This is a genomic window from Mesorhizobium sp. M4B.F.Ca.ET.058.02.1.1 (genome assembly GCF_003952505.1).
GTDB lineage: Bacteria > Pseudomonadota > Alphaproteobacteria > Rhizobiales > Rhizobiaceae > Mesorhizobium.
Map to the genome: position 1 here is coordinate 6,084,196 of NZ_CP034450.1, position 55,342 is coordinate 6,139,537.

Genomic DNA, 55,342 nt, shown 5'->3' on the forward strand with positions numbered 1-55,342 from the left:
TGCCGGATTCAACCCGCGTGCCTGGAACCAATGACGGGCAAGACAGTTCAGCTATGACTTTGATACGACGCTGGCCTGCCCGACCGGCTGGGCATGCGGCGATCTAGAGGAGTTCTCATCATGAAGATTTCATCGGGATTTCGATCGGTCACGTTTGCCGTCATCGCCGCCGCGGGAGTCAGCCTAGCCAGCGCCGCGCATGCTGATAGCGGCACGATCCGCTTCGCCGTCTACAAGGCGGCCTTCTTCATCGGTGGTTCTGGAGGCGAGGGCACGCTGACCTTCCATGGTCGCCGCTATCCTATCTCGGTCGGCGGCATCTCGGGCGGCCTCGCGTTCGGGGCCTCAAAGACCTACTTCCACGGTACCGTGCGCCACATTCGCCGCGCCCGGGATGTGACAGGCGTGTACGGTGCTGCGGGCGGCGGCGGCGCGCTCGGCAAGGGGGCCCAGGTGATCGTCATGACCAATGACAAGGGCGCCCAACTCGAGCTCACTGGCAAGCAGGTAGGCCTGCAAGTCAACGCCGATCTGAGCGGTATGAGCATCGGGCTGAAGTAAGGGCCCGGACTTTTCAGAACCCGAACGAGGCCTGCGGTGACGGCGGCGGGCCGAGGCGCACGCCTTCCATGGCCAGCATCTTTTCCTTGGTGGCCGAGCCGCCGGGCGCCGAGAAGCCGCCGATCTTGCCGCCGGCGGCCAGGATGCGGTGGCACGGGATGACCAGCGGCACCGGGTTGGCGCCGAGCGCGGCACCGGTTTCGCGGGCGAGCCCTTGATGGCCGGCGCGCTTCGCCAACTCGCCATAGGTGGTGGTCTCGCCAAAGCCGAGCTTGCGCGCCGCGTCATAGATGGCGAGGCGGAAATCGTCGACGCCGGCAAGATCGACCGGCACGCTGGAGAAATCGATGTCCTCGCCGGCGGCATAGGCCCTGATCGCGGCGATCAGGTCCATCACCCATTGCGGCCGGTCGGTCGAGCTTGACACGCCACTATGGCGAAACAGCCGGCGCTCGACCGCCTCGCGGCTGCGCTCGGGCAAGCAGAGCCGGATCAGCCCGGTTTCGCTCCAGCCAATGCCCGTGAATCCGATCACTGTTTCTAACACTGCGTGACCGGTTGTGATCGCGGATGTCTTTTCCATGCTGGGCTCCTTTCCGCAAACCGCGAAAAACGGGTACAGGTACGGTACAGATAGGGAACAATATCGCAGCTTGCAGCGAGTTCCGCCACCCGAAAACCAGCGGATGGCCCTGATTGCCGGCCGAGAATCGCTGGTGTAAGGACTTCTTAACAACCGACAATCGGACCTGCAGGGCTTGGCAGCGAAAATCATCCTCACCGCGATCGGCGCGCTCGTTGCAGCTGCCGGCCTCAGCGGTTGCACCTCGACCTCGCAGATGAAGGCCGCGCCCGCCCTGTCGGCAGCCGCTACCCCTGCCGTCGAGGACGACACGCCGACCGTCGCGCTGCCGGAAACGGTGGCGGTGCTGCCGGAGCCCTCCGGCCTTGCGCCGGTGCAGATGGCGGCGTTCCCCGCCGATGCGAACATGGCAGCTCCGGGCATGGCGACGCCGGGCGAGCCCTTGCCGCTGCCTGCCCAGCCCGCCGCCTTCGCCGGATCGACGCCGCTTGCCGCTCAGCCCGCCGTGATGGCCGGCACCTCGCCGCTCAGCCCGGGATCGGTCAAGCCGATGCCCGCCTACGCAACGGCCGCGATGGCGATGCCCGTAACCGGCCAGGCGGTGAAGGCGGCAACGATGCCGGGCGTCCAGCAGGTCGCCTATTTCGTGCCGCAGAACCCGGCGCTGCTTGCCCCGCCGGGCGAGCCGCAGCCGCACGCCACCGGGCCGCGCGCCGAGATCGAGCGGCTGATCGAGAAATACTCCGCGCTCTACGAGGTGCCCATCGATCTCGTGCGCCATGTCGTCAACCGCGAGAGCACCTTCAACCCGAAAGCCTACAATCACGGCCATTGGGGTCTGATGCAGATCAAGCACGCGACGGCGCGCGGCATGGGTTATGACGGGCCGGCGAGCGGTCTGTTCGACGCCGAGACCAATCTCAAATATGCGGTCAAGTATCTGCGCGGCGCCTGGCTGGTGTCGGGGGGCGATGAAAAGCGCGCCGACCGGCTCTACCAGAGCGGCTATTATTACGATGCCAAGCGCAAGGGCCTGCTGGAAGCGACCGGCCTCGGCGTTGACCGCGCGCGCCGCCGCCTGCAGCCCGACGCCTGAGCGCGATGCCGCGCCCGCCGGCACCTGACGACATCCGGCTGCGCAAGACCCTCGACGACGATCTGCCGCCGCCGCACTGGCCGGAGGGCTTTGTCATGCGCGGCTTCGAGCCCGCCGACGCGCGGCCCCTGCATGCGCTGCTCTCCGAAGTGTTCGACGACGGCACGGACGGGCCGTTCGACGAGTGGTGGCCGCGCATTTCCGGCGACGCCGGATTCGACCCCGCGCTGTGCTTCCTGGTCATCGATGCCAAGGGCCGGCTGGCGGGGGCGGCACTGTGCTGGGCGACAGCCTTCGTCAAGGACCTCGCCGTCCATCCGCAAGCGCGCGGCCATGGCATCGGCGAGGCGCTGATGCGGCAGGCCTTCATCGCTTTCCGCGACCGGGGTGCCGCTCATGTCGATCTCAAGACCAACACAGTGGAGAACGCCACTGCTGTCCGGCTCTATGAGCGGCTGGGCATGATGCCGGTCGACTGGGAAGGATAAGCGGCCGGCTCCCGGTGTTAGGGTGGCATTTGTCACATCGACGCTTTGCGGCGTGAAAGCAGGACTGCTTTGTGAACGGCTTCACATTAGCCGCTGCTTGCAAATGCTAACCCAGCGTCATGCCAAGCGGCCGATCGGCGGATCGCACGTTGGCAAGGCGTTGGGGTGGGCTGCGCCGGCATGTGTCAGCCACTCCACGGCGGGTCCCGGGGCGGGTTCGGGGCCCGCCTCGCCGCATGTCTTCTCAGATATCCGGCGCGTTGCCGATCCGGGGCTTGATCTCGAGCGCCCAGGCGCGACCCTCGTCGCCGCCCCACAGTAGCCAGGCGATGTAGCCCGCCGACGGGTTCTGCTCGTTGCCGTAGTTCTTGCCCTTTTTGTCGACCTCGTGGCGGGCGAAATAGCTGACCATGCGCCTGATCGTCGACGGCGAGAGCTTCCGCCGGTTCTTCAGCTCCGTCGCCCGCGCCACGCCGATCTCGGTGCCGCCGCGGCCGAATTTTTCGCGCAGCCTAAGGCCCTTGGCGGCGTTGTCGGCGACGATCCGCGGGCTGCGCAGGTCGATCTCGGCGGGGTCGTGCATGGTCGTCTCTCCGGCCTGGCAGCCAAGCTGACGACGAGAATGCAGGAAAGCTGGACTTGTGTGCAGCGTGTAAATCAACGCAACCCCAGCTGCCGATGCGGCGTTGGAATCGCGAGGGACCATTCCCGGATGGGAGACATCAGATGAAAACCCTTCTGACCGCGACCGTCGCAGCCCTGCTGGCCGGCGCGCCGGCCGCTCTGGCGCAATCGACGAACCAGGTCGCGCCCATGCTTGCCGACAGCAAGGTCGACACAAAGACCTTCGTCACCACCGTGCCCAACGCCAACGAATTCGAGATCCAGTCGAGCAGGCTGGCCGAGGAGAAGGCCTCCTCCGACGACATCAAGGCCTTCGCCAGAGAGATGATCGCGGACCACACCAAGGCGGGCGAGGATTTCAAGGCGGCGCTGAGCCAAGGCCAGACCACCGCCTCGATCAAGCCCGCCGGGCCCGCGCTCGGCCCTAAGGAACAGCAGATGCTGGGCGAGTTGAAGAGCGCGAGCGGCAAGGCGTTCGACCAGAAGTACATCAAGATGCAGACGGACGCGCACAAAGAGGCGGTCGCGCTGTTCAGCACCTATGCGAAATCGGGCGACGACCCGGCGATGAAGGAATTCGCCAAGAAGACGCTGCCGACGCTGAAGATGCATGAGAAGCACGTGAAGGAACTGGCAGTGGCGCATCAGGGGTGAGGGCAAGTCGTTCCCTTCTCCCCTTGTGGGAGAAGGTGGATCGGCGCGCCAGCGCCGAGACGGATGAGGGGTGTTGGAAGGAATGAGACAGTCGCGATTGTGCGCCTTCCCGGCGCCGACAGGACGGTTGTAAAACTGGCGCATCGCCAAGCTGGAGCACCCCTCATCCGACCGAGCTCCGCTCGGCCACCTTCTCCCACAAGGGGAGAAGGGGAGCGCGCTTCGACAATGCCGGCGTAGAAACCAACGGAGCAGCCTGCCATGCCCAAGATCGACCTGTCATCCGTGCCAATCCGCAAGGGTTCCGGCTACCCTTCACCCTTCGATCAGCCCTGCGCCGGGCGCACGCGCCGCCGCCTCGGCGACGCGGGCGGCCTGAAGGATTTCGGCGTCAACCTGATGACGCTGCCGCCCGGCGGTTGGTCGAGCCAGCGCCACTGGCACAGCCATGAGGACGAGCTCGTCTATGTGCTGGAGGGCGAACTGACGCTGGTCGAGGACGGCCGCGAAACGCTGCTCAGGGCGGGCGATAGTGCTGCTTTCGCCAAGAACAGCGGCAACGGGCACCACATGATCAACCGCTCTTCGGCCACCGCGCGCTATCTGGAAGTTGGTTCGCGCAATCCGGAGGATGTCATAACCTGCTCCGACATCGACATGATGAGCCCGAGCTCGGATGGACGGTTTTTGCACAAGGATGGGAGGCCGTATCCGGGGCAGGGCTAGCCTCTTCCCTTCCACAAGGGGAGAAGGCCGCCGCTGGCTTTTCTCCGATGCGGCGATAAGCTCACTCCCAGACAAGGGAGGATTGTCATGGCCAAGGAAATCGTCGAAGTGCCGGTGCTGTCGGCGGCTGTGCGCGCGCTCGGCGTGCCGCTGTCGCTGGTGACCAGGGGGGCGGGGCTGGTCTTCGTCTCCGGCATGCCGCCGCTCGATGTTGCGACGGGCAAGCTGGTCAAGGGCGACATCGAGGTGCAGGCCGAGGCGTCGCTGAGGGCGATGAAGCATTGCCTGGATGCGGCGGGCAGCTCGCTGGACAAGGTGCAGATGGTGCGCATCTACGCCGCCAATGCCGGCTTCTACAACGCCATCAACCGCGTCTATGCAGAGCACTTCCCCGAAAACCCGCCGTCGCGCACCTTCGTGCCGGTAGCGTCATGGCCGATGGAGTTTGATATCGAGATCGAGTGTGTGGCGGTGGGGTGAAGGGAGAGTTGTCCCTGATCGAACTTGCGGGCGTTGAAAGCGGATGACTGTCATCCAAAATACTCCTGCAGCGGCGTGACCTCCAGGCTCCCGGCCCGCAGCGCCGCGATCGCCTCGGCGACCGCAGCAGCGCCCGACAGCGTCGTGTAGTACGGCACCTTCTGCATCAGCGTGGCACGTCGCAGTGACTTAGAGTCCGACACCGCCTTCTGGCCGTCGGTGGTGTTGAAGACGATCTGGACCTGGCGGTTGCGGATGGCGTCCTCGATGTGCGGGCGGCCTTCGAGCACCTTGTTGATCTTTTCGGCGACCACGCCGTTCTCGGCGAGGAAGCGGGCGGTGCCGGAGGTGGCGAGCACCTTGAAACCCTGGCCGGCGAGGCGCTTGACGGCGGGCAGGATGCCCTTCTTGTCCTCGTCGCGCACCGAGACGAACAGCGTGCCGGAGCGCGGCAGGTCGACATTGGCGCCGAGCTGGCTCTTGGCGAAGGCGAGCGCGAAGTCGCGGTCGAGGCCCATCACCTCGCCGGTCGAGCGCATTTCCGGCCCGAGCAGGATGTCGACGCCGGGGAAGCGGGCGAAGGGGAAGACGGCTTCCTTGACGGCGATGTGGCCGGGGTTGCGCGGATCGGGCATCGGGCCGTAATGGGCGAAGGCGTCTTCCAGCGTCTCACCGGCCATGATGCGGGCCGCGATCTTGGCGATCGGCCTGCCGATCGTCTTGGCGACGAAGGGCACGGTGCGCGAGGCGCGGGGGTTGACCTCCAGCACATAGACCGTGCCGTCCTGGATCGCGTATTGCACGTTCATCAGGCCGCCGACATTGAGCGCGCGAGCCAAGGCGGCCGTCTGCCGCTCCAACTCGTCGACAAGGTCCGAAGGCAGCGCGTGCACCGGCAGCGAGCAGGCCGAGTCGCCGGAATGGATGCCGGCCTCCTCGATATGCTCCAGGATGCCGGAGACGAAGGTCGCCTTGCCGTCGCAGAGGCAGTCGACGTCGACCTCGATGGCGCCGGTCAGATAGGTATCGAACAGAAGCGGGTTCTTGCCCAGCAGCGTGTTGATCTGGCCGGTCTTGTCGTTGGGGTATTTCTGCTTGATGTCCTCCGGCACCAGGCCGGGCACGGTGTCGAGCAGGTAGGTCTGCAGCATCCCCTCGTCATGGATGATCTGCATGGCGCGGCCGCCGAGCACATAGGACGGGCGCACCACCAGCGGAAAGCCGAGCTCGCCGGCGACGAGGCGGGCCTGCTCGACCGAATAGGCGATGCCGTTCTTCGGCTGGGTCAGGCCGAGCTTGTGCAGCAGCTTCTGGAAACGGTCGCGGTCCTCGGCGAGGTCGATCATGTCGGGCGAGGTGCCGAGGATCGGGATGCCGGCCTTCTCCAGCGCGTCGGCGAGCTTGAGCGGCGTCTGGCCGCCGAACTGGACGATGACGCCGACCAGTTCGCCGGACGCCTGCTCGGCGCGCAGGATCTCCAGCACGTCCTCCGCCGTCAGCGGGTCGAAATAGAGCCGGTCGGAGGTGTCGTAGTCGGTAGAGACGGTCTCCGGGTTGCAGTTGACCATGATCGCCTCGTAGCCGGCGTCGCGTAGCGCAAACGCCGCGTGGCAGCAGCAATAGTCGAACTCGATGCCCTGGCCGATGCGGTTCGGGCCGCCGCCGAGGATGACGACCTTTTTGCGCGCCGACACCTTGGCCTCGTTGGCGAGGCTGCCTGCGAACGGAACCTCATAGGTCGAGTACATGTAGGCGGTGGGCGAGGCGAACTCGGCGGCGCAAGTGTCGATGCGCTTGTAGACCGGATGCACGTCGAGCTTTTCGCGCGTCTTCTGAACGACTTCGGCGTCGGTCTTGGTCAGCGATGCGAGGCGGGCGTCCGAAAAGCCCATCGCCTTAAGCATCCGCAGATTGGCGGCATCCTGCGGCAGGCCGTGCTCGCGCACGCGTTCTTCCATGGCGATGATGCCGGCGATCTGCTCGAGGAACCAAGGATCGATCTTGCACATGGCGTGCACGTCTTCCAGCGAGGTGCCCATGCGGATCGCCTGCGCCACCATGCGTAGCCGGTCGGGTGTCGGCGTGCCGAGTGCTGCGCGAATGGCGTTGCGGTCGTCGACGTGGCTGGCAGGCGCGGTGCCATGGCCAAGGCCGGGGATCTCGATTTCGTCGAGACCCGTCAGGCCGGTCTCCAGCCCGCGCAGCGCCTTCTGCAAGGACTCCTGGAAGGTGCGGCCGATGGCCATAACCTCGCCGACCGACTTCATGGCGGTGGTAAGCACCGGCTCGGCGCCGGGGAACTTTTCGAAGGCGAAGCGCGGGATCTTGGTCACCACGTAGTCGATCGACGGCTCGAACGAGGCCGGCGTCGCGCCGCCGGTGATGTCGTTCTCCAATTCGTCCAGGGTGTAGCCGACGGCGAGTTTTGCCGCGATCTTGGCGATCGGGAAACCGGTCGCCTTGGAGGCCAGAGCCGACGAGCGCGAGACGCGCGGGTTCATCTCGATCACCACCAGGCGGCCATCGGCCGGATTGACGGCGAACTGCACGTTGGAGCCGCCGGTCTCGACGCCGATCTCGCGCAGCACCGCAATCGATGCGTTGCGCATCATCTGGTATTCCTTGTCGGTCAAGGTCAACGCCGGCGCGACGGTGATCGAGTCGCCCGTGTGCACGCCCATCGGGTCGATGTTCTCGATCGAGCAGACGATGATGCAATTGTCCGCCCGGTCGCGGACGACCTCCATCTCGTATTCCTTCCAGCCGAGCACGCTCTCCTCGATCAGCACTTCGGTGGTCGGCGAGGCGTCGAGGCCGGACTGGACGATGTCGTAGAATTCGGCGCGGTTGTAGGCGATGCCGCCGCCGGTGCCGCCCATGGTAAAGGAGGGGCGGATGATGGCCGGCAGGCCGACATGGTCGAGCGCCTGAGCGGCGATCGCCATGCCATGGCTGATGTAGCGCTGCTTGCGGTCGCCTTCGCCGAGGTTCCAGCGGGTTTCCAGCGCATCGAGCGCGGCATCGAGATTGTCGGGGTTCTCGGCCTTCAGCGCCGCGCGCTCGGCTTCGTGCGTCTTGCGGTCGGCATTCTTGACGTCGGTGGCGTTGGCCAGCATCGAGCGCGGCGTCTCAAGCCCGATCTTGCTCATCGCCTGGCGGAACAGCGCCCGGTCCTCGGCCTTGTCGATGGCGTGCGCGTCGGCGCCGATCATCTCGACTTGATAGCGCTCGAGCACGCCCATGCGGCGCAGCGACAAGGCGGTGTTTAGCGCCGTCTGGCCGCCCATGGTCGGCAGCAGCGCGTCCGGCCGCTCCTTGGCGATGATCTTGGCCACCACTTCCGGCGTGATCGGCTCGATATAGGTGGCGTCGGCCAGCTCCGGGTCGGTCATGATGGTGGCCGGGTTGGAGTTGACAAGGATGACGCGGAACCCCTCTTCCTTCAGCGCCTTGCAGGCCTGGGTGCCGGAATAATCGAACTCGCAGGCCTGGCCGATGACGATGGGGCCGGCCCCGATGATCAGGATCGACTTGATGTCGGTGCGTCTTGGCATGGTCTACGGGTTCCGTTCGGCGGGCGGCTTGCACGAAAAGCCGGGACGGGAGGACCCGGCCGGTTGTGCTTGCGATTCTGGTATCAGGCTAGGAGGGCCTTATAGGGAAGAGTTTTGCCGGATGTAACCCCGAAAATGCGGGATTAGGCAGTAGGGGTTAGGCAGCAGGGATTGGACAGTGGGGGTAGGGAAGGTTCAGGCGACTGGTGCCCATTCCCTACTGCCTGCTGCCTAATCCCTAATTCCCCAGCGCAAGCTGGTCCGTGATCTCGAAGCGCTCGGAAACGCCGACACGGATCATGTTGAGGCTGCCCTCGCGGGTGAAGCGGAATTCGTCCGGCGAATCCGAGCCAGCCGGCAGCCCGCCGTAGAAGGAGATGAGGCGCGTTCCGCCATCGGGCCAGGTCACGGTGACATCGGCCTTGTCCGCGCCCTTGTGCTCGATCCTTGCCTTGCAGAGGGTCATCGGCTGGCCCACATAGCGGGCGCAGGGAATGCCGGTCCCGGCATCGTCTGGCGCCTGCGGCGGCTCGAGCCGCGCCACGGTCGCGGTCTCGCCGGGGATTTCCCCGGTCGAGGGGTTTTCGCTTGCCGCGAAGGCAAGGCCATAGGCATCTTCCATCGCCGTCCTGCCGATCGCGGCGGCGGATTTCGGCGCGCCCTGATCTACCTCGCCGAAGCGCGCCGTCAGGTCGGGCGGTGGCGCGGGAGCAGCGGGCGCGTCCGTCGTCCCAGCGGCCGGCGACGGGTCCTCGGTCGGCATATCGTCCACGGTGGCCGGATTGCCGGGGGTCAGATAGCGCGCCGGCGCCCATCCCTTCACTTGCGGGTTGTCGACCTCCTCGACCTTGCACCAGGGATTGCCGTTGACCTCGTTGCAACCGAAATTCTTCACACTGGCGCCGCCGGGCAGGCGTCCTTGCACCCTGCCGGTCGCCGACGCGGTGACGCGGATGTTGAGGAGATCGTCCGGCGCGAGGCCAGTGACGATGGAGACGATGGTGGTGGACGGATCCTCGGCTCTCGCCGGCAGGGCCGTCGCCAGCAAAAGGGCGGCGGCCAACGCGACCAGCATCGTTCCTGGCGTATTCGTGCGCCTCATCACCTGGCCATGGCCGATAGGTTCCATCTGGCAGGCTGGCGCTATGGCGCCGCCGCCTGCCGAGGCGGTTTTATAGAAGACGAGGCAGCGCCATGTCACCCCTGAAAAATTCCGAGCTGGCTCAGGCCGGCATGAGCAAGCTCAGCCCGGCATGAGCTAGCTCAGCCTTGCATGAGCAAGCTCAGCCTTGCATGAATCCGGTTCTGAGCGCGTGCGCCCATTCCGGCCGTCCCGCCTGTTCGGCCTGCCTGGCCGCGGCCTCATGGTCGTAGTCGACGGCGATGGCCTCGAAGCGGTCGGGGCGGCCGTGCTCGCCGAGTTCGACGATGCCGTAGCGCGCATGCGGGGTGCCCTGCTCGGAGACATGCGCCGGCGGCGTGTCATCATCATAGGCCGGGCAACCAATGCTGCCGGGGTTGAAGATGACCGGGCCGCCGGGAATACGAATCAGCTCTGCGCGATGGCTGTGGCCGCACAGCACGATGCGGCAGGCGCGGTCGAGCGACTTCAGGCGCCGCCTGATCGCGGCCAGCGGCGCGCGCACCAGCTGGCCGTCGGTGATGGCATCGGCGAGATACTTTTCATCGTGGTCGGGGCGGGCGTGGAAGGCGACCACCCCGGGCGCGATCTCCAGCGTGAGCGGCAAGGCGAGCAGCGCCTCGCGCTGCGCCACCGTCAGCCGGTCCTGGGCGTAGCGGTCGGACGGCCACATCGTTTCGTCGGCGGGGTCCTGCGCCACGCGGCGGTCATGGTTGCCGCGCACGGTCGGCAGGTTGAGCGCCTGCAGCCGTTCCATCGTCTCGCGCGGCCAGAGCGGGCCGGAGACACAGTCGCCGAGATTGACGGCGATGTCGGCCCCGCCGCGGCGCTCGAGATCGTCGAGCACCGCATCGAGGGCAAGCACATTGCCATGGACGTCGGCGAGAACCGCAATGCGCATCAGGCGCTGATCTCGATCTCGGCGGCGCCGACCATGGGCAGCGCCTTGTCATCGCCGGCGGCGGCGATGACGCTGTCGAGCAGGCCGGGGAAGCGGCGGTCGAGGTCGTCGCGGCGCAGCGTGATCATGCGGTTGGTGCCGACAGCTTCGGTGCGGGTGACGCCGGCCTCGCGCAGTTTGGCCAGATGATAGCTGAGATTGGTCTTGGAGCCGAGATCGAGGAACTTGCTGCAGTTCATCGGCACGCCTTCCTTGCTGGCGAGAAAGCGCACGATGGCAAGCCTGGTCGGGTCGCCGAGCACGGCGAGCACGATCGGCAGGCTGATCTGGTCAGCATTTGGGTGGGGCAGTGTCATGCCCGAGAATTAAGCACAAACAGAGCCAACTTCAACGCGTCTCCTCCTGCGGCGGGTGCAAACGATCTGATCATCGCGGACCAGTCCTGACACAGGGCTGTCAGCAGGGTTCAGCTATTTTTCCCTGGCTTCATTGACATCATGCCTCGCCATGTCCAATTGTTCAATAACTTTTGAACTAAAAGGACACTCCCATGGACAAGCGGATCTTCTGGCTTGCGCTCGGTTCGTTCGCGATCTCGACCGAAGGCTTCGTCATCTCCAGCCTTCTGCCTGACATCGCGGCCGATGCTGGCATCTCCGTTCCGCTCGCCGGCTCGCTGATCACCGCTTTCGCGCTCGCCTATGCGTTCGGCGCGCCGGTCCTGGCGACCTTGACCGGCGAGTGGGACCGGCGCAGCGTCATCCTGTGGACGCTGGTGTTCTTCGTGCTCGGCAATGTGGTGGCGGCTCTGAGCTCGTCGTTCGAATTGCTGTTGATCGCCCGCATCATCATGGCGCTGTCGTCCGGTCTGTTCGCCGCGACCGCGCAAGGCACGGCGGTGGCGCTGGTCGATGACCATCACCGGGCGCGTGCCATTGCCGTCGTCGTCGGCGGCACCACGGTGGCGGTTGCAGTCGGCGCGCCGCTCGGTGCGCTTGTCGCGGCAGTGGCCGGCTGGCGTGGCACTTTCTTCGCCATCGCCGGACTTGGCGCGCTGGCCGGCGCGATCCTCTGGTACCGGCTGCCACGCGGCATCATCGGCACCAGGCTGCCGCTCCGGGCGCGTCTGGCGGCGGCGCTGCGGCCCGGCGTGATGCCGATCCTGCTGACGACCGCCCTAGCGCTGGTTGGCGCCTTCACCGTCTTCAGCTTCATTGCGCCGCTGGCCATCCAGAGCGGGGGCTTGAGCCCGCTGGCGCTGCCCGGAATGCTGCTCGCCTTCGGCGTCGGCGCCGTCATCGGCAACATTGCCGGCGGCCAGGCGGCCGACCGCTTCGGCGCGACGCGCACCGTCGCCTGGTCATTGGCGCTGAGCGCGGCGATGGTGATTACCTTCTCGCTGATCCCGACCTTCCTGCCGCAGCATATCGCCGGGCCGGCGCTGATGGGCATGATGGTGCCGTGGGGCATCGTCGGCTGGGCGTTCCCGCCGGCGCAGGCGAGCCGCATCATCAAGCTGGCGCCGGACGCCGCGCCGATCGTGCTCTCGCTCAACGCCTCGGCGCTCTATCTCGGCGTGGCGCTGGGCGCGGTGGTCGGGAGTATGGTGCTGCGCTACGGCGTGCCGGCAGATCTCGGCCTTGTCGCGGCAGTGTTTCCGATCGTAGGCCTGGGTATCGTGCTGGCCGGCCGGGCATTGGCCCGCCCGGTCGCAATGCCGGCCGAGTAACCGCTGCAAAGCTGGATTGGCGGCCGCTTATTCAGAGCGAAGGAGTGGCCGCCGGCATTTCCAGATCGAGATCAGCCACCGCGTCCAGCGCCGCGCGAAGCTTCGCCGCCTGCTCGGCGCCGACCTTGTCCTCGAAACGCTGCTGCGCCGCGCTCCACAGCCTGATCGCCTCGTCCAGCTTGACATTGCCCTGCGGCGTCAGCCGCACGCGCTTGACGCGGCGGTCGTCCTTGTTGGCGAAAGTCTCGACATAGCCGTCGCGGATCAGCGGCTTCAGCGTGTGCCCGAGCGCCGAGAGGTCCATGATCAGCGCCTCGGCGATGGTGCCCATCGCCGGCTCGCTGCCGACATGGATCTGAAAGAGCAGGCCGAACTGCGTGCCCTTCAAGCCCGATGGCGCCAGAGCGTCATCGTAGAAGCGCCCCAGCCTGCGCGCGGCGCGCCGCAGCGTCGCGTTGTTGCAGCGGCTAAATCCTGGCTTCCGAACTCCGGTCATGTTCGCTCCTTGCCGGCGAAAAGCTGCGCCGGCCAGCCGCAGAAATAGTTTTCGCCGCCGCCGTTGACAAGATAGTGGCATATACCTACTTCGGTGAAAGTGGCATATGCCACTAATATTAAATCGGACATGTCGGCGAATGGCGTGATCGTCGTCGCCGAACCAGAGCGACACGAACAAGGGAACAGGACAATGAGCACGAAGGACAACAAGGGCACGGCCGTGATCACCGGCGCCTCGTCGGGCATCGGCGCGGTCTATGCCGACCGGCTGGCCGGGCAGGGTTACGACCTGGTGCTGGTGGCGCGGCGCGCCGACCGGCTGCAGGAGGTTGCGGACAGGCTGGCCTATGCCTATGGCCGCAAGGTTAAGACGATTGTCGCCGATCTCGCCGGCGACAGCGACCTGCGCCGGGTCGAGCAGGCGATCGCGGCCGACGAGAGCGTGACGCTGCTGGTCAACAATGCCGGCATGGGTGGGCTGCAAGTGATCGCCGAGGCCGATGCGGACTCCGCCGAGCGCATGATCAAGGTCAATGTCATCGCCTTGACGCGTTTGACCCGCGCGGTGCTGCCGGGCCTGCTTGCGCGCAACCGAGGCGCCATCGTCAACATCGCCTCGGTGGTCGCCTACGGCATCGCCGTCGGTGGCATCTACAGCGGCACCAAGGCCTATGTCGTCAACTTCACTGAAGCGTTGCAGAGCGAAGTCGCCGGCACCGAGGTGAGGGCACAGGTCGTGCTGCCCGGACCGATCCGCACCGAGTTCTGGGACGTGTCCGGGATCAGCCTCGACAGGATCAACCAGGACTGGGTGATGACGGCCGACGATCTGGTCGACGCGGCACTTGCCGGTTTTGCCCAGGGCGAGACCGTTACCGCGCCAGGCCTTGCCGACCCGGCCGGCTTGGATACATATCTCGGCGCCAGGGACCATTTCTACGGCAGCCTGTTCGCCGGCAAGCCGGCGGCACGCTACGCCGTATAGTCCCCCTGCCGCTAGGTTGGCCGCCACATCTGCAGGATCGAGGCGGCCAGCAGCAGGCCAAGCGCAATGTTGAGCGCGCGCCACTGCCGCTCGGTCTTGAGCAGCCTCGCGAGCAGCGTGCCGGCCACGCACCACAGCGACAACGAGAAGGCCGCGGCAAGCCCGAACACCGCGCCGAGCAGCAGGGCGAGCCGCAAGGGTCCGTCGGCAAGCGCTGCGAAGGATGCGGCGGCGCCCAGCCCCATCGCCCAGCCCTTCGGGTTCATCCACTGAATGCCGGCGCCGCCGAAAAAGCTGTTCGGCCTGGCCATGGACACGTCGAGGTTCGGCGGGCCGCTGCGGCCGATCTTGACCGCCAGCCAGATCAGATAGAGCGAGCCCGCGATCTTCATCGCCAGTTGCAGGGACGGGACGGCGGCGAGCAGGCCGGCGAGCCCGGCGGCACCCGCGGCCGCCACAGTAGCCAGGCCGGCGGCGCTGCCGGCCATCAGCGGCACGGATCGGCGAAAGCCGAACTGCGCGCCGGAGGCCGTCGACAGGGTCGTGGCAATGCCCGGCGTCGAGGTGGAGATGAGAGCGAACAGGGCGAGTGGAAGGATGGTTTTGAACATGCAGGCTCCTTTCGCGGGAACCTGCATGCTAAAGCGCGCTTCGCATCAGTAAATGCAATGTTTGATATGATTTGCATTAACATCTATAATGCCAAAATGATCCGCAATCTCGACACCGCGTTGATCCGAACCTTCGTCACCGTCACCGACAGGGCCAGCATGACGGCGGCGGCCAATGCGCTGAACCTGACGCAAGGCGCCGTCAGCCAGCAGATCAAGCGGCTGGAGGACGTTCTCGACTGCAGCCTGTTCGAGCGCGACCGGCGCGGCTTGCGGCTGACCAGGGCAGGCGAGCGGCTGTTCGGCAAGGGCAGGCGCCTGCTCTCGCTCAATGACGAGATCTGGGCCGAGATTGCCGGCAGCGCGGTTGCGGGGAAGGTCAGGCTCGGCGTGGCCTACGATCTTGTCGGCACCTTGCTCGCGCCGGTGCTCAAGGCCTATGCCGATACCTATCCGCAGGTCGAGATTTCGCTCCATTGCGCCGCCTCGCCGGAGCTTGCGGCGGCGCTCGCGGCCGGCATGATCGATCTCGCCGTCATCGAGGAACGGGTCGGTCCGTCCGCCGGCGAATGCCTGGCGGTCGACCGGCTGGTCTGGGTCGGCGCCAGGGGCGGCGCCGCGCACCGCAAGCGCCCGTTGCCGGTGTCGATGGTCGCCGACACATGCGCCTTCCGCCCGGCGGTGCTTTCAGCGCTCAGCGAGCAGGGGCTGGAATGGCGCACGGTGTTCGAGAACGGCAACATCGACGCGACGACGGCAACGGTGCGGGCGGACCTTGCAGTCACCACCTGGCTGGCATCGACCGTGCCGGCGGACCTCGACATCCTGCCTTCTGGCCCTGACCTTCCGGCGCTGCCGAATTTCGCTATCAACCTGCATCTGCCGAAATACGGCACCGAGCCCGCTGCGCGAGAGTTTGCGCGACACATCCGCGACGGGCTGGCGCGGCGGCAGGTGGCGGCTTGAGACCTGGAAGAACTTGGGTTCCTCTCCCACGTCGATCGGGGAGAGGTGTCGAGCGAAGCTCGACGGAGCGGGGTCGACCTGGCTCGAGCGTTGTTGCTTCAAGCCGAGGCGATGCTTCGCCCTGATTGAGGCCCGTGGCGAGTTGTCAGCGGCGGTGCATTTGAGGACCGACTTCCCCCGCACCGTAGCTGCTCCGCAGCGCCACCTCTCCCGCTCCGGAGGGAGGCCGCCCCGCTACTTCCAGTTCATGCGCCGCTCGAGCTCGGCGTCGGACGGCTTGTCCTGCGCGAATGATCCGGTCCTAATCTCGCCGCCCCGCTCGTAGGTCGCCATGATGACGCCGGTGGTGGTGGCCTGCGACTTGGTGAGCTTGAAGGCGGCCGGCATCGCGCCGTCGTCGAACAGCCGCTTGCCCTTGCCCAGCAACAGCGGGAAGATCATCAACCTGATCTCGTCGATCAGCCCGTGGGCAAGCAGGGTCTGGATCAGACTGCCCGATCCCTGGATGAGCAGGTCAGGTCCGTCGTCCTGCTTGAGGCGGCGCAACGTCGCGACGATATCTTCCCCAAGCCATTGCGTGTTCTGCCAGGTGAGCGAATCCGGCCGATGCGTCGCCACATATTTGGTCGCAGGGTTGAAGGCATCCGCGATCGAATCCTTCTGATACGGCCAGTAGGCGGCGAAGATGTCGTAGGTTCTGCGGCCGAGCAGCAGGGCGAACGGCTTGGAGAACAGTTCATCCAGGGCCGCGCCCGCCACCTCGTCGAAGTAATGGAACGTCCAGCCGCCGAACTTGAAGCCGCCGACCGGGTCCTCCTCCGGACCGCCGGGCGCCTGCATGACGCCGTCGAGGCTGACGAACGTGGCGGCGATGATCTTCCTCATTGGAACTCTCCCTTTTCGTGGTCCGCGCCGTCGGGCCGGATTTCGGCCTTAGGACGCATGGACAGGCGACGGCTCGACAGCGGCCGCAAAAATATCTACCGCAGCGCGCTCATCCCCCTGCCGCGGCCGACGCCGTGCGACGAGAACCAAACCTCGCCGATGATTGCCGTGGCAGTGCGGTCCGGCGCCTTGTCGCTGATCAGCCAGATCGAACGGCTGCGCGCCGCCTTCTCGCGATCGGGGATTTTCGCAGAGGGGTCCGGGGTCGATGCGCCGACGCAAGGGATAAACCACGAGCCCATGAACGGTTGGCAGGCGAAGCCGAATTCCGTGCTGGTCACCAGCACGGCCAGCGCAACGCGTTCGGCGGGACGCCATGGGAAGACCATGCGGCCTCCCGGCTTCAGCGCCTTCAGCCAGGCGGCCGGAGGCGCTGCCACGCCGGCATTGACATAGATGATGTCGGACGCAGGCAGCGGGCTAGTGACGGCATTGCCATGGATGACGGCCACATTCTCATAGGCCGTGAGGTTCTGCTCGGCGCTGGCGGCAAGTGCTGCGTCAAGCTCGAAGGCGGTGACCGGGCCGGGCGCGACCAGCTTCGCCAGCAGCGCCGTGTAGTAGCCAGTGCCGGCGCCGATATGGGTGACGGCCTCGCCTGGCCTGGGCGCGATCCGGCCGAACCACATTGCGTGCAGGCAGGGTTCGCCATTGTTGATGCCCTTGTCGGCGTCGAGCGTCACCAGCACGTTCTGGTAGATGTGGGCGGGATCGGCGCTCGGCGTCTTAACCCTGCCGTCGCCGGCGATGATGGTCCACGGTCCGGGACCAAGGAAGGCCTCGCGCGGAACGGTGGCGAAAGCTTCCCCGAGGCGCGGATCAGCCGAGCCGGCATGAGCGGCCATCAGTCGGGCGTAGAATTCGCGGGCCTCAGCGGTTCCGGTCATAATGGCTAAAGAAGATAGCGCGGCCCGCGATTTTGTCGCGGTGCCGCGCGTTCAATGCGTGTCACGCCAGGAGGGAATTAAGCGACAGGGTTTGAGTTTCCTGCTTCATGCATGCCGTTGTCCCAAAACCGCAGCGCACTTTTGGGCGACATGCATTGTTCTCAGCCGAAGCCGGCGATGGTGTCGTAGAGCAGCTTGAAATTGAGCACCAGGATGATGGCGGCGACCACCCAGGCGAGCAGGGCGACGGCGCGCGGGATGGCGAAATTGCCCATCTTCTTCTTGTCGGAGACAAACTGCACCAAAGGGATGACCGCGAAGGGCAGCTGCATCGACAGGATCACCTGGCTGAACACCAGCAGCTGGCCGGTGCCCCTCTCGCCGTAGAGCGCGGTGACGATCACCACCGGCACGATGGCGATGCCGCGGGTCAGCAGGCGGCGTGCCCATTGCGGGATGCGCAGGCGCAGGAAGCCCTCCATGACGATCTGGCCGGCAAGCGTCGCGGTGACCGTGGAGTTGAGGCCGGAGGCGAGCAGAGCCACGGCGAACAGGATCGAGGCGATGCCGAGGCCGAGCAGCGGCGATAGGAGCTCGAAGGCCCGGCCGATCTCGGCGACGTCCTGGTGGCCGGTGCCGTGGAAGGCCACCGCCGAGACGATCAAGATAGAGGCGTTGACGAACAGCGCCAGGATCAGCGCGATGGTCGAGTCCATGGTCGCCCACTTGATCGCGTCGCGCCTGCCCCGGTCGGTGCGCTCATAGGCACGGGTCTGAACGATCGAGGAGTGCAAATAGAGATTGTGCGGCATGACGGTGGCGCCGATGATGCCGATGGCGATGTAGAGCATCGCCGGGTTGGTGACGATCTGAGACGACGGCACGAACATCGAATGCAGGATCGAGCCGACCGGCGGAGCGGCGGCGAAGATCTGGATGGCAAAACAGCCGAAGATGATGATCAGCAGCGCGATGACGAAGGCCTCGAGGTAGCGGAAGCCCCTGTTCATCAGCATGAGCACCAGGAAGGCATCGAGAGCGGTGAGCATGGCGCCGCCGATCAGCGGAATGCCGAACAGCAGCTGCAGCGCGATCGCCGTGCCGATGACCTCGGCCAGGTCGCAGGCGATGATGGCCAACTCGCAGGCGATCCACAGCAGGAAGTTGACGGAGCGCGGATAGTAGGCGCGGCAGGCCTGGGCGAGGTCGCGGCCGGTGGCGATGCCAAGCCGGGCGGCAAGCGCCTGCAGCAGGATCGCCATCAGGTTCGACAGCATGATGATGAACAGCAGTGTGTAGCCGAACTGGGCGCCACCGGCGAGGTCGGTCGCCCAGTTGCCCGGATCCATATAGCCGACGGAAACCATGTAGCCCGGGCCCATGAAGGCGAACAGGCGGCGAAACCAGATGCCGGTCTGCGGCACGGTGATGGAGGCGTTGACCTCGCGCAGACTGGGCTGTTCATCCTCGTCGGGCCGGGCAAAACGCCACGCGGGTCTGGATACGGCTGTTGCGTCGGACATCAGGGATTTTCCGCTGAAAAGGGTCGAGGATGTTCCCTGTCTATGCCATGGCTCAACATTATGCAATAGGCTATATTTCATTGTTTATGCTTTTGCGACGACGCCAAGTGACAGGGGCAACCGGGTGCGGACCCCGTTGCGCATGGGGTGGAATGCAAATAAACGGCCAGATAGTCGGGGTCCGTGCTATGACTACGGACCCGATTCAACGTCGCGGGCACTTGGCTCGCGGTTAGCGTGGAGGAGCGCGCATTGGCGCTGAGGAACAGACCGGTTCGACGCGAAGAGCCGCTTCCCGACGCCGATGTCCATTCGGCGGGCTTCCGGCAGACGCGCGAAGCGCGCCGCAGCGCCCTCGTCGAGGACTATGTCGAGCTGATCGCCGACCTGATCGAGGACGGCAACGAGGCACGGCAGGTCGACATCGCCGCCAGGCTCGGCGTCGCCCAGCCGACGGTGGCGAAGATGCTGACCAGGCTCTGCGCCGAAGGTCTGGTTTCGCGAAAGCCCTATCGCGGCGTGTTCCTGACCGAGGCCGGCCGCAAGGTGGCGGAGGAAAGCCGCATCCGCCACCAGACGGTGGAAGCCTTCCTGCGCTCGCTCGGGGTCAGCGCCGAGACAGCGCGCATCGACGCCGAGGGCATCGAGCACCATGTCAGCGCCGAGACGCTCGAGGCTTTCCGCAAGGCGATGATCGCGACGCGCTGAGTCTCGCCAGCCGCCGCCTCCGAGGCCGAATCCTCCGGAACCCAGTTACGTCCAGAGCGTTGCTCTTCGGCGCGATAGCCGCGCCAGGGAGGAAGAGATGGGCGTAGAACAGGCACCGACCGCAAAAGGCAAACAGGCCGCAAAGGGACTGAGACGGGCGGCGGCAAAGGACGAGCGCAAGACGGAAGCCGAGACCGGCCGGCCGCTGCAGAAGGGCGCGGCGCGCTTCGAGGAGCGCTCGAAAAGTTCCGACGGCAAGAGCGCCGGCAGCAAGCAGAAGCCTTGACGCTGCAGGCTGGCGGCGTTCACTACTCGGTATCCTGCACCCAGCTGCGCGGGTGGCCGTCGACGCGGAACTGGAAGATGAAATAGGGCGGGATGCAGGTGCCCTTGCCGGGCTTGGCCTCGGCCAGGTCTTCATAGCCGGCGGTGCAGATATAGTCCTCGCGGCAGGGATGCGTTTTGTCACAGGCGCGCAGGCCGGCGGTCTTGGTGAACTCCCTGGTGCAATATTTGTGGTCCTTGCCGGACCCGATGCAATCGTTGAAGCCGGTCTTGGCGAGCCGCCCGCAGCTCGCCTCCTCGGGCAGCTTGTCGCAGCTCGCCTTGCGCAGCATGCCGCCGGGAAAGCCGCCGGTCTTCTGCTCGGGGTTGTCGTAGCGCTGGCGCGCCGCGCCGTAGCCGGCAAGCTTGATCGGCGGTTTCTTGTCCCTTGCCGAATCGATGGCGCAGGCTCTCGCCGTCGCCGGCGACAGGCGGCAATACTGGTCGCTGCCCCATTTCGACATTTTGATCTCGCCGAACTCCACGGGATCGCCGACCGCAGTACCGGCCTCGCTGACGCAAGTGCCGAAGCCCGGATGGATGGCGCTTTCGTGGACGCCGGCGCAGCGCAGGCCTTCGCCGCAGCTCCAGTCCTTGAAGCTTTCATCCGTGCCGCGATAGCAGATCGAGCCCCAGCCATTGTAGAGATCGGTGCCCTTCAGCACCTCGGCGAACTTCGCGTCCGGACGGGCGGCGAAGCCTCTGCTGAAATCGGGATGCTGGCCGGCGGCGAACTGCTCGACGATGGCGAGGCGACGCGGCAGGTCGGCGAAGAAGACCGCCGAGCCCGGCACGAAGACGGCGTTGCGGCGTGGCTCGCTGGCCGGATCGGCGCCGGTGTAGTGGAAGCCGGCAATGCCGTGGGTCTGGTGGCAGCCGGTGCAGCTCATCTCGTTGAGGCGCGGATTGAAGCCGGCCACTGACTTTATGGTGCGCAGCGCGTTGCCGCTGGCGACATAGTCCTTCAGCGCCTTGTCGACCGCGGCATCGTCGAGCAAGCCATAAGCGATGTTGTTCTGCGAGCGCGCCATGCCGCCCGGCGCCACGGAGACGGCGCTGGTTGCCAGGAATTTTTCGTCGACGATCAGCCGGCCGCGATCGAGATCGTAGATGTTGCGGTCGGTGAGCAGCCATTTGGCGAAGGCCTGCCGGTCGGCCAGCACCGTCTTGCGGTCGATCTGGTTCTCCATCCGCGATTCCTGGAAGGTGGCGGTGGCCGGATCCCATTTGAAGATCTTGAGCAGATATTCGGCGTGGCCGCCGAAATCGCGGCGCGTCGAGGCCGACAGGCGCAGCACCTGCATGTTGAGCTCGAGCCGCATGATCTGCGAGGAATTGAGCATGGCGCCCGACAGCGGGCCATCCTCGGAGCGCAGCCAAGCCGCAAGCTGCTCAGGTGGAAGGTCTTTTCCGCCGGCCGCCAACCAGCGCCTGGCGACGTCGGCGCAGGACCCATCGGCGGCGCGCGGGCGATCCTTGGAGGCGCGGCCCGTCGCGGTCTTCGGCCTGGCGTTGAAGACCAGGCTCATTGTCAGCGGCAGGCGCGAGGAGACACGCTCTCCGGGCTTTTCCTCGACCGAATAGTGGAAACGGTAGATCAGCCGGATCTCGCCGCATTCGGTGTGGCCGAGATAGCCGCGATCCATGCGGTTGACGACGCCGGTGAGGTCCAGCGTCGAGCCGTTGTCGTCGATGTATTTCGGATTGAACTTCTGGCTTGCGTCCTTGGACTTCGCCAATCCGGCAACATAGGGATCTGGGCTTGTCGCCGGCTCGTCGGCGATCTCCTGCTTGACGGCATTGCGCACCGGCGTCAGCGCGCGCACCGAAAACAGGCCGCGATTGTCGACATCGCGTGTCAGCCCGATCGCCGGCCCGAGCAAGCGGCTGATCGACAGACCGCCGCGCTCAAGCGCCTGCAGGGTCGCGGGATCGGTGACGGCGACGCTGGAATCGAGCGTAGCGGCAGGCGCCGCCCCAGCGCCGAAACCGGCCAACACCAGCAGAAACAGGAAACGGCCGATCGTCCGCAAGCGCCCCTCGCATCCCCTTGTCCGGGCGCCATGCTACAGGCCTTGTCCGGTCTCGGCCATAGTGCTCGAGCCGCTCATTCCAGCACCGGTTGCAAGCGAAAAATGCTGTGACTTGCTGCAACCATTGGGATAATTGTTGGTTGGGTCTGATTGGCACCAGGATGCCGGCCTGGCCGTTTGGAAATTCGCATCGCGAGGAGTTGCCATGCTCTGGAGAGGCCGTCGTCAGAGTGACAACGTCGAGGACGAGCGCAGCGACACCGGTGGCGGCGGCGGATTCGGCGGCGGCAGCCCCGGCCAGTTCCGCATTCCGATCGGTGGGCGCGCCGGCGGCGGTTCCAGCCTCTTCATCGTCATCCTGGTTGTGCTGGCCGGATGGTATTTCGGCTTCGATCCTTCACAGATACTGGGCGGCGGCGACAGTGGCGGCCAGATCACCGACGACAGCGGCAGCGAAGGCGGCGGAGGAGAGCCGGCTTCCGACGAGATGAAGCAGTTCGTCTCGACCGTGCTCGCCGAAACCGAGGACACTTGGAAAGGCATCTTCCAGGCCAATGGCCGGACCTATGAGGATCCGAAGCTGGTGCTGTTCAGCAGCCAGATCCGCTCGGCCTGCGGCTTCGCCTCGGCTGCGGCCGGACCGTTCTATTGTCCTGGCGACCACAAGGTCTACCTCGACATGACTTTCTTCCAGCAGCTCGACCAGCAGTTCGGCGCTTCCGGCGAATTTGCCCGGGCCTATGTGATCGCGCATGAGGTCGGCCACCATGTGCAGAATCTCACCGGCATCCTGCCCAAATTCAACAAGATGCGGCAGGGGATGAGCGAGGCCGACGCCAACCACATGTCGATGCAGGTGGAGTTGCAGGCCGACTGCTTCGCCGGTGTCTGGGCGCATTACACCGCGCAGAAGGGCATTTTGGAACAGGGCGACATCGAGAGCGCTCTCAATGCCGCCAAGCAGATCGGCGACGACACGCTTCAAAAGAAGATGCAGGGCTACGTCGTGCCGGAAAGCTTCAACCACGGCACCTCGCAGCAGCGTCAGACCTGGCTGGCGCGCGGCTACAAGAGCGGCAAGCTTTCGGACTGCGACACGTTCAACAACCCAATTTGAGGCGACATCCGCTTCGTTCCGCGCGATCAAGGATCGGCCACCACGGCAACTGATGTCAGGATGAGGCAGTTGCCGTCGTTCCCTTATTGTTCTTGGCGGCGGGCTCGCCTATAAGGTGCACCCGCCTTTGCTGCAAGGCGGCCGAGGAGCTTGACACCAGTATGATCGACCCGAAAACCGCCAGGCGGGGCCTTGCGCTCGTTTTCACGACGCTGCTGCTCGACATCATCGGCTTCGGCATCATCATGCCGGTGCTGCCGGCCTATCTGCAGGAACTGACCGGCGTCGGCGTCAGCGAAGCGGCGATCGAAGGCGGTTGGCTGTTCTTCGCCTATGCGGCGATGCAGTTCGTCTTCGCGCCGGTCATTGGCGGATTGAGCGACCGGTTCGGACGACGGCCGGTCCTGCTTGCCTCCGTGCTCACCTTTTCGATCGACAATCTGATCTGCGCCATCGCCTGGTCCTATCCGATGCTGTTCATCGGGCGTGTGCTGGCCGGCATCTCGGGCGCCAGTTATTCGACGACATCGGCCTTCATCGCCGACATCTCGACCGACGAGAACCGGGCGAAGAATTTCGGTCTGCTCGGCATCGCCTTCGGCGTCGGTTTCGTCATCGGGCCGGTGCTGGGCGGCCTGCTCGGCACGTTCGGTCCGCGCGTGCCCTTCTATTTCGCCGCCGGGCTTGCCTTGGTGAACTTCGTGATCGCGCTGTTCCTGCTGCCGGAGACGCTCGACGACAAGCATCGCCGCCGCTTCGAGTGGAAACGCGCCAACCCGGTCGGCACGCTCATCCAGATGCGCAACTACCACGGCATCGGCTGGATCGGCCTGGTCTTCTTCCTGATGACGCTCGGACACATGATGTACCCGGCGGTGTGGTCGTTCGTGTCCAATTATCGCTATGGCTGGAGCGAGCAACAGATAGGCTTCTCGCTCGGCGCCTTCGGAATGTGCGGGGCGATCGTGATGGCCACCGTCCTGCCGCGCGTCATCCCGAAGCTCGGCGAGTGGAAGACGGCGGCGATCGGCCTGACCTTCACCGCGCTAAGCGCCTTCGGCTACGCCTTCGCCTCGCAGGGCTGGATGATATATGCGGTGATCGTTGTCGGCTGCCTGGAGGCGCTGGCCGACCCGCCGCTGAGAAGCCTCGCCGCCGCCAAGGTGCCGCCTTCAGCGCAGGGCGAACTGCAGGGGGCGATGACGTCGATCTTTTCGATCACCTCGATCATCACACCGCTGCTCTACACGGGGATCTTCTCGTGGTTCACCGGGCCGAGCGCGCCGGTCGTGTTCGGCGGCGCACCCTATCTGCTGGGTGCGGTCTTCCTCACCCTGGCGGTGATCGTCTTCGTCACGAAAGTCGCCAAGCCGACGCCGAAGGAGGTTGAGCGCATGCACGCGCAGGAGGCCGTGACCGATCCGGCTTGAGGCGTGTTGGTATTCATGTGATGCCGGCCTGCAAATAGCGGTTTCCTGCGCTTCCGGTGCTCACGTACTTCAAGTACGCTCCGCTCCGGTTCTCGGAAACCGCCATTTTCGACTCGGCCTGACCTGAATCTCAACACGCCTTGGGTCGCTAGGCGCGCTCGGCCAGCAATTCTTCGCCACGCTTCTCGCGGATGAGGTTGACGAAGCGGCGGAACAAATAGTGCGAATCCTGCGGGCCGGGCGAGGCCTCGGGGTGATGCTGGACCGAGAACACCGGACGGCCGGTGAGCGCGATACCGCAGTTCGAGCCGTCGAACAGCGAGACATGGGTCTCCTCCACGCCTTCCGGCAGCGAGTCGGCGTCGACCGCGAAACCATGGTTCATCGAGACGATCTCGACCTTGCCGGTGGTGTGGTCCTTGACCGGATGGTTGGCGCCGTGATGACCCTGATGCATCTTGGCGGTCCTGCCGCCCAGCGCCAGCGCCAGCATCTGGTGGCCAAGGCAAATGCCGAACACCGGGATTTCGGTCTTGAGCAGGTCCTGGATCACAGGCACCGCGTAGTCGCCGGTGGCTTCCGGATCGCCGGGACCGTTGGAGAGGAAGATGCCGTCCGGCTTCATGGCGAGGATTTCCTCCGCGCCGGTCTTGGCCGGCACGACGGTGACCTTGGCGCCGAGGCCGGCGAGCAGGCGCAGGATGTTGCGCTTGACGCCGTAGTCAATGGCGACGACATGCAGCGACGGCTTGTCCTGTTCGCCGAAGCCTTCGTTCCAGACCCAGGGCGTCTCGCGCCAGACGGAGGATTGGCCCGAGGTGACGTCCTTGGCGAGGTCGAGGCCGATCAATCCCGACCAGGCGGCGGCGCGCCGCTTCAGATCGTCGAGGTCGAAGACGCCGTCCGGCGCATGCGCGATGACGGCGTTGGGCATGCCTTTCTCGCGAATAAGCGCGGTCAGCGCGCGCGTGTCTATGCCCGTGAGCGCGACGATGCCGCGCTTCTTCAGCCACTGGTCGAGATGGCCGGCGGCGCGGTAGTTGGACGGGTTGGTGACATCGGCCTTGAACACGGCGCCGACGGCGCCGGCGCGGGCGACCGGGTTGAGGTCCTCGATGTCCTCGTCATTGGTGCCGATATTGCCGATATGCGGGAAGGTGAAGGTGACGATCTGGCCAGCATAGGAGGGATCGGTGAGGATCTCCTGGTAGCCGGTAAGCGCGGTGTTGAAGCAGACTTCGGCGACCGCCGATCCGGTGGCGCCAAGGCCGCGGCCTTCGATGACGGTACCGTCGGCAAGCACCAAAAGCGCAGTCGGCTTTTCGGTATTCCAGGGGGCAGTCATCGTCGCCATGGCGGCACTCCTGTCAACCTGCGCGCTTCGGATCCATTCGCGCAGCAAACGGCGCGAAGCAGCGATTTCTCCGGCTTCCGCGCGTCAATTCATTGTCTCATGCAGGACCGAGTACATAGGCGAAGGCGCAAGAGTGGTCAATGAGGAGGCCGCAAACCGGCCTGAATCTGTTTCGTCAAGCAATATCAGGGGCTTGCTGGGATTTGCCTTACGGGTTCGGCAAAGCTATTGTCCGCCGCGTTCGAAGGAGAAGCACGATGCGCGAAAAAATCGCCGAATCCCTGAAGAGCGCGATGAAGGCGCAGGACAAGCACCGCTTGCCCACCCTGCGGCTGATCCAGGCCGCCATCCACGACCGTGACATCGCCAATCGCGGCGCCGGCAAGCCGGCCGCGAGCGAAGAAGAGATCCTGCAGATCCTGGCCAAGATGGTGAAGCAGCGCGAGGAATCGGCCAAGGCTTTCGAGGACGGCAAGCGGCCGGAGCTCGCTGCGCAGGAGCGTGGCGAGATGGAGATCATCCGCGGCTTCCTGCCGACGCAGCTCGACGATGCGGCCGTTACCGCCGCGGCACGCGCGGCGATCGCGGCGATGGGCGCCGCCAGCCAGAAGGACATGGGCAAGGTGATCGGCGTGCTCAAGCAGAAGTACGCCGGCCAGATGGACTTCGCCAAGGCAAGCGCGATCGTAAAAGGACTGCTGCAGTAATCTGCGCTTGCCCACTTCATGGGTGCGGCGGGCTCATGAGCCCTTGCAGATTGGCAGCGCCTGTGGCGGCGGTGCCGGATGGTCCTTCTTGTACTGGGCAATGATCGGCTCGAGGGTCGTCCTCGGCCAGAATTTCGGCGTGCCGATCTCCTTCAGACAGGATGCGTTCCAGTAGGAGCTCGAAGCGGAATGGCCGCTCGCCGCGGCGGCGATGTCGCGCGATTCCGGATAGATGTAGAGCGTCGTCGGGTTGCCCTTGACCATCGCGATGAGCTGCGTGGCATCGGCCGCCGACCAGCTGGTGCAGCCATTGCTGCGGCCGCCGGCATAGTCCACCAGCTTGCCGAACGGCACCATGCCTTCATGGTCGGCGTAAGAACTGTTCGGGTTTTTGCGCAGGCACATGCCGCGCAGCACCTGGGCCGCGTGGCCGCCAATAACACGCTGCCTGGCATTGGCGGCTTCGCCTTCGCCATCGAACTGGATGAAGGTGCGCAGGAAAGCGGTGTCCTGTTTTGCGCCGGTGCGATAGAAGCCCTTGAATGAGGTTTTCGCCTCGCGGGTCATATAGGCGCCACCGGCGGTCAATTCCGAATCCATCGCATTGCCGAAGTTCTTGGCGCATCGCCTGCCGTTTGAGAAATTGACGTTGCCTTTCAGGTTGCGGCCGCCGCCGTGGCCCGACGAGATCGCGCGAAACGACTGGCTGGCTTCGCAGATGATGTAGTAGCGGCGCCCCAGCACGCCATTGCCGAGATCGCCGGGACGCGTCGCATCCATGGCGAAGTAGCAGGGGTTCTTGACGGCGCCGGCGGCCACTTTTTTCAGGTAAAGCGCGCGCGCCCGCTCCAGGACGACCGCTGCGATCTGACCATCGCCCTCGCCAACATGGGCGTGCAGCCAGGCCGGAATGTTGGACGGTTGCAGGGCGGCGAAGGATCGCGCCGATACCGTCACGGCGACGACAGTGGCCAGGAGGCCGAGGATAGCGACACCCAGCGGGACATATCTCAATCGCATAGTTCCCCCATCAACGCAGTGTCTCAGCGGTGAATCACCACGAGCCAATCATAAAAGGCCTCGCGCCAATCTGCGAAACACTTCTAGTTTAGCTGCCCACCCCAAAGCCGGAATACATCATGGTTGAAATCGTCAAACCAGCGCTCGAACATCTGCCGTCCTACAAGGCGGCGCTGGAGCGCGGCTGGTCGCCGGACAATGTGCGGCTTGAGGAAGCGACCCGCGAACAGCTTGCGGCAATAGAGGAAGACCCGGCCGCCTTCCTCGCCAGCCTCGACGATCCCGAGGGCAGGGGGCCGCCGATCACCTTGCCGGACGGCACAACGGTGCCGCGACTGCCCGGCTTCCGGCGCTGGATCTGGGACGGCGAGGCCGCCGGCTCGATCGGCTTCCGCTGGCAACCCGGCACGGCGGCGCTGCCGTCTCATGTGCTTGGCCATATCGGCTATGCGGTGGTGCCGTGGAAGCGCGGGCGCGGCTATGCGACGGAGGCGCTGCGGCTGATGCTCGGCGAGGCGAGGGCGGTCGGCCTGCCCTTCGTCGAGATTACCGCCAAGCCCGGCAATCCGACCTCGCACAAGGTGATCCTGGCTAATGGCGGCAAGCTCGTCGGCCGCTTCTTCGAGGATGCCGCCTATGGCGGCGCCGAGAGCCTGCGCTTCCGCATCGACTTGTAATCCTGCCGGTCTGAAGAATTGATTCAGGGCGGTGTCGCAACGCGTTGTTTTGCCGGGCTTCCTGGCGCGCAGCGGCTCGCGACAACGGCGTCGCTACTCAGCCGCCGCCGGCAGCGGCGGCGCCACGCGGCTGCGTCCTTCCCAGACCTGCGATGCGACCGCCACGACGACCGCGACCAGCATGGCCAGCGCGCCGACCACCGGCAGGCTGCGATAGCCATAGCCGGCATTGAGCATGGCCGCACCCAGCGACGCAGCGAGCGCGATGCCGACATTAAAGCCTGACGGGATGAGCGAGGAGGCGAGGTTGGAGGCGTCCGCCGTCCAGGCCAGGATGCGGGTCTGGATCGGCGCGCCGATGGCAAAGTTGAGGCCGCCCCAGATGACGATGGCAACGACCATCGGCACGGGGTAGGGGCTGACGGCATAGATGACGCCAAGCATCAGCGCCTGCAGGAACAGCATGGTGATCAGCGACGGCATCAGCTTCCAGTCGGCGAGCTTGCCGCCGAGGAAGACGCCGATGGTCGCGCCGACGCCATTGAGCAGCAGCACCCAGGGCACCAGGCTCTCATCGAGGCCGGTGACTTCGAGCAAGGTCGGGGTGATGTAGGTGAACAGGCCGAACTGGCCGATCATCAGCATGAGCATCAGGATCAGCGAGGTCCAGACCTGCTGACGTCCCAAAACGCGGACCTCGTGCGACAGGCTGGCGGGGCTGTTCGACGACCCCGCCGTGCGCGGCAACAAAGCAAGCATGGCGGCAATTGCCGCTACGCCCAGCCCGCCCATCACCCAGAAGGTGGCGCGCCAGCCCCAGAGATTGCCGATCGCGGTTCCGGCCGGCACGCCGATGACGTTGGAAACGGTGAGGCCGGACAGGATGACCGCCACCGCCATGCCGCGCTTGTCTTCCGGCACGAGGCCGACGGCAACCACCATGGCGACGCCGAAATAGGCGCCGTGCGCCACAGCCACCGCAATGCGCAAAAGCAGCATCGAGGTGAAATCTGGCGCCAGCGCGCAAGCCGCCTGGCCGATGGTGAAAGCTACTGCCAGGCCAATGAGCAGAGCCTTGCGCGAGATCCCTTTGGTGGCGAGCGCCAGCAGCGGACCGCCTATGGCGATGCCGCAGGCATAGCCGGAGACGAGGTAGCCGGCGCTGGGAATGGAGACACCAAGGCCATCGGCGACCTGCGGCAGCACGCCGGCAATGACGAACTCCGTGGTGCCGAAGGCAAAGGCGGCGATGAACAGGGCAATGAGAGGCAGCATAGCGCGGCAAGCGATCCCGGATGAGCAGGCCTCAAACCACGGATAAGCGCCGCCGGCAATGCAGAAAATGTCGATGCCGCTTTAGCTTTTCTTGAGTGGGCCAATCCAGTCGGTCAGCTGCCGATGGGGCCAGGAAGGCCGTCTTCCTGCCGTAAGGGATTTTCAGCCATGCCCGTTCATGGAGATAGTAGAGCAATGACTTGGTGACGACCTCGGTGGCGCCGATGGCGGCGGCCAGCTTGACGCTGCCCGTTACCACCAGTGAAATGATCATCGTGTCGATGGTGCCGGTGGCGCGCCAGGAAAGCGCCTTGGCGAAGCTGCGTGAATGGGTGTCCATCGCCGATCATCCTCCCAGTAGACCTCACACGATCCTTAGCCGAACGACGAGAGGATGAGCAAAGGCAAATTCTCGTGGGACCGAGGTGATGTCGCCGCACCCGGTATGGCCCAGCCCCTAGCTGGCCTTCAACCTCGAACCGCCGAGCAGACCGCGCTCCTCCAGCACCGGATAGGCCATGGAGGCGAGCAGCGAGTTGATCTGCTTCAGGTCGCGGATGGTGTCGAGATGGATGGAGCTGGTCTCGACGCTCTTGGCGGTGCCGTCGCGCAGCCGCACGAAATGGCTGGCGCTGGTTTCCTTCTCGCGGTCGCGCAGCCGGTCCTTTTCCAGCACCAGCTGGCGGGCGGCCTCGGGGTCGCGCGAGACCAGTACGTTGAAGGCAAGGCGCGCATTGGCGAGCACCGAGGCATGGAAGGCGCTGAGCTCGCGCCAGCCTTCGGGCGTGAACTCCAGCCCGCGTTCTAGCTTCTTCCTGACATGCACCAGCATGTTGCGCACGATGATGTCGCCGACCTGCTCCAGCTTGACGCAGGCGCCGATCAATTCCTGGCAGCGCAGCGCTTCGTCCTCGCTGAGCGGGTTTTTGGTAACCTTGGCCAGATAGAGCTTTATCGCCGCGTGCTTCTTGTCGACGCGATCGTCGAGCGCGGCCAGCGCCTTGATCTTGTCGCCGTCGGCGCTCTCATAGAGCTCGATGATGCGCTTCAGCATGATCTCGACGGTCTCGCAGACCCGCACCACCTCGCGGGTGGCGTTGGCCAGCGCCTGGCTCGGCGTATCAAGCGCGCTTTCGTTGAGCGCCGACAGTTCGACGATGTCGAGCGCCGAAGCCTGCTCCGGCTTGGCGCCGAGCGCCACGATCTTCTCCGAGGCGCGGTAGACGAGGCTGGCGAGCGGCAGGCCGGCGAGCAGGACGATCACATTGAACAGGATGTGGGCGTTGACGATCTGGTCAGGCACGCTGGCGCCAAGGAAGCCGACAGGCGGCTTCAGCGTCATGAACAGGATCAGCATGAGCAGCGAGCCCATGCCGCGCATCAGCAGATTGCCGATCGGCACGACGCGCACGCCGGGCTCGGCGTTGCGAGTGAGCAGTGGCGCGATGATCGAGGAGCCGAGATTGACGCCGAGCACCAGCACGATGCCGAGCTCGGGAGGGATGAAGCCACGGCCAGCCAGCGTCACCAGCAGCAGCACCGCCGCGATCGAGGAATGGAACAGCCAGGTGACCAGCGCGGCGAGCAGGTAGGCGGTGACGAAATCGCCGGAGAAATAGTTGACGATCATCGGCATCAGCGTGCTCTGGCGCAACGGCTCCGACGCCTGGCCGATCATCTCCAGCGACAGAAGCAAGAGACCGATACCGACCAGGATGCGGCCGAACTGGCGCCAGTCGCGCCGCTCGGTGGCCATGAACATGACGGTGCCGGCGACCAGGCACACCGGCACCAGCAGGGAGAGGTCGAAGGTGAGGAGCTTGACCACCAGCGCCGAGCCGATCTCGGCGCCGCGCACCGCCAATTGGCCGGACATGCCGGAGACGATGCCGGCGCCGGCGAAGGAGCCGACCAGCAAGGTCACGGCCGTGGAGCTCTGCAGTGCGACCGACAGGCCGCAACCGGCGAGAACCGCCATCAGCGGATTGCGCATGGTGGCGCGCAGCCGATGGCGCAGCGCATCGCCATAGGCACGCTCGACGCCCGTCTTGACCATGCGGGTGGCAAACAGCATCAGCGCCACGGCGCCGGCAAGATGCAGAAGGACGACGGAACCGCTCATACGCGATCTCGCGATCCGACGGGCGCGCGCGGCGCGCGAGCCGAACCGTCGACGAGGCAAAAGAGGGTGCGAATCATGGACATTTCAGAAACCGAGGATACGCCGATTTACTTTAGCCGGATAATAGATTTTGGCTCTCTGGCGACGGCTGGCGCACGACGGGGCGTGTCGGAAATGGATGGACGGCGATTTGGTTGCATCGCCCACCGGCGCCGATGGCGTCATGCCGTCCGGCGCTTGCGCGCGCATCAGACGCCTATCTGACGATGCTATTGAATTAGATATCATAAATATAGGAAATCATTATATAATTGTAATTCTACTGTTCAGTTTCGGTTCATCGCCGGCACCCTATCGCTTGCGCATCGACAACCAAGGAGTACCGCCATGAATCGTCTCGTTCTTTCCGCGGTCGCCGCCTCGATTCTGGCCGCTACGTCCGTCTCGGGCCAGGCCGCGCCGCTCAATGCGCCGATCGCGCCGCAGTCGAACTACAACCAGGTCGACTGGCAACAGCCCGGCAAGCACATCGACGTGAGGAAGCGCGTCGTCTAGAAGAAGGTCGTGGTGAAGCGCAGCCATTGGCGCAACGGCCAGAAGTATTCCAGCTGGAAGCGGCACCAGCCGGTCCGCGATTACGGCCGTTTATGGCCTGCGCCGTCCAGGCCCCGGGCAGGAGTGGATCCGCGTCGGCAACGACTATGTGCTGGTCAGCATTCTTTCGGCATCATCTTTGGCGCCTTCGCCGTGCAATAAGCCGGCCAGCACTGGACTTGAAGGAAGGCGGCCGGCGACGGCCGCCTTCCTTCGCCCTGTGGAAACCGGGCATCGTCCGTATTTGGGGTCGTGCGGACCGGCACGCGTGCTTATATGGACGGGAAAAGAGTTTCCGATGCGCTTTCCGCCCGCCTTCCTCGACGAGATCCGCGACCGTGTGCCGATTTCCTCGGTCATCGGCCAGCGCGTCGCGTGGGACAGGAAGAAGACCAATGCGTCGCGCGGCGACTATTGGGCCTGCTGCCCGTTCCATGGCGAGAAGAGCCCGTCCTTCCATTGCGAGGACAAGAAGGGCCGCTACCATTGCTTCGGCTGCTCGGTGTCGGGGGACCACTTCAAGTTCCTGACCGAGCTCGACGGCATGAGCTTTCCCGAGGCGGTCGAGAAGATCGCCGACATGGCCGGCGTGCCGATGCCGGTTCGCGACGAACAGGAGGAACGGCGCGAGAAGGAACGCGCCAGCCTGACGGATGTCATGGAGATGGCGACCGCCTTCTTCCAGGAGCGGTTGCAGGGGCCGGAAGGCGCAAAGGCCCGCGCCTATCTGAGGGAGCGTGGTCTGACCTCGGCGACACAGCAGTCGTTTCGGCTGGGTTATGCGCCGGACAGCCGCAATGCGCTCAAGGAACATCTTGCCGCCAAGGGCGTGCCGAAGGCCGACATCGAGGCCTGTGGGCTGGTGCGGCATGGCGACGACATTCCGGTCTCCTATGACTGGTTCCGCGACCGCATCATGTTCCCGATCCCGGACTCGCGCGGCAAGATCATTGCCTTCGGCGGCCGGGCGCTGGCGCCCGATGCGCTCGCCAAATACATGAACTCGCCGGACACCGAGCTCTTCCACAAGGGCAACGTGCTCTACAATTTCGCCCGCGCCCGCAAGGCTCTCGCCAAGGGCGGCACCGTCATCGCGGTCGAAGGCTATATGGACGTGATCGCGCTGGCGCAGGCCGGCTTCGAGAACGCCGTGGCGCCGCTCGGCACAGCGCTCACCGAAAACCAGCTGGAGCTTCTGTGGCGCATGGCGCCGGAGCCGGTGCTCTGCTTCGACGGCGACAAGGCCGGGCTGAAGGCGGCGTGGCGGGCCGCGGATATGGCGCTGCCGGCCGTCCAACCTGGTCGCTCGGCGCGCTTTGCGCTGCTGCCGGAAGGAAAGGATCCCGACGATCTGGTCAAGGCCGAGGGGCCGGACGCTTTCCGCGCCGTGCTCGCCGACGCGCGGCCGCTGGTCGACCTTTTATGGATGCGCGAGACGGCGGGCGGCGTCTTTGACACCCCCGAGCGGCGGGCGGAACTCGAAAAGACGTTGCGCGAGTTGACCAGTCGCATCCGCGACGAGAGCCTGCGCTATCACTATCAACAGGAGATGCGCGAGAGGGTGCTGAGCTTCTTCGGCTCGCAGCGCGGCCCGCGGCAGGGCCGTCATGATGGCGGTCGACCGGGCGAGCGCGGCCAGGGCAAGGCTGCGGCACCCGGCGGACAATTCGCCAAGGGTGGCGGCGGCCGCATCGCGATCACCGAGAGCCTCGGCCAGTCGGCGCTGGTCAAGCGCGGCGAGGGCATGTCGGTGCGCGAGGCGACGATCATCGTGGCGCTGATCAACCATCCGGCGCTGATCGACGAGAATTTCGCTCACGTCGAATTCCTCGACCTTGCCAACAGCGATCTGAGGCGGCTGCATGCCGCCATCCTCGATGCCATGGCGCATGACATGGCCAATGATCGCGGCGCCGTGATCGCGACGATCGAGCGTGCTGGCTGCGGCGAGGTTTGGGAGCGCGCGGTGGCGCTGATCAAGCGCGCCAGGCAATGGCCGGCGCTGGAGACCGCCGCGCTCGAGGATGCCCGCGATGCCTTCAACCAGGCGCTGCACTTGCAGCGCAGCGCGCGCACCTTACATAGAGAACTGAAACAGGCGCAGGCAGCGCTCGACGCGGATCCATCGGACGAAAATTTCCGGCATCTGGTCGAGATTCAGGCGCAATTCAACGATGTGCAGGCAACGGAAGCGCTGATCGAAGGGTTCGGCGTGTCCTCGGGCAGGGTTGGACGCGTATAGGGTCCAACCTCGTCCAGGGAGCGAAATGGAAATGTCCCCGCGTCGAATCGACGCCTCTAAGTCGGGTAATTGATTCGCTTTTTTCATGCGAATCATGCGAGAGGCGCTTGACCTTCTGGCAGAATGGCGGAATCAGGACGATTCGAAATATTAACCCGTGCCAGGCGTCGACGGGAAAATTGAGCGATGCCGGGTACTGGTCACTGGACGGGCAAAAGGCCTGCCACAGATATCAGGGTTAATCTGGACTTAACGAGAGATGCGGTTACTGGCCCGGTGAAGAGCGTTCTGGTGCGAGCGCATCCGATTTGACCGGCACTGCAGCTTACGCGGCTTCGCTAGAAAGCCGCTTGGAGACGACAAAGAATGGCGACAAAGGAAAAGGAAGAGGTCGAGACCGAACGTGAAGGCGCCACTGATGGCCCTCTGCTCGACCTTTCCGATGATGCTGTCAAGAAGATGATCAAGGCCGCCAAGAAGCGCGGCTACGTCACGATGGACGAGCTGAACTCGGTGCTGCCTTCGGAGGAAGTGACCTCCGAGCAGATCGAGGACACGATGGCGATGCTTTCCGACATGGGCATCAACGTCGTCGAGGACGACGAGCAGGGCGAGGAACCCGAAGGCGGCGACTCTGGCGCCGACGCCGAGGAAGATGCCAATGAGCTCGCCGAGCAGACCGGCACGGCGGTCGCCACCACGACCACCAAGAAGGAGCCGACCGATCGCACCGACGATCCGGTGCGGATGTATCTGCGCGAGATGGGCTCGGTCGAGCTTCTGTCGCGCGAGGGCGAAATCGCCATCGCCAAGCGCATCGAGGCCGGCCGCGAGACGATGATCGCGGGCCTGTGCGAAAGCCCGCTGACCTTCCAGGCCATCATCATCTGGCGCGACGAGCTCAACGAATCGAAGATCCTGCTGCGCGAGATCATCGACCTGGAAGCCACCTATGCCGGGCCGGAAGCCAAGCAGGCGCCGGTGGTCGAGCGGATCGAGGAAGCCCCCAAGGCCGAGGAAAAGCCGCGCGGCCGCGCCGCCGCGCGCGAAGAAGAGGACGACATCACCAATGTCGGCGCCGACACCCGCGGGCTGGAAGAGGACGAGGACGACGAGGACGAGGCGAGCCTGTCGCTGGCGGCGATGGAAGCGGAACTGCGTCCGCAGGTGATGGAGACGCTCGACGTCATCGCCGACACCTACAAGAAGCTCCGCAAGCTGCAGGACCAGCAGGTCGAGAACAGACTGGCCGCCGCCGGCACGCTGTCGCCAAGCCAGGACCGCCGGCTGAAGGAGTTGAAGGACCAGCTGATCAAGGCGGTGAAGTCGCTGTCGCTCAACACGGCGCGCATCGAGGCGCTCGTCGAGCAGCTCTACGACATCAACAAGCGGCTGGTGCAGAACGAAGGCAAGCTGCTGAGGCTCGCCGAGAGCTATGGCGTGCGCCGCGAGGAATTCCTCAAGGAGTACCAGGGCTCCGAGCTCGACCCGAACTGGACGCGCTCGATCGCCAACCTGACCTCGCGCGGCTGGAAGGAATTCACCAAGAACGAGAAGGACGCGATCAAGGACCTGCGCGCCGAGATCCAGAACCTCGCCACCGAAACGGCGATCTCGATCTTGGAATTCCGCAAGATCGTCAACCAGGTGCAGAAGGGTGAGCGGGAAGCCGCCATCGCCAAGAAGGAAATGGTCGAGGCGAACCTTCGCCTCGTCATCTCCATCGCCAAGAAATACACCAACCGCGGCCTGCAGTTCCTCGACCTGATCCAGGAAGGCAATATCGGCCTGATGAAGGCGGTCGATAAGTTCGAATACCGCCGCGGCTACAAGTTCTCGACCTACGCGACATGGTGGATCCGGCAGGCCATCACCCGCTCGATCGCCGACCAGGCGCGCACCATTCGCATTCCGGTGCACATGATCGAGACGATCAACAAGATCGTGCGCACCTCGCGCCAGATGCTGCACGAGATCGGCCGCGAGCCGACGCCGGAGGAACTGGCCGAGAAGCTCGCCATGCCGCTGGAAAAGGTGCGCAAGGTGCTGAAGATCGCCAAGGAGCCGATCTCGCTCGAAACGCCCGTGGGCGACGAGGAGGATTCGCATCTCGGCGACTTCATCGAGGACAAGATGGCGATCCTGCCGATCGATGCGGCGATCCAGGCCAATCTGCGCGAGACGACGACCCGCGTGCTCGCCTCGCTGACGCCGCGCGAGGAACGTGTGCTGCGCATGCGCTTCGGCATCGGCATGAACACCGACCACACGCTGGAAGAGGTCGGCCAGCAGTTCTCGGTCACCCGCGAGCGCATCCGCCAGATCGAAGCCAAGGCGCTGCGCAAGCTCAAGCACCCGAGCCGGAGCAGAAAACTGCGGAGCTTCCTGGATAGCTGATACCGGCTTGGACATATCTTCGAAAGGGCGCCTTTGGCGCCCTTTTTTCGTGGAGACATGGACGATGGCGGCCCAGCGGCAGGCTCTTGCCGCCTCGGTCTTTCAGGCGGATAATTTCCACGTCGGATGCGTTTTCCGGGCGACAAACCGGATGCCCGCCCCGGTGGAAGGTCCGCGACCTTAACGCCGTGCTCCGTGGCGCCGGAGGAGGTGTGCCATGACGACTTACATCATGCTGCTCAACTGGACCGAGCAGGGTGCCAGAAATGTGCGCGAGTCACCGAAGCGGCTCGACGCCGCCAAGAAGCAGCTGGGCGACATGGGTGGATCGTTCAAGGCGTTCTACCTGACCATGGGCGAATGCGACATGGTGGCCGTCGTCGAGGCGCCGGACGATGCGGTGCTCGCGCGCTTCGCGCTGATGCTGGCGGTGGGCGGCAGTGTAAGGACGCGAACCCTGAAGGCATTCCCGGAATTCGCCTATCGCGAGATCATTACCTCACTGGGATGAATCGCGGCCCGGGTGAATCCGGGCTAGTCCTCACCGCATGTTCAAGCGCGGCGTGCCCGAGCGGTTCACACGGCGCGGCTTAGGCTGTTGTCTTATGCATGTCGATGTCCCAAAACCGCTGCGCACTTTTGGGCGACATGCACTGGGGCATTGCCGGATCGTGCGGGAGGTCGCGCCTCGACATGTCCAAGCCATCGCTCACCGTCTGGTACAACACGCGCTGCCCGGTCTGCGATGCCGGCATCAGCAGGCAGAAGCGGCGACTGGTCGAGGCGGTCAAGGCGGGCCGGATCAAGTTCCGTGACATCAATCTCGAGCCGTCGGCGCTTGCCGGATACGGCGCCTCGCTGGAGGATATCCGCCGCCGCCTGCATGCCACCGACGCGGAGGGCAGGCTGCTGGTCGGCGCCGACGTCGCGATCGCGGTGTGGCGGAGAACGCCGGGCGAGGGCTGGCTGGCGGCGCTGCTCGGCAACCCCGTCCTCCTGCCGCTGACACGTCTTGCCTACGATCGCTTCGCCGATCTTCTCTACGTCTGGAACCGGCGCAAGGGCCGCTGGTAGACGAAGGGCTCGCCGATGAGGGGAGGCCCGGATCCGGTCCGGGCCTTGCCGGCTATCTGGAGGCGGGGTCGCACAGCCAGCCGACGATGCGGCGCACCACCGGCAGAACCATGAGCAGCGTCGGAAACGCCACCAGCCAGGAGAGGCCCCAGGCCGTCAGCCAGACGGCCGGCAGGCCCGGCTGAAGCCCAAGGCTCTTCAGCGTCGAGATGAACGAGACGATGAAGGTCATCAACAGCGACAGCACCAGCGGAGTGAGAACAGCGGCATAGCGCGCGGGCAATCTGCCGCGCTTGCGGGTCGTGGTCATTGGGATTTTCCCTGAGGTGTCCGGTCGAGCGCATAGGCATCCGTTGGCCGCTTGCGGCGCAATTGCCCGGAACGACCGGGGATGGATGCGTTGTTTGACGTCAGACGCTTACGGAGCGGTCGTCGACCCTCGCGCGCCTTTTAGCGGCGAGCTTTTGCGAAATCAATCCCGCTGGCGCCATTTTCAGATACATCGTAAGATATATCTTGACTCGAGGAAACGGCGGGCCTAATTGAGATATATCGTAAGACATAACTCAAGGAGCAATCCATGCACAGACATCATCCTTTCGGCGAGCGCGCCGAGCGCGCTTTCCTGCATATGGCCGGCAAGTTCGGCGGTCGCGGCGGCGGTTTCGGTCCGTTCGGGGCGGGCATGCGCGGCGGCGGCCGCGGCGGCCCGGGCGACATGTTCCGCGCCGGGCGCATGCTGGCCGACGGCGATCTCAAGCTGATCACGCTGTCGCTGCTGGCCGAGGCGCCGCGCCACGGCTACGACATCATCAAGGCGCTGGAGGAGCGCACCAGCGGCATCTACAGCCCAAGCCCGGGCGTGGTCTATCCGACGCTGACCTTCCTGGAAGAGGCGGGCTATGCCATCTCCTCGGCGGAGGGCAACAAGAAGGTGTTCTCGATCACCGAGGCCGGACAGGCGCATCTCGACGAGAACCGCGAGATGATCGACCACGTGCTCGACCATCTCGAACGCTTCGGCCGCAAGATGGCCAAGGCGCGCGACTGGTTCGGCTGGAACGACGACGGCGAGGAGGGCGGCCGGCATCGCGGGCGCCACGAAAAGCGCGATGCGTTCCGTGCCGTGCGCCACCGGCTGCGCGCGGCGCTCAGCGAAATCGTCGATGCGCCGGAAGACAAGCAGGCGCAGGCGATGAGCATCCTGGAAGATGCCGCCGCGGCGCTTGAAGCGCTGTCGCGCCGCTGAAGCCGCCAGCAACCCACGCAAAAAAAGCCCGGAAGATCCGGGCTTTTTTCGTTGCTGGAGCCGCACGTATCTGGGACGTGCCTGCCGGCGGTCATTCCTTGCCGACATATTCGCTGATCAGCTTTTCGTTGCGCGCCTTTTCGATCTTGGCAGTCGTCTCGGCGGCGACGCGCTCGTCGGTGCGGTATTTGACGAGGTTGACCAGGCTGCCGGTGAGCAAGAGCACGCCCATGCCCCAATAGCCCTTGGTCGACAGGTCGACCGGAGCGAGCCACAGCGACAGGCCAAGCATGAAATAGGCGATGCCGACCGAGATGGTGTTGAACATGATGTAGGTCTGATTGGCGTTCATTGTCGTTGTCCCTTTGGTTGGTGAGGTAGGTTTCGTGGATCAGTGCGTGGATTTCAGGCGCTCGAGCACGTCCTGTGCCCGGACCTTGGTCGAGGGGCCGTGGCCTGCCTCCTCCAGCTTGCCGCGGATGGCTTCCTGGCTGAGGCCGCATCGATCTCGTCGAGGATGCTGGCTTCCTCGAACGGGTCGCCGCGCTCCCGGATGCGGGCGAGCAGCGCCTCTGCCTCGTTGAGGCTGGCCGTCCGGCCGATGGAACGGTTGAGGCGTCGCTGCGCCTTCTGCTCGGCGTCGATGGCGCGCGCCGAGATCATGCCCTGGTTGAGGTCGACGATGCGTCGGTGCGCCTGTTCCAGCGACAGGCGCATGCGCAAGGTATTCTCGGTCAGGCTGCGCACGGTGGTGCGGCGGCCCTCGCGTTCGTTCTCCAGTTCGGCGATGGCGGAAGCGCCATCGTGGGCGAGGGCCTCGGCTCCCGCGGCAAGGGCGCTGCGGGTGCGCGTCTCCAGATCGGCGATGCGGCGGTCGAGTTGGTCGAGGCTGGCCTGTTCGGCGCGCTGACGCACGATCAGCGAGGCGAGCGTCTGCTTGGCGCAGGCGAGGCCGGCTTCGGCATCGCGGATGTGCTGGGCGAGAGGTCGACGGCGAACTGGTCCTTCAGCCGGTCCTCGGCCTTGGCGCCGGCGCCGTCCAGCAATGTCCTGATAAGACTGAGCATTTGTTCGTTCTCCCTTTATGAACGTTGTTCACAAAAGGAATGTAGCAGAAGATGAACATTGTTCAAGATGTTTTTTGAACGCTGTTCATGCAGAATGGATTATGGTAAACCGGCATCCGTTGCCGCGCCCGAGAGGCGGCGGAGATGATGCGGAGACAAGGTTTGGCACTGGACAAGGAAGAGATGAGCGAGCGCGTCATCGCCATCGCGGAGAATCTGATCGAAGCCGGCGGGGCGGAGAACCTGAAGGCCAGGACCATCGCCACCGAGGCCGGCATCGCGGTCGGTTCCATATACAATCTGTTCCGGGATATCGACGACCTGCATCGCGCCGTGAACATGCGGCTGCTCGATCGGCTGGGTGAAGCCGGCGCCGCAGCGATGGCCGAACTCAAAAAGGCGGGGGTGACCGACACGCGGCAATGCCTGCTGGCGCTGGCGCGCGCCTATGCCGGCTTCGTGGAGGCGCATCCGGCGAGCTGGCCGGCCTTGCTTGCCTTCAACCGCCGCCAGCCGGCGCATGCGGAGCCGGACGCCTATGAGGCGCGGCTCAGCGAACTGCTGCAGATCATCGCCAGGGTGCTCGCCGACGGCCGCTTCGGCCTCGACGAAAACCGCCTGCGGATCGCCGCCCGCACCTTGTGGTCAAGCGTGCATGGCATCGTCACCAGCGGCTATGCCGCGAATTCCGCCGGGCGCCAGGCGGACGAGACTTGGGAGCAGATCGAGCTCCTGGTCGCCGTCTTCATCAAGGGGCTGGAACGGGGCGGGACATTGGATCATGCTGGCGCGGCACCGTCGTGACGCCTAAATGCGATAATGAGAACCGGCGCAGGCATTTTGCGCCGAGGTGAAAGTGGAGATTTGAACCATGTCTTTTCTGAAAAAGCTTTTCGGCGGTGGCGGCGGCGATGCGGGCGAACCCAAGAACGCGGCGCCGGCAAAGCAGGTCGAGCACAAGGGTTTCCTGATCAGCGCCACGCCCTACAAGGCCGACGGCCAGTACCAGACCTGCGGCGTGGTCTCGAAGGAAATCGACGGCGTGACGAAGGAACACCGTTTCATCCGCGCCGACCGTTTCGCCGGCCTGGACGATGCCGTCGACATCTCGATCAAGAAAGGCATCCAACTGGTCGACGAGCAGGGCGAGCGAATCTTCGGCTAGGACTATCATTGCTACAGCCTTGGGTCGATCGGCTCGCTTTCCAGTGCCAGCACGCCGAACACACACTCGTGTACCCGCCGCAGCGGTTCCTGTGCCACAAACCGCTTCAGCGCCTCGTGACCGAGAGCGAACTCCCTGTGCGCCAGACTGCGCTTGCCGCCCAGCCCACGTTCCCGCAGGCGAACGAGGTTATCCTGCGCATCGTATTCGGGGCCGTAGATGATGCGCAGATACTCCCGGCCGCGCACCTTCAACGCCGGCTGGATCAGCCCCTTTTTGCCGCGGCTCACGAAGTCGCGCGGCTTGACGACCATGCCTTCCCCGCCCGAACCGGTCAGCGCCTCCCACCAAGCGATCGTTTCCGCGCACGCATTGGCGTCGGCCAGATCGAGCGTACGCCACCGCGTGCCGGTCACCACGCCATCGTCGGCAGTCAGACGGGCCGCAAGCGTCATGTGCCAGACGTGGTCCTTGTCGAACCAGACATGTCCTTCGCTGGCGAGTAGGTGGAACGGCGCGACCTTCAGGTCGTCGATGCCAGTGACCGGCCATACGTAGGGTGCCCAGGCGGTGGCGTATTTGGTCGCGCGCGCGGCCCGGTCATCGAACCGGGCATTCAGGCCGGCGGCATCGACGCCGCGCGCCAATGCCCGGGCCAACGCCTCGCGGCTCGCCTGGAAGCCGGCGGCCGAGGAGGTCGCCACCGGCGCATACTGGCTTTCGATCAGGCTGCCGGCTTTGGCCGACCAGGGCATTATCTCGGCGTCCAGCAGCAGCCAGTCACTGCTCAGTTCGTTCCACAGGTCCGCCGCATCGACGCTCGCGCGAAGACGGGCGAGCAGGCCTTCCGTCGTGGCGGATCCTTGAAAAAGGAGCGCCCCGTCCGGGTCCAGATCGCGCCGGTCTCGTTTCCTGACACACCGAAGCGCTCGCGCGCCGCCCTTGCGTTCCGGCACAACGCGATGACGGCTCGCGAACCCATATGCTTTTCCTCGCACACGACCTGAGCGACGCCACGTTCGCGAAAATGAGCGAAGGCTTCCTCTGGGCGCTCGAGCCAGTCGCTTTGGTTGCTGGTCTCGGACGGCGACATCGTTGGCGGCAGATACACCAGCCATTGCGGCGCCAGCGCGAAGCGGCTCATCACTTCCAGTGCCGCCGCCGCGTTCTCTTCGGCCACGACGATCCGGCCCCTTAGTTCGGTCTCGATCCAGCGGCGACCCGAGACGTCCTGATAGTCGAGCACGCCGTCGGCGTCGGCCTGGGCCGATTTGCCGGGATCGGATCCACCCAAAGGACGTATCGGTTCGGACCAGACCTGGATTGCCGGCACCTCGACAAGTTCGCGCTCCGGCCAGCGCAAGGCCGTCAGCTTGCCGCCGAAAACGCAGCCGGTGTCGATGCACAGGGTGTTGTTGAGCCATTCCGCCGACAGCATCGGCGTATGCCCGTAGATCACGGCCGTCTTGCCGCGATAGGCTGTGGCCCAGTCGGCGCGGACGGGCAGGCCGAATTCATCGATCTCGCCCGTGGTCTCGCCATAAAGGGCGAATTCGCGCACGGCGCCCGAACCACGTCCGATCATCTCTTCCTTGAGGCCGGCGTGGGCAACCGCCAGGCGTCCACCGTCCAGCCAGACGTGGCTGCGCAGACCGTCAAGGAAAGCCGGCAGAGCCTCTCGGAGGCCGCGATCCTGAGCATCCAACTGGTCGATGGTTTGCTGCAGGCCGTGGGCGACCGTGACCTTGCGGCCTTCCAGCCAGCGGCCGAGCTTGCGTTCGTGATTGCCCTGGACACAGTAGGCAGTGCCGGCCGCCACCATGCCCATGACGATGCGCAGCGCGTCGGGCGAGTTGGGACCGCGATCGACGATATCTCCGACAAAGACGGCCTTGCGTCCCTCCGGCGGGGTGACGACGACCGTTCGGTCGCCGCGATCCTCGGACCAGGCGACGCTGTAGCCGAGTTGGCCAAGCAGGGTCTGAAGTTCGTCGGCGCAGCCGTGGATGTCGCCAATGATGTCGAACGGACCGGAGTCGTCCCGCTTGTCGGTCCACAGCGGTTGGCGCGAGACCTTGGCGGCATCGACGCTGGCCTCGCTGCCAAGCTTCCAGACCTGGCGGAAGCCCTCGCGTTGCAGGCCGCCAAGACCCTTGCGGATCTCGGTCGTCATGCGTTGGGCCACACCGGCGCCGAATTGTCGGTCAGGTCGCGCTGCATTGCGCGCGATGCAGACGTCGACGCCTGGATCGATGACGACGGCGACTGGTAGAGCATGCCACTTGCGCGCCAATTCGATCCACGCCTTGCGGTCGGCTGCGCGCACGTTGGTGGCGTCGACAACTGCCAGCTTGCGATGCTTGAGTCGTTTGCCAACGATCTCGCGCATCAACTCGAAGGCGTCCGCCGAAACGTCCTGATTGGTCTCGTCGTCGGACACAAGCGCGCGGCAGCGATCCGAGGAGATGACTTCGGTCGGCAGGAAGTGCTTGGCGGCAAAGCTCGATTTGCCCGATCCGGTCGAGCCGATCAGCACCACCAGCGAGAAATCGGGAAGGGCAAGGTCGGTCTTGTCGGGCTCTCTCACCGCGTGAACACCGCCATTTGCGTGGGCGCGCCCAGGACGGCGTCAACAGCCCCGATACCGCTGAAGGCGGCGGCATAGCCATAGATCTTACCGATTTTGTCAGCCCAGGCTTCGAACTGCGCCCGGCTCCATTCGAAGCGATGGTCCGGGTGGCGGAAGTTGCCCGGGGCCAGGTTCGGAAACAGTGCGTTGTACTCCGCATTCGGAGTGGTGACGATCACGGATTTTGGCGCCGTCTCGCCAAAAACGATGCGTTCGATCAAGGGCAGCCTGTCTTGGTCGAGGTGCTCGATGACCTCGACCAGCACGGCGACGTCGGCCTCGGCCCAGCGGCCGTCTCGGTATGTCAGCGATCCATGCAACAGCGTGACCCGACCTTCGGGCGGTCCACCGAACTCGTTCAGCTTGAGACGCTTCGCAGCCCATTCCAGTTCGCGCACTGCGGGGTCGAGCCCGAACAGCTTGTGGACCCATCGCTCGCGCACGAGGCGATAGAGCAGCTTGCCTTCGCCGCATCCCAGATCGGCGATGACGGTTCCGCCGGTCGCCCGAATGGCATCGACCACCGCGTCCATGCGCAGGTCGTTCAGCCGAATAGGCACCTCCAGCGCTTCCTCGGGCGCGTCCCTGACTTCGGGGGGCAGTGCCTCGTCGGCCGTCTCGGGAGCGAGCCGCTCCAGGGCGATGCGGGCCAACGCACCGCGATTGCGCAGATAGCGGCGCACGATCAGGTCTTTGGCGGGATGGTTTTCCAGCCAGCCTTCACCCTTTGACAGCAGCTTGTCGATCTCGGCCTCGCCGACCCAGTAGTGCTTTGCGTCGTCCAACACAGGGATCAGGACATAGAGGTGGTTCAGCAAGCCGCTCAGCCGGCCTGTCCCGGTCAGCTTGAGATGACCGTATCGCCATTTGCCTGCCCGATGCCCGACATTCTCGATCGGCGTCAGATCGACGGTCCACCCCAAGGGCTCGAACAGGTCTCGAACCAGAGCCTCGCCCGCATGCATCGGCAGCGGTGTCACCACGGCCTCCAGCGGCAGCGCACTTTCGGCCAGTTCCTGGCGCTCCTTTGAAATGCCGGTCATCGCGGTCCGCAGCATTTTGTTGAGCGCCACCGACAGGAAGGACGATGCCGCATATGGCCTGTCGTTTACATACTGGTCCAGCAGGCCTTCCGCCTGGCCCTTGCCCCGTACGAGCCCGATCGGGTCGACATCGAGGAGAAGTGCGGCCTCGCAACGCTCCTCGGTTGCCTCGGGATAGAACAACCACGCCTTTCCGAAAGCGAGCTCAGTCTCGTGCAGACGATCGGGATGCTTGTGCAGCAAGAAACCGAGGTCTGTGGCCGGACCATGTGTTGTAGCAACGGACAGGAACATCAGCGACCGATAGCGCAGACCGGCAGAATAACCAATGGCGTTGCACGGCTATCTACTGAATCTGGACTGGGCGCAATGCCCTGGCCGAATGAGCAGGCACCACGGGCAAAAAAGGCAGGCGCCGCGCTGGCGCCTGCCTTTTTGCTTCGGTCGGGATGGCGTCGTGCGTTACGCCGCTGCCGCAACCTGCTTGCCGGCGGTTCCGGCCACCACCGCGTTGACCTTGGCAGACGCCTTGGCGATCGCGGCATCAACGGCGTCCGGGCCCATGCCGACGCCTTCGATGCGGATGACGTCGACATCGGTCATGCCGAGGAAGCCGAGCACGCCACGCAGATAGGGGATGGCGTGATCCATCTGCACGGCCGCGCCCTCGGAATAGATGCCGCCGGAAGCGAGCACGATATAGACCTTCTTGCCGTTGACGAGACCCTTCGGCCCGCCTTCGCCGTAGGAGAAGGTCTTTCCCGAACGGGCGACGTGATCGACCCACGACTTCAGGGTCGAGGAGATGCCGAAGTTGATGAAGCCGGTGGCGAGGATGATGGTGTCGGCGGCGAACAGCTCGTCGAGCACCGCGTCGGAGACGCCGACGACTTCGGCCTGGCGCTGGCTGCGCGCCTCGGCGGGCGTGTTGATGCCGGTCGAATAGTCGGGATCGATATGCGGCAGCGGATTGGCGACGAGATCGCGCACGACAAGCGTGTTCGACGGATCGGCGGCAAGCAGCTTGTTGGCAAGCTCGGTGGCGATGCGGGTCGAGTGCGAGGCGGCGCCGCGCGGGCTCGAGGTGACAAGAAGAATGGACATTGCGGGGCTCTCCAGTGGGATTGAACTGTCCCGCTGAATATGGGTCGCTCGACTCATTCGAAAAACTGGTATATTTTCTATACGATCCATCCACAAAATAGATATAACGATGCAGCCCAATCCGACGCTCGACCAGTTGCAGATCCTGGTGGCGGTTGCCGACACCGGCAGTTTCTCGGCCGCCGGCCGCAAGCTGAACCGGGCGCAATCCGTCATCAGCTATGGTATCGCCAACCTGGAGGCGCAGCTTGGGCTGAAACTGTTCGAGCGCGAGGGGACGCGCGAACCGCAACTGACCGATGTCGGACGGGCGATGCTCGAAGATGCGCGGCGCATGATCGGCGTGCTGCAGCGGATGCGCTCGCGGGTCGACGGCCATCATCAGGGACTGGAGGCCGAAGTTGCGCTGTCGGTCGATGCGGCGCTGCCGTCGCCGGTGCTGGTGCGGGTGCTGAAGGCGTTCGAGGCGCAGTTTCCGACCGTGATGCTGCGCCTGCATATCGGCACGCTTGGCGTCATTCCCGATCATGTGCTCAGCGGGCAGGCCGACCTCGGTATCGGCGGCATGCTGGGCGAGGTCGACGTCCACCTCGTGCGCATCGGCTTCATGTCGATCGTGCTGGCCGCCGCGCCCAGCCATCCACTGGCGCTGCTGCCGAAGCCTGTGACGCTCGAGGATGCGCGCGAACATACGCAGCTCGTCGTCACCGACCAGTCCGAGCGCACCAAGGGACGCGATTTCGGCGTCTTCGCCTACCGCACATGGCGGCTGACCGACATGCGCACCAAGCATATGCTGATGCGGGAGGGGCTTGGCTGGGGAGGCCTGCCGCGCTGGCTGATCGCCGACGATCTGGCAAGCGGCAGGCTGGTGGAGCTCGACCTCGAGGTCTTCAGGGAGGCGCGTTCGCCGCTTTTTGCCATGCATCGCAATGACAGCAGCCCGAAGCCGGCTGCGGCCTGGCTGATCGACCGGTTCAAACGAGGGCTCGGCTGCTTCAACGAGATGGAGCCGGGCGTGTGGACCGAGGAGGAGCCGGAGACAGACCGTCGATCAGCGCCATGAGCACGGCGCGGTAGTCGCCGCTCGATGCTCCCGCTTCGACGGCAAGCGCGGCGCGGTCGAAGGCAGCGGCGAGCAATGCGGTCAGCGGCTCGATTGGCAGTCTTGCCATGGACTGCTCGCGCATCGCCGCGACGAGGCCTTCGCGCAGCGAACGGTTGCCATGGCGGTTGTCGATCTCATCCATGGCGGATCGGCCGAGCACGGCAGGCCCGTCCAGCAGCAGCAGCCGAGTGCGGCCCGGCGCCCGCATCGCCGCCAGATAGGCGTCCGAGCCGGCGATCAGCGCGTCGCGGGCAGGGAGCGAGGCGGGCGAGGCGCGCTCGACCTCTTCGGCCACCGCGGCAGCCTCCTGCTCGACCACGGCGGCAAACAGCGCCTGCTTGTCGGCGAAATGGTGATAGAGCGCGCCGCGGGTGACGCCGGCGGCGGCGACGATCTCCGGCGTGCCGGTCTCGGCATAGGACTTTTCGGTGAACAGTTTTCGCGCGGCGTCGATCAGGTCGGCGCGCGTCGCCTCGGTGCGATCGCGATTGGAGCGGCGCGCGGATTCTCGTTGCATACATGCAGCCTGTATGTTAATTGCATTTACATGCAGACTGTATGTTGTTTGACGGGAGAAGGAAAGATGAAGACGACGAGCTACTATCCGGTGCTGATGACAGGCGACGTCGCCGGTACGAAAGAATTTTATGTCGAGCATTTCGCCTTCAAGCCGCTGTTCGAGAGCGACTGGTATGTGCATCTGCAGTCGACCGAGGACCGCCGGGTCAATCTCGGCATCGTGCACGGCGACCACGAAACGATCCCGGAGGAAGGACGGGGCCGCACATCAGGTTTGCTGATCAATTTCGAGGTTGGCGACCCCGACGCGGTCTATGAGCGTGTCGTGGCGGCCGGCCTTCCGATCCTTCGCTCGCTACGCGATGAACCGTTCGGCCAGCGCCATTTCATCACCAGCGACCCGAACGGCGTGCTGATCGACGTGATCAAGCCGATCCCATTGAGCCCGGAATTTCAGGCGCAGTTTGTGCAGGAAGTGGAGGGCGGCTGAATGGGGATAGCGGGAAAGCAGGCGCGTTGCGGGCTCCGCCGCCTGAGCGAACGTCTTGCCCCACAAGTGATGAACCATAGTCAGCGCGCTGATCTTCTCCCATCTGCGAAGCAAGGCGCCTGATGCCGTCAAAATCGCTTGTGATTTTCAAGTTACGGATGATCTTGGTGACGGATTCACTTTCCAGACGGCGCTAATCCTTGCGAAAATGCTTGTGGCCTGTTGTATTGATCAGCAATAGCGGTGTCGGGGACAGCTATGGCCGGTCAAGGAGAGAAATCCGATTCTATCTTGTATACCGACGAATTCGAGACGGTTCTGCGATCAGAGTATGACGCCATCCTCGCTCGCCGCAAGGCGCTTGGCGTGGATGCTTCGAAAGATGCTGGGGTGGCAAGCCCGATTCCGTTGCCAAGGGTGATCCGGCCTGGCTGTTTGGCGTGGCGCTTTCGGGTGGCGGGATAAGATCGGCTTCGTTCTGCCTCGGCGCGCTTCAGGCACTCGACCAGTACAAGCTCATACCGCGGATCGACTATCTGTCGACGGTATCGGGCGGCGGCTACATCGGATCGGCGATGATCGCCGACATGACGCGCCAGGAACTCGAGCAAGCGAAAAGTCTGGAACTCGATCCAGCGAAGAAAAGCGAGGACGGGCCGCTCGATTTTCCCTTCGCCTCGGGCGACGACGTGCGCGACAACGCGTTGGTCGGCCACATCCGCGACAACAGCCGTTTCCTGGCGCCGCGCGGCTTCCAGGATATCACGCTGTCGATCGGCATTCTGATGCGCGGCTGGATGGTCAATGTCCTGCTGTTGCTGACGCTGATCCTGCCGTTGGCGACATTCGTCATCCTGACCAACCCGACCACCGATCATCTCGGGCACAGCATCGTGCTCGACGTCGCCAACTGGCTCTTCGGCGACGATTGGGGCAAGGCGGGATGGGCCGCCAGCCTGCGATCGCTGGTGGCCAACCCGTTCGTGCTCTCGCGGTCGATGATGGTGGTTCTCGCCGTCTGGCTGGTCGTCTGGGGATTGCGACGGTCCTATACCGACAGCTATGCCTTTGCGCGCAAAGGCGAGCGCCTGGAACAGGACAGTAGATGGGCCAAGGGCGGTCGCACCCTGCTGCTGGTCACCGCCGGCCTGCTCCTGATTGAAATTCAGCCCAAGATCATTCTGTGGCTGATCGAGGTGACCTCTCCGAAGGCTGGTCATCGGCAGACGACAATGGAGACGCTCAAGGCGCTGATCACGGCGGCGGCGGCCATCGTCACAGCCACCGCCGCCTTCAGGGGCATTCTGATTTCCTGGCTGCAGAAGGCCCTGAATTCGCCGGGGATCGGACACCAGCTGCGCGGCTATCTGGCGCGCGCGGCGTTTCTCGCACTCGGTCTCGCCCTGCCCCTGCTGATCTACGGCTTCTTTCTGTTGATCACGATCTGGGGCATCAAGATCTTTTCGCCGATCACGATCTGGGGCTTCGACGTGTCGTGGCTGTTTGGCCGCGACAGCGGCTATGCCTACGGTCCAGCCTGGCTGACGGCCGACAATCGCGTCCTGTTCACGATCCTTGTCATATCGATGGCGCTGTTTCTGGCGGCGCGAACCTTTGTGGTTCGTTATCTCGCGGACGATCTGGCCCCCGGCCGGCTCAGTGGCTTCTTTGGCGCGATGAGGCATGACTATAGCGGATCGGTGGTCATCAAGGTGCTGCTGCTTATTGCATGCTCAGCCATTTTCGCCGTGGCAGCCAGGATGGCGAAAGGTGTCTGGCAGCATGACGAATCCACCGTACTGCTCAACTATTTGGCCATCAGCGCCATCGTCACATTTGTGGCCTTCAACTTCACCGAGAACGCCAATGGGTTGCACCGCCTTTACCGCGACCGGCTTCGGCAGGCATTTCGCCTCGGCGGCAGCGAAGATCAGGCCGACATCGCTCTGGATGCCCTCGGCGCGATGGCGCCCTATCTGTTGATAAACGGCACGTTGAATGTGCGCCGCGCCAGGGATGCCGGGCAAACGGCCGAGCCTCCGAAGAGGTCCGTTCTCGTCCGCGCGATTCGCTGGGTGGGCGCCAAGGTTGCCGCAGCCATAAGGTTGAGGGCCTGGTGGGGCGGGCCGGATATCATTCTGCCGGGCCACCATCGGCCAATCGCGCCCCCACCTGCCGTGCAAGTCCACAGCCTTCCCGAGGCCGACCCGAGCAAGAGAGGGCGCAACGCCGAATTCTTCCTGTTTTCAAAACATTTCGTCGGCAGCACCTCGACCGGATATGCGTCCTCGACAGCGATGGCCAAGGCGGAGGGGCAGCTGGACCTCGCGGCGGCGGCGGCGATTTCGGGCGCCGCCATCTCGTCGAGCATGGGTCGCACCAGCCTCGGCCTGCTTGGGCCGACGCTTGCCCTGCTCAACCTGCGCCTGGGGTTCTGGCTTCCAAACCCGAGCGGGATTGCGCTTGGAAAGCGGCCCTCGCGGCGCAGTTGGGAAGACATCCTGCGGCTGTATCTGCTCGCGGAGGCGACGGGGCAGCTGAGGTCCGACAGTTCGCGGGTCTACATCACCGATGGCGGCCACATCGACAATATCGGCCTCTACCAACTGCTCAAGCGCAGGTGCAAGCTGATCATCGTGGTCGACGCCGAGGCCGATGCCGGCGTGAATTTCGGCGCCTTCACCGACGTCCAACGCTTCGCGCGGATCGATCTCGGCGTGCGCATCTCGCTCGACTGGCGACCGGTCAGGGACGCGGCGCTGGCGCGCGACGCCAACCGCACCAAGATAGTCCCGCCGGAATCGGATTTGCATCTGCGGCATTTCGCGGTCGGCAAGATCCTCTACGAGAATGATCCGGTCGAAGGCATCCTTGTCTACGTCAAGGCGTCGGTTACCGGCGATGAGCCCGACTATGTCCTCGATTACGAGCGCCGATACCCGCTTTTCCCGCATGAATCGACCAGCGATCAGTTCTTCTCGGAAGAGCAGATGGAGGCCTATCGCGCACTTGGATTCCACGCCATGCGGGTAGCGCTTCGCGAACGGCCGCATACGGCTGAGATCAACGCCGAGGACAGCGCGCAGGCAAGTCTGGTTGCCTTGCTGAAGATGCGTCTGGGCAATCAGGGGCAAGAGATCAGATAGCGCATCGAGGACGCCCCGGTGATTACCGGGGCGTTGCGAGCAGGTCGCTCAGTTCGGCCTTGCCACCGGCGTCACCGCGACCTGGCTGACGCCGGTCCGCCGCACCACGGTGCAAAGCGTCTCGCGGCCGATGCGCTCGGCGTCGAGCATGCGCACGAGGTCGTCGACGCCGGTGACCGGACGGCCATCTATCGCGGCGATGATGTCGCCTTCCTTCAGCCCGGCCCTTGCTGCCGGGCTGTTCTTCTCGACGCTGCGCAGGCGCACGGCGGTGCTGCTCGAGACCTGCGACAGAAGGGCGGCGCGGCGCGGCAAATTGGTGGTGTCGGCGGAGACGCCGATAAAGGCGCGTCGCACGCGGCCGAAGCGGATGATCTCCGAAATGACGAAATTGGCGGTGTTGGAGGCGACGGCGAAGGCAATGCCTTGCGCGCCGTGGATCATGGCGGTGTTGACGCCGATCACCTCGCCCGCCGACGACACCAGCGGCCCGCCGGAATTGCCGGGGTTGAGCGCCGCGTCGGTCTGGATGACGTCGTCGATCAGTCGCCCGGTCGAGGCGCGCATCGAGCGGCCGAGCGCGGAGACGACGCCGGCGGTGACCGTCCATTCGAAGCCGAGCGGATTGCCGATGGCGATCGCGATCTGGCCGCGCCTCAGGCGCTTGGAGTCGCCGAGCGGTGCGACGTCGGCGAAGCTGCCGTCAGCGCGCACCAGCGCTATGTCGGTGTCGGGGTCGCGGCCAAGCACGCGGCCTTCGCGCGAGGCGCCGTCCGGCATGGTGACGCGCACGGCGCGCGCGTCGCCGACGACATGGAAATTGGTGACGATCAGCCCGTCCGGCGTGATGACGAAGCCGGAGCCATGGCCGCCCGCGCCGCCGATGCGCTCGATGCGGCAGACGGCAGGGCCGATGCGGTCGACCGCGTCGGCGACGGTCGTCGAATAGGCGTCGAGCAGCGTGTCGTCGGTTTGGAGTTTGGCGGCGGCGAGGGCCATGAGCGGGCTCCGTGATATCAGGCTTGATCGTGACTATATGTGCGGAGCGGCTGCGACAGCCGCGACCTGACCAGATGGCCAGTCGTGAGGCCAACTGGCCATCAGGCGAGTACCGGCCAGCGCGCTGTCGAACGATATCTGGGTAACCGCAAACCCAGGAGAACCATGATGAGCGACTTCAATTTGAGCGCATTTTCCGACGCAATCGCCGATCTCGCGGCAGCGGCCGCGCCGGCGACGGCGAGCCTTGCAACCCATCATCATCGGACAGCGAGCGCCTTCCACTGGCGCGACGGCTATTTCGTCACCGCCGAGGAAGTCGTGGAGGCGGGCGAGGAGATCGAGCTGACGCTGACTTCGGGCGAAACGGTCAAGGCCGAGCTTGTCGGCCGCGATCCCTCGACCGGGGTCGCCCTACTGAAGCCGGCCGACGCGGCAAATGCGCCGTCGCTCGCCAGAGCGGATGCGGTGCGGCCGGGCCATGTCGCCATCACCGTCGGCAACAGCGACGGCGCGGCGCTTGCCGTGTTCGGCTCGGTCGGCGAGGTCGGTCCGGCCTGGCGCTCGATGCGCGGCGGCACGATCGACCGGCGCATCAATCTCGCCGTCAATGCCGGCTCTCGCTTCGAGGGTGGTCCCGTGCTCGATGCCAAGGGCGGGCTGATCGGCATGCTCCTGTTCGGGCCGCGCCGGCGGGCACTGGTCATGCCTTACGAGACGATCGAGCGGGCGGTGGCGACGCTGCGCGAGAAGGGCCACGTCGCGCGCGGTTATCTCGGCGCCGGCCTGCATCCGGTCCACAACAGCGACACCCACGGCGCGATGGTGATGAGCCTCGACGACAACGGTCCGGCCAAGGCCGCCGGCCTGCATCTCGGCGACATAATCGTGGCATGGAACGGCGAGGCGGTGCAGGGCCCGCGTGACCTGATCCGCAAGCTCGGGCCGGACAGCGCCGGAGCGTCGGTGACGCTCGGCGTCGTGCGCGCCGGCGAGGCGCGCGATGTTGCCGTGTCCATCGGCGAAAAGCCGCTGAGCTGAGGGCATGATGGCGGTCGCGGCGATAGCAAACCACAGGAAGGCGGATCAGGCCGCCGCAGAGCGGCGGCTGACCGTGCTGATCGCGCTCGGCAGCGCCGCGCGGGCCGAGCAACTATCCGAGGCGCTCGCCGCAACCGGCGATCTGCTGCCGGTCATGGCCGGGAACCGATCAGGACAGGCCGTGGATGTCGCCATCATCGACGAGGATGGCCTGGAGGGCAGGGCGATCGATGCTGCGCTGCCCAGGGTGCTGCTGTCGCGGCGTCCCGATCATGAACAGCCCGCCGACAGCGTGCTTGCCGTGCTGCCCGCTTCGTCCGACGAATTGCTGATCGCCGCTGCCGCGCGGCTTGCAGCCGCCGGCTACCGTATTTCGGGCGCGGGCGGGCCGCTGGCCGGTCGGCACGACGACCTCTCCTTCCATGACAGCGATCCGTTCGACGAGGATCGTGCCGACACAAACCATGCCCGGCCAACGCTTTCGCCTCGCGAGGCGGAAGTGTTGGCGCTCCTTGCCGAGGGCGCGCCCAACAAGGTGATCGCCCGACGGCTGAACATTTCCGTGCACACGGCGAAGTTCCATGTCGCGGCGATCCTGATCAAGCTCGGTGCCGCCAACCGCACCGATGCGATCGCCATCGCCATGCGGCAGGGGCTGGTGCTGGTCTGAGGGCCTATTGATATTCCGGTGAGGCCGGCCTGCGAATGGCGGCTTCCTGCGCTTGTACGGCGCCGCGCGTCCTGTTGGACGCGCTAAGGACGCCGTACCACTCATACTTTGCGCATGATCCTTTCCAAAAATCGTACCGATTTTGGGGTCATGCGCGTGCTCACGTACTTTAAGTACGCTCCGCTCCGGTTCTCGGAAGCCACCATTCTCGACTCGGCCTGACCGGAATCTCAATAGACCCTGTTCCGCCTCACCTCGTTTCTGGACCCTACGCAGCGTAACCCGCTCGCGGCGGGTCGGGCCTTGCGCTCTGGTCGCCTGCCGCGCAAAGGTTCGCGCCTGCGATGTAGTTAAGGAAGCGGAGAAAAAATGTCGCTCAAGGGAAAGACGCTGTTCATCTCCGGCGGGTCGCGCGGCATCGGGCTGGCGATCGCGCTGCGCGCGGCGCGCGACGGCGCCAATGTGACGATCGCCGCCAAGACGGCGGAGCCGCATCCGAAGCTGCCGGGCACGATCTACACGGCGGCGGAGGAGATCGAGCAGGCCGGCGGCAAGGCGCTGCCGGTGCTATGCGACATTCGCGAGGAGGCGCAGGTGGCCGAGGCGGTCGCCAAGACGCTGGAGCGCTTCGGCGGCATCGACATCTGCGCCAACAATGCCAGCGCCGTCCAGCTTACCGGCACGCTGGAGACCGACATGAAGCGCTACGATCTGATGCACCAGATCAACACGCGCGGCACCTTCCTGGTCTCAAAAATGTGCATTCCGCACCTGAAGTTGGCAAAGAATCCTCATATCCTGAATCTGGCGCCGCCGCTCGACATGGTGGCCAAATGGTTCAAGAACCATGTCGCCTACACCATGGCCAAGTTCGGCATGTCGATGTGCACGCTGGGCATGAGCGCGGAATTCGCCAAGGACGGCATCGCCGTCAACTCGCTGTGGCCGATCTCGACCATCGACACGGCCGCGGTGCGCAATCTTCTGGGCGGCGCGTCGGTGGCGGCGATGAGCCGTTCGCCCGACATCATGGCCGATGCAGCGCATGCGATATTCCTGCGTCCATCGCGCGAGGCGACCGGCAAT

General features: G+C 65.0%; 55 protein-coding genes and 1 pseudogene (1 of these 56 cut by a window edge). 29 read left to right on the forward strand and 27 right to left on the reverse strand.

Going from position 1 to position 55,342, the window contains the following annotated elements; all coding sequences use genetic code 11:
- Positions 1-120: 120 nt before the first annotated feature.
- The gene (locus EJ073_RS29700; RefSeq protein ID WP_126058757.1) at positions 121-561 is read left to right on the forward strand and encodes a hypothetical protein; all 441 of its coding nucleotides are present in this window, start codon (positions 121-123) and stop codon (positions 559-561) included.
- 13 nt (positions 562-574) lie between these two features.
- Here EJ073_RS29700 and EJ073_RS29705 read toward each other — a convergent pair whose 3' ends face one another.
- Positions 575-1,144, reverse strand: a complete 570-nt coding sequence (locus EJ073_RS29705) for a methylated-DNA--[protein]-cysteine S-methyltransferase (protein ID WP_126058758.1) — start codon at positions 1,142-1,144, stop codon at positions 575-577.
- A 175-nt stretch (positions 1,145-1,319) separates the two neighbouring features.
- Here EJ073_RS29705 and EJ073_RS29710 point away from each other — a divergent pair, with 175 nt between their 5' ends.
- Together EJ073_RS29710 and EJ073_RS29715 are read left to right on the forward strand one after the other, a co-directional pair.
- Positions 1,320-2,240 carry a lytic transglycosylase domain-containing protein gene (locus tag EJ073_RS29710; RefSeq protein ID WP_126058759.1) on the forward strand — a complete coding sequence of 307 codons (921 nt, stop codon included), beginning with the start codon at positions 1,320-1,322 and terminating at the stop codon, positions 2,238-2,240.
- A 5-nt stretch (positions 2,241-2,245) separates the two neighbouring features.
- Positions 2,246-2,728 (forward strand): GNAT family N-acetyltransferase, encoded by a 483-nt coding sequence (locus tag EJ073_RS29715; protein ID WP_126058760.1) that lies wholly within the window; start codon positions 2,246-2,248, stop codon positions 2,726-2,728.
- A 244-nt stretch (positions 2,729-2,972) separates the two neighbouring features.
- Here the strand turns inward: EJ073_RS29715 and EJ073_RS29720 are convergent, their stop codons facing one another.
- Positions 2,973-3,311, reverse strand: coding sequence for a hypothetical protein (locus tag EJ073_RS29720; RefSeq protein ID WP_126058761.1), 339 nt, complete (start codon positions 3,309-3,311; stop codon positions 2,973-2,975).
- 143 nt (positions 3,312-3,454) lie between these two features.
- On the opposite strand from EJ073_RS29720, the gene EJ073_RS29725 reads away from it, so the two are divergent.
- The 3 genes from EJ073_RS29725 (at position 3,455) to EJ073_RS29735 (ending at position 5,212) form a co-directional block, all read left to right on the forward strand.
- On the forward strand, positions 3,455-4,006 hold the full coding sequence (locus EJ073_RS29725; protein ID WP_126058762.1) for a DUF4142 domain-containing protein: 552 nt from the start codon (positions 3,455-3,457) through the stop codon (positions 4,004-4,006).
- Positions 4,007-4,267: 261 nt separating this feature from the next.
- On the forward strand, positions 4,268-4,732 hold the full coding sequence (locus EJ073_RS29730) for a cupin domain-containing protein (RefSeq protein ID WP_126058763.1): 465 nt from the start codon (positions 4,268-4,270) through the stop codon (positions 4,730-4,732).
- A gap of 87 nt (positions 4,733-4,819) precedes the next feature.
- The gene (locus EJ073_RS29735; protein WP_126058764.1) at positions 4,820-5,212 is read left to right on the forward strand and encodes a RidA family protein; all 393 of its coding nucleotides are present in this window, start codon (positions 4,820-4,822) and stop codon (positions 5,210-5,212) included.
- Positions 5,213-5,262: 50 nt separating this feature from the next.
- Here the strand turns inward: EJ073_RS29735 and carB are convergent, their stop codons facing one another.
- The 4 genes from carB to EJ073_RS29755 form a co-directional block, all read right to left on the reverse strand.
- The gene (carB, locus tag EJ073_RS29740) at positions 5,263-8,766 is read right to left on the reverse strand and encodes a carbamoyl-phosphate synthase large subunit (protein ID WP_126058765.1); all 3,504 of its coding nucleotides are present in this window, start codon (positions 8,764-8,766) and stop codon (positions 5,263-5,265) included.
- 238 nt (positions 8,767-9,004) lie between these two features.
- On the reverse strand, positions 9,005-9,868 hold the full coding sequence (locus tag EJ073_RS29745; protein ID WP_126058766.1) for an SH3 domain-containing protein: 864 nt from the start codon (positions 9,866-9,868) through the stop codon (positions 9,005-9,007).
- Between the two features lie 181 nt (positions 9,869-10,049).
- Entirely contained in the window at positions 10,050-10,808 is a 759-nt protein-coding gene (locus EJ073_RS29750; RefSeq protein WP_126058767.1) for a metallophosphoesterase family protein, read from the reverse strand.
- Positions 10,808-11,164: a helix-turn-helix transcriptional regulator gene (locus EJ073_RS29755; protein ID WP_126058768.1), complete on the reverse strand. Its 357-nt coding sequence runs from the start codon at positions 11,162-11,164 to the stop codon at positions 10,808-10,810. Before EJ073_RS29755 ends, EJ073_RS29750 begins: the two co-directional genes overlap by 1 nt.
- Before the next feature lie 194 nt (positions 11,165-11,358).
- Here EJ073_RS29755 and EJ073_RS29760 point away from each other — a divergent pair, with 194 nt between their 5' ends.
- Entirely contained in the window at positions 11,359-12,537 is a 1,179-nt protein-coding gene (locus EJ073_RS29760; RefSeq protein ID WP_126058769.1) for an MFS transporter, read from the forward strand.
- A gap of 31 nt (positions 12,538-12,568) precedes the next feature.
- Here the strand turns inward: EJ073_RS29760 and EJ073_RS29765 are convergent, their stop codons facing one another.
- On the reverse strand, positions 12,569-13,033 hold the full coding sequence (locus EJ073_RS29765) for a MarR family winged helix-turn-helix transcriptional regulator (protein ID WP_126058770.1): 465 nt from the start codon (positions 13,031-13,033) through the stop codon (positions 12,569-12,571).
- A 192-nt stretch (positions 13,034-13,225) separates the two neighbouring features.
- On the opposite strand from EJ073_RS29765, the gene EJ073_RS29770 reads away from it, so the two are divergent.
- Positions 13,226-14,020 (forward strand): SDR family oxidoreductase, encoded by a 795-nt coding sequence (locus tag EJ073_RS29770; RefSeq protein ID WP_126058771.1) that lies wholly within the window; start codon positions 13,226-13,228, stop codon positions 14,018-14,020.
- A gap of 11 nt (positions 14,021-14,031) precedes the next feature.
- Here EJ073_RS29770 and EJ073_RS29775 read toward each other — a convergent pair whose 3' ends face one another.
- On the reverse strand, positions 14,032-14,631 hold the full coding sequence (locus EJ073_RS29775; RefSeq protein WP_126058772.1) for a LysE family translocator: 600 nt from the start codon (positions 14,629-14,631) through the stop codon (positions 14,032-14,034).
- A gap of 96 nt (positions 14,632-14,727) precedes the next feature.
- On the opposite strand from EJ073_RS29775, the gene EJ073_RS29780 reads away from it, so the two are divergent.
- Entirely contained in the window at positions 14,728-15,597 is an 870-nt protein-coding gene (locus EJ073_RS29780) for a LysR substrate-binding domain-containing protein (RefSeq protein ID WP_126058773.1), read from the forward strand.
- A gap of 234 nt (positions 15,598-15,831) precedes the next feature.
- Here EJ073_RS29780 and EJ073_RS29785 read toward each other — a convergent pair whose 3' ends face one another.
- The 3 genes from EJ073_RS29785 to EJ073_RS29795 all read right to left on the reverse strand — a co-directional run bounded on the left by EJ073_RS29785 (position 15,832) and on the right by EJ073_RS29795 (position 18,952).
- Complete coding sequence (locus EJ073_RS29785) at positions 15,832-16,482, reverse strand: dihydrofolate reductase family protein (protein WP_126058774.1); 651 nt, start codon at positions 16,480-16,482, stop codon at positions 15,832-15,834.
- A 95-nt stretch (positions 16,483-16,577) separates the two neighbouring features.
- Positions 16,578-17,429, reverse strand: a complete 852-nt coding sequence (locus EJ073_RS29790; protein WP_126058775.1) for a protein-L-isoaspartate O-methyltransferase — start codon at positions 17,427-17,429, stop codon at positions 16,578-16,580.
- A gap of 161 nt (positions 17,430-17,590) precedes the next feature.
- Positions 17,591-18,952, reverse strand: a complete 1,362-nt coding sequence (locus EJ073_RS29795; protein ID WP_126058776.1) for an Nramp family divalent metal transporter — start codon at positions 18,950-18,952, stop codon at positions 17,591-17,593.
- Between the two features lie 252 nt (positions 18,953-19,204).
- On the opposite strand from EJ073_RS29795, the gene mntR reads away from it, so the two are divergent.
- Together mntR and EJ073_RS29805 are read left to right on the forward strand one after the other, a co-directional pair.
- A complete protein-coding gene (gene mntR / locus EJ073_RS29800; protein ID WP_126058777.1) occupies positions 19,205-19,660 on the forward strand; it encodes a manganese-binding transcriptional regulator MntR in 456 nt (151 codons plus the stop codon).
- Positions 19,661-19,757: 97 nt separating this feature from the next.
- Positions 19,758-19,946, forward strand: coding sequence for a hypothetical protein (locus tag EJ073_RS29805; protein ID WP_126058778.1), 189 nt, complete (start codon positions 19,758-19,760; stop codon positions 19,944-19,946).
- 22 nt (positions 19,947-19,968) lie between these two features.
- Here the strand turns inward: EJ073_RS29805 and EJ073_RS29810 are convergent, their stop codons facing one another.
- Positions 19,969-22,017: a hypothetical protein gene (locus EJ073_RS29810; protein ID WP_126058779.1), complete on the reverse strand. Its 2,049-nt coding sequence runs from the start codon at positions 22,015-22,017 to the stop codon at positions 19,969-19,971.
- A gap of 205 nt (positions 22,018-22,222) precedes the next feature.
- Here EJ073_RS29810 and EJ073_RS29815 point away from each other — a divergent pair, with 205 nt between their 5' ends.
- Both EJ073_RS29815 and EJ073_RS29820 read left to right on the forward strand, forming a co-directional pair.
- Positions 22,223-23,134: a neutral zinc metallopeptidase gene (locus EJ073_RS29815; protein ID WP_126058780.1), complete on the forward strand. Its 912-nt coding sequence runs from the start codon at positions 22,223-22,225 to the stop codon at positions 23,132-23,134.
- A gap of 161 nt (positions 23,135-23,295) precedes the next feature.
- Complete coding sequence (locus EJ073_RS29820; protein WP_126058781.1) at positions 23,296-24,564, forward strand: TCR/Tet family MFS transporter; 1,269 nt, start codon at positions 23,296-23,298, stop codon at positions 24,562-24,564.
- A gap of 148 nt (positions 24,565-24,712) precedes the next feature.
- Here the strand turns inward: EJ073_RS29820 and carA are convergent, their stop codons facing one another.
- Positions 24,713-25,918 (reverse strand): glutamine-hydrolyzing carbamoyl-phosphate synthase small subunit, encoded by a 1,206-nt coding sequence (gene carA, locus EJ073_RS29825; protein ID WP_126058782.1) that lies wholly within the window; start codon positions 25,916-25,918, stop codon positions 24,713-24,715.
- 257 nt (positions 25,919-26,175) lie between these two features.
- Here carA and EJ073_RS29830 point away from each other — a divergent pair, with 257 nt between their 5' ends.
- A complete protein-coding gene (locus tag EJ073_RS29830) occupies positions 26,176-26,625 on the forward strand; it encodes a GatB/YqeY domain-containing protein (RefSeq protein ID WP_126058783.1) in 450 nt (149 codons plus the stop codon).
- A gap of 33 nt (positions 26,626-26,658) precedes the next feature.
- Here the strand turns inward: EJ073_RS29830 and EJ073_RS29835 are convergent, their stop codons facing one another.
- The gene (locus EJ073_RS29835) at positions 26,659-27,645 is read right to left on the reverse strand and encodes a hypothetical protein (protein WP_126058784.1); all 987 of its coding nucleotides are present in this window, start codon (positions 27,643-27,645) and stop codon (positions 26,659-26,661) included.
- A gap of 119 nt (positions 27,646-27,764) precedes the next feature.
- Here EJ073_RS29835 and EJ073_RS29840 point away from each other — a divergent pair, with 119 nt between their 5' ends.
- The gene (locus tag EJ073_RS29840) at positions 27,765-28,322 is read left to right on the forward strand and encodes a GNAT family N-acetyltransferase (protein ID WP_126058785.1); all 558 of its coding nucleotides are present in this window, start codon (positions 27,765-27,767) and stop codon (positions 28,320-28,322) included.
- 93 nt (positions 28,323-28,415) lie between these two features.
- Here EJ073_RS29840 and EJ073_RS29845 read toward each other — a convergent pair whose 3' ends face one another.
- From EJ073_RS29845 to EJ073_RS29855, 3 genes are all read right to left on the reverse strand, one after another.
- Complete coding sequence (locus tag EJ073_RS29845) at positions 28,416-29,597, reverse strand: MFS transporter (protein WP_126058786.1); 1,182 nt, start codon at positions 29,595-29,597, stop codon at positions 28,416-28,418.
- Between the two features lie 31 nt (positions 29,598-29,628).
- The gene (locus EJ073_RS29850; protein WP_245455417.1) at positions 29,629-29,937 is read right to left on the reverse strand and encodes a DUF2061 domain-containing protein; all 309 of its coding nucleotides are present in this window, start codon (positions 29,935-29,937) and stop codon (positions 29,629-29,631) included.
- A gap of 117 nt (positions 29,938-30,054) precedes the next feature.
- Positions 30,055-31,719, reverse strand: coding sequence for a Na/Pi cotransporter family protein (locus EJ073_RS29855; RefSeq protein WP_126058787.1), 1,665 nt, complete (start codon positions 31,717-31,719; stop codon positions 30,055-30,057).
- A 387-nt stretch (positions 31,720-32,106) separates the two neighbouring features.
- Here EJ073_RS29855 and EJ073_RS33025 point away from each other — a divergent pair.
- The 5 genes and pseudogenes from EJ073_RS33025 (at position 32,107) to EJ073_RS29880 (ending at position 38,026) form a co-directional block, all read left to right on the forward strand.
- A pseudogene (locus EJ073_RS33025) lies at positions 32,107-32,475 on the forward strand (RcnB family protein).
- 136 nt (positions 32,476-32,611) lie between these two features.
- On the forward strand, positions 32,612-34,555 hold the full coding sequence (dnaG, locus tag EJ073_RS29865; protein WP_126058788.1) for a DNA primase: 1,944 nt from the start codon (positions 32,612-32,614) through the stop codon (positions 34,553-34,555).
- A gap of 366 nt (positions 34,556-34,921) precedes the next feature.
- A complete protein-coding gene (gene rpoD / locus EJ073_RS29870) occupies positions 34,922-36,952 on the forward strand; it encodes an RNA polymerase sigma factor RpoD (protein ID WP_126058789.1) in 2,031 nt (676 codons plus the stop codon).
- A 217-nt stretch (positions 36,953-37,169) separates the two neighbouring features.
- Positions 37,170-37,463, forward strand: coding sequence for a GYD domain-containing protein (locus EJ073_RS29875; RefSeq protein ID WP_126058790.1), 294 nt, complete (start codon positions 37,170-37,172; stop codon positions 37,461-37,463).
- Between the two features lie 182 nt (positions 37,464-37,645).
- Entirely contained in the window at positions 37,646-38,026 is a 381-nt protein-coding gene (locus EJ073_RS29880; protein ID WP_126058791.1) for a DCC1-like thiol-disulfide oxidoreductase family protein, read from the forward strand.
- A gap of 52 nt (positions 38,027-38,078) precedes the next feature.
- On the opposite strand, the gene EJ073_RS29885 is transcribed toward EJ073_RS29880, so the two are convergent.
- Complete coding sequence (locus tag EJ073_RS29885; protein WP_126058792.1) at positions 38,079-38,336, reverse strand: DUF2798 domain-containing protein; 258 nt, start codon at positions 38,334-38,336, stop codon at positions 38,079-38,081.
- Positions 38,337-38,606: 270 nt separating this feature from the next.
- Between EJ073_RS29885 and EJ073_RS29890 the strand changes: the two genes are divergently transcribed.
- Complete coding sequence (locus tag EJ073_RS29890) at positions 38,607-39,275, forward strand: PadR family transcriptional regulator (RefSeq protein ID WP_126058793.1); 669 nt, start codon at positions 38,607-38,609, stop codon at positions 39,273-39,275.
- Between the two features lie 91 nt (positions 39,276-39,366).
- Here the strand turns inward: EJ073_RS29890 and EJ073_RS29895 are convergent, their stop codons facing one another.
- Genes EJ073_RS29895 through EJ073_RS32650 form a run of 3 tightly spaced genes read right to left on the reverse strand, consistent with a single transcriptional unit; the run spans position 39,367 to position 40,342 of the window.
- Entirely contained in the window at positions 39,367-39,627 is a 261-nt protein-coding gene (locus EJ073_RS29895; protein WP_126058794.1) for a YiaA/YiaB family inner membrane protein, read from the reverse strand.
- A 53-nt stretch (positions 39,628-39,680) separates the two neighbouring features.
- Positions 39,681-40,247, reverse strand: a complete 567-nt coding sequence (locus EJ073_RS29900; protein WP_245455791.1) for a PspA/IM30 family protein — start codon at positions 40,245-40,247, stop codon at positions 39,681-39,683.
- Positions 40,193-40,342, reverse strand: coding sequence for a hypothetical protein (locus tag EJ073_RS32650; RefSeq protein WP_245455419.1), 150 nt, complete (start codon positions 40,340-40,342; stop codon positions 40,193-40,195). Before EJ073_RS32650 ends, EJ073_RS29900 begins: the two co-directional genes overlap by 55 nt.
- Before the next feature lie 162 nt (positions 40,343-40,504).
- Between EJ073_RS32650 and EJ073_RS29905 the strand changes: the two genes are divergently transcribed.
- Both EJ073_RS29905 and EJ073_RS29910 read left to right on the forward strand, forming a co-directional pair.
- Positions 40,505-41,146, forward strand: coding sequence for a TetR/AcrR family transcriptional regulator (locus EJ073_RS29905; protein WP_126058795.1), 642 nt, complete (start codon positions 40,505-40,507; stop codon positions 41,144-41,146).
- 67 nt (positions 41,147-41,213) lie between these two features.
- Entirely contained in the window at positions 41,214-41,507 is a 294-nt protein-coding gene (locus tag EJ073_RS29910; RefSeq protein ID WP_126058796.1) for an HlyU family transcriptional regulator, read from the forward strand.
- A gap of 11 nt (positions 41,508-41,518) precedes the next feature.
- On the opposite strand, the gene EJ073_RS32655 is transcribed toward EJ073_RS29910, so the two are convergent.
- The 4 genes from EJ073_RS32655 to EJ073_RS29925 form a co-directional block, all read right to left on the reverse strand.
- Complete coding sequence (locus EJ073_RS32655; RefSeq protein ID WP_245455792.1) at positions 41,519-42,400, reverse strand: hypothetical protein; 882 nt, start codon at positions 42,398-42,400, stop codon at positions 41,519-41,521.
- A complete protein-coding gene (locus EJ073_RS29915; protein ID WP_245455420.1) occupies positions 42,295-44,094 on the reverse strand; it encodes a polynucleotide kinase-phosphatase in 1,800 nt (599 codons plus the stop codon). Before EJ073_RS29915 ends, EJ073_RS32655 begins: the two co-directional genes overlap by 106 nt.
- Positions 44,091-45,473 carry a 3' terminal RNA ribose 2'-O-methyltransferase Hen1 gene (locus EJ073_RS29920; RefSeq protein WP_126058797.1) on the reverse strand — a complete coding sequence of 461 codons (1,383 nt, stop codon included), beginning with the start codon at positions 45,471-45,473 and terminating at the stop codon, positions 44,091-44,093. The genes EJ073_RS29915 and EJ073_RS29920 overlap by 4 nt, the downstream gene beginning before the upstream one ends.
- A gap of 168 nt (positions 45,474-45,641) precedes the next feature.
- A complete protein-coding gene (locus EJ073_RS29925) occupies positions 45,642-46,283 on the reverse strand; it encodes an FMN-dependent NADH-azoreductase (RefSeq protein WP_126058798.1) in 642 nt (213 codons plus the stop codon).
- Positions 46,284-46,392: 109 nt separating this feature from the next.
- On the opposite strand from EJ073_RS29925, the gene EJ073_RS29930 reads away from it, so the two are divergent.
- On the forward strand, positions 46,393-47,349 hold the full coding sequence (locus EJ073_RS29930) for a LysR family transcriptional regulator (RefSeq protein ID WP_126058799.1): 957 nt from the start codon (positions 46,393-46,395) through the stop codon (positions 47,347-47,349).
- Here EJ073_RS29930 and EJ073_RS29935 read toward each other — a convergent pair.
- Entirely contained in the window at positions 47,282-47,908 is a 627-nt protein-coding gene (locus tag EJ073_RS29935; RefSeq protein ID WP_126058800.1) for a TetR/AcrR family transcriptional regulator, read from the reverse strand. The two genes, EJ073_RS29930 and EJ073_RS29935, sit on opposite strands and share 68 nt — an antisense overlap.
- Before the next feature lie 66 nt (positions 47,909-47,974).
- On the opposite strand from EJ073_RS29935, the gene EJ073_RS29940 reads away from it, so the two are divergent.
- Both EJ073_RS29940 and EJ073_RS29945 read left to right on the forward strand, forming a co-directional pair.
- Entirely contained in the window at positions 47,975-48,400 is a 426-nt protein-coding gene (locus tag EJ073_RS29940) for a VOC family protein (protein WP_126058801.1), read from the forward strand.
- A 440-nt stretch (positions 48,401-48,840) separates the two neighbouring features.
- Positions 48,841-51,546 (forward strand): patatin-like phospholipase family protein, encoded by a 2,706-nt coding sequence (locus EJ073_RS29945; RefSeq protein WP_210211265.1) that lies wholly within the window; start codon positions 48,841-48,843, stop codon positions 51,544-51,546.
- Positions 51,547-51,594: 48 nt separating this feature from the next.
- On the opposite strand, the gene EJ073_RS29950 is transcribed toward EJ073_RS29945, so the two are convergent.
- A complete protein-coding gene (locus EJ073_RS29950) occupies positions 51,595-52,545 on the reverse strand; it encodes a trypsin-like peptidase domain-containing protein (RefSeq protein ID WP_126058803.1) in 951 nt (316 codons plus the stop codon).
- A 168-nt stretch (positions 52,546-52,713) separates the two neighbouring features.
- On the opposite strand from EJ073_RS29950, the gene EJ073_RS29955 reads away from it, so the two are divergent.
- From EJ073_RS29955 to EJ073_RS29965, 3 genes are all read left to right on the forward strand, one after another.
- Entirely contained in the window at positions 52,714-53,586 is an 873-nt protein-coding gene (locus tag EJ073_RS29955; RefSeq protein WP_126058804.1) for a S1C family serine protease, read from the forward strand.
- Positions 53,587-53,593: 7 nt separating this feature from the next.
- A complete protein-coding gene (locus EJ073_RS29960; RefSeq protein ID WP_126059388.1) occupies positions 53,594-54,256 on the forward strand; it encodes a helix-turn-helix transcriptional regulator in 663 nt (220 codons plus the stop codon).
- A 369-nt stretch (positions 54,257-54,625) separates the two neighbouring features.
- Positions 54,626-55,342, forward strand: the 5' portion of a protein-coding gene (locus tag EJ073_RS29965) for an NAD(P)-dependent oxidoreductase (RefSeq protein WP_126058805.1). The gene runs 150 nt beyond the window's last position; 717 of the gene's 867 nt are visible here — the first part of the coding sequence; the start codon lies at positions 54,626-54,628; its stop codon lies off the right edge, out of view.

Excerpts from the sequence above, each read along its gene's own strand:
- EJ073_RS29850 (WP_245455417.1), bottom strand. The coding sequence starts at position 29,937 with ATGGACACCCATTCACGCAGCTTCGCCAAGGCGCTTTCCTGGCGCGCC.
- EJ073_RS29820 (WP_126058781.1), top strand. The coding sequence starts at position 23,296 with ATGATCGACCCGAAAACCGCCAGGCGGGGCCTTGCGCTCGTTTTCACG.
- EJ073_RS29885 (WP_126058792.1), bottom strand. The coding sequence starts at position 38,336 with ATGACCACGACCCGCAAGCGCGGCAGATTGCCCGCGCGCTATGCCGCT.
- EJ073_RS29705 (WP_126058758.1), bottom strand. The coding sequence starts at position 1,144 with ATGGAAAAGACATCCGCGATCACAACCGGTCACGCAGTGTTAGAAACA.
- carA (WP_126058782.1), bottom strand. The coding sequence starts at position 25,918 with ATGGCGACGATGACTGCCCCCTGGAATACCGAAAAGCCGACTGCGCTT.
- EJ073_RS29750 (WP_126058767.1), bottom strand. The coding sequence starts at position 10,808 with ATGCGCATTGCGGTTCTCGCCGACGTCCATGGCAATGTGCTTGCCCTC.
- EJ073_RS29910 (WP_126058796.1), top strand. The coding sequence starts at position 41,214 with ATGTCTTTTCTGAAAAAGCTTTTCGGCGGTGGCGGCGGCGATGCGGGC.
- dnaG (WP_126058788.1), top strand. The coding sequence starts at position 32,612 with ATGCGCTTTCCGCCCGCCTTCCTCGACGAGATCCGCGACCGTGTGCCG.
- EJ073_RS29720 (WP_126058761.1), bottom strand. The coding sequence starts at position 3,311 with ATGCACGACCCCGCCGAGATCGACCTGCGCAGCCCGCGGATCGTCGCC.
- EJ073_RS29890 (WP_126058793.1), top strand. The coding sequence starts at position 38,607 with ATGCACAGACATCATCCTTTCGGCGAGCGCGCCGAGCGCGCTTTCCTG.
- EJ073_RS29855 (WP_126058787.1), bottom strand. The coding sequence starts at position 31,719 with ATGAGCGGTTCCGTCGTCCTTCTGCATCTTGCCGGCGCCGTGGCGCTG.
- EJ073_RS29960 (WP_126059388.1), top strand. The coding sequence starts at position 53,594 with ATGGCGGTCGCGGCGATAGCAAACCACAGGAAGGCGGATCAGGCCGCC.
- EJ073_RS29805 (WP_126058778.1), top strand. The coding sequence starts at position 19,758 with ATGGGCGTAGAACAGGCACCGACCGCAAAAGGCAAACAGGCCGCAAAG.
- EJ073_RS29935 (WP_126058800.1), bottom strand. The coding sequence starts at position 47,908 with ATGCAACGAGAATCCGCGCGCCGCTCCAATCGCGATCGCACCGAGGCG.
- EJ073_RS29700 (WP_126058757.1), top strand. The coding sequence starts at position 121 with ATGAAGATTTCATCGGGATTTCGATCGGTCACGTTTGCCGTCATCGCC.
- EJ073_RS29925 (WP_126058798.1), bottom strand. The coding sequence starts at position 46,283 with ATGTCCATTCTTCTTGTCACCTCGAGCCCGCGCGGCGCCGCCTCGCAC.
- EJ073_RS29940 (WP_126058801.1), top strand. The coding sequence starts at position 47,975 with ATGAAGACGACGAGCTACTATCCGGTGCTGATGACAGGCGACGTCGCC.
- EJ073_RS29840 (WP_126058785.1), top strand. The coding sequence starts at position 27,765 with ATGGTTGAAATCGTCAAACCAGCGCTCGAACATCTGCCGTCCTACAAG.
- rpoD (WP_126058789.1), top strand. The coding sequence starts at position 34,922 with ATGGCGACAAAGGAAAAGGAAGAGGTCGAGACCGAACGTGAAGGCGCC.
- EJ073_RS29835 (WP_126058784.1), bottom strand. The coding sequence starts at position 27,645 with ATGCGATTGAGATATGTCCCGCTGGGTGTCGCTATCCTCGGCCTCCTG.
- EJ073_RS29875 (WP_126058790.1), top strand. The coding sequence starts at position 37,170 with ATGACGACTTACATCATGCTGCTCAACTGGACCGAGCAGGGTGCCAGA.
- EJ073_RS29760 (WP_126058769.1), top strand. The coding sequence starts at position 11,359 with ATGGACAAGCGGATCTTCTGGCTTGCGCTCGGTTCGTTCGCGATCTCG.
- EJ073_RS29715 (WP_126058760.1), top strand. The coding sequence starts at position 2,246 with ATGCCGCGCCCGCCGGCACCTGACGACATCCGGCTGCGCAAGACCCTC.
- EJ073_RS29830 (WP_126058783.1), top strand. The coding sequence starts at position 26,176 with ATGCGCGAAAAAATCGCCGAATCCCTGAAGAGCGCGATGAAGGCGCAG.
- EJ073_RS29780 (WP_126058773.1), top strand. The coding sequence starts at position 14,728 with ATGATCCGCAATCTCGACACCGCGTTGATCCGAACCTTCGTCACCGTC.
- EJ073_RS32650 (WP_245455419.1), bottom strand. The coding sequence starts at position 40,342 with ATGCTCAGTCTTATCAGGACATTGCTGGACGGCGCCGGCGCCAAGGCC.
- EJ073_RS29730 (WP_126058763.1), top strand. The coding sequence starts at position 4,268 with ATGCCCAAGATCGACCTGTCATCCGTGCCAATCCGCAAGGGTTCCGGC.
- EJ073_RS29880 (WP_126058791.1), top strand. The coding sequence starts at position 37,646 with ATGTCCAAGCCATCGCTCACCGTCTGGTACAACACGCGCTGCCCGGTC.
- EJ073_RS29785 (WP_126058774.1), bottom strand. The coding sequence starts at position 16,482 with ATGAGGAAGATCATCGCCGCCACGTTCGTCAGCCTCGACGGCGTCATG.
- EJ073_RS29735 (WP_126058764.1), top strand. The coding sequence starts at position 4,820 with ATGGCCAAGGAAATCGTCGAAGTGCCGGTGCTGTCGGCGGCTGTGCGC.
- EJ073_RS29770 (WP_126058771.1), top strand. The coding sequence starts at position 13,226 with ATGAGCACGAAGGACAACAAGGGCACGGCCGTGATCACCGGCGCCTCG.
- EJ073_RS29845 (WP_126058786.1), bottom strand. The coding sequence starts at position 29,597 with ATGCTGCCTCTCATTGCCCTGTTCATCGCCGCCTTTGCCTTCGGCACC.
- EJ073_RS29795 (WP_126058776.1), bottom strand. The coding sequence starts at position 18,952 with ATGTCCGACGCAACAGCCGTATCCAGACCCGCGTGGCGTTTTGCCCGG.
- EJ073_RS29745 (WP_126058766.1), bottom strand. The coding sequence starts at position 9,868 with ATGAGGCGCACGAATACGCCAGGAACGATGCTGGTCGCGTTGGCCGCC.
- EJ073_RS29930 (WP_126058799.1), top strand. The coding sequence starts at position 46,393 with ATGCAGCCCAATCCGACGCTCGACCAGTTGCAGATCCTGGTGGCGGTT.
- EJ073_RS29755 (WP_126058768.1), bottom strand. The coding sequence starts at position 11,164 with ATGACACTGCCCCACCCAAATGCTGACCAGATCAGCCTGCCGATCGTG.
- EJ073_RS29775 (WP_126058772.1), bottom strand. The coding sequence starts at position 14,631 with ATGTTCAAAACCATCCTTCCACTCGCCCTGTTCGCTCTCATCTCCACC.
- EJ073_RS29950 (WP_126058803.1), bottom strand. The coding sequence starts at position 52,545 with ATGGCCCTCGCCGCCGCCAAACTCCAAACCGACGACACGCTGCTCGAC.
- EJ073_RS29955 (WP_126058804.1), top strand. The coding sequence starts at position 52,714 with ATGAGCGACTTCAATTTGAGCGCATTTTCCGACGCAATCGCCGATCTC.
- EJ073_RS29765 (WP_126058770.1), bottom strand. The coding sequence starts at position 13,033 with ATGACCGGAGTTCGGAAGCCAGGATTTAGCCGCTGCAACAACGCGACG.
- carB (WP_126058765.1), bottom strand. The coding sequence starts at position 8,766 with ATGCCAAGACGCACCGACATCAAGTCGATCCTGATCATCGGGGCCGGC.
- EJ073_RS29815 (WP_126058780.1), top strand. The coding sequence starts at position 22,223 with ATGCTCTGGAGAGGCCGTCGTCAGAGTGACAACGTCGAGGACGAGCGC.
- EJ073_RS29920 (WP_126058797.1), bottom strand. The coding sequence starts at position 45,473 with ATGTTCCTGTCCGTTGCTACAACACATGGTCCGGCCACAGACCTCGGT.
- EJ073_RS29895 (WP_126058794.1), bottom strand. The coding sequence starts at position 39,627 with ATGAACGCCAATCAGACCTACATCATGTTCAACACCATCTCGGTCGGC.
- EJ073_RS29725 (WP_126058762.1), top strand. The coding sequence starts at position 3,455 with ATGAAAACCCTTCTGACCGCGACCGTCGCAGCCCTGCTGGCCGGCGCG.
- EJ073_RS29790 (WP_126058775.1), bottom strand. The coding sequence starts at position 17,429 with ATGACCGGAACCGCTGAGGCCCGCGAATTCTACGCCCGACTGATGGCC.